This is a genomic window from Fictibacillus sp. NPDC058756 (assembly GCF_042746035.1).
Lineage (GTDB): Bacteria > Bacillota > Bacilli > Bacillales > Fictibacillaceae > Fictibacillus.
This window is the reverse complement of record NZ_JBHYPU010000001.1, coordinates 2,993,336-3,051,006: the sequence shown is the minus strand read 5'-3', so window position 1 is coordinate 3,051,006 and position 57,671 is coordinate 2,993,336. Positions and strand designations below refer to the sequence as shown.

Here is a 57,671-nt window from a genome sequence, read left to right as displayed (position 1 = left end):
ATGCGAACCCGTCAATCACTGAGCCGCAAATTAAGAATGCACTCTATTCAACAGCGATTGATTTTGGGAAAGCTGGTAAAGACAATGAATATGGATACGGACGGTTAGACGGACATGCTGCAGTAAAAACGGCTGGAGGCCTAACGGGTTCTGGACCTGCTGTGCCGGATCATTTTTATAAGCGCGGGACCTTAAGTTCTGGCGGATCACAGACATTCTCACTAAATGTAACATCTGCGGCATATCCGATTTCTATGACTGTCATTACGGAAAACTACAGCCCGGGCTGGTTCATTTTCCCGGCATCACATAACTACTCTGTTTCATTAATCGATCCAAGTGGAAACACAGTTGTTAGTTCTTCACAAAATGAGAGGCAGGATCATGCATTCTTCAAGCCGACACAAACAGGTGTTTATAAAGTAAAGGTATCATCAAGCAGAGGAAGCGGAGCGTATGATTTAGATGTAAGTGCAGGCGCGTCAAGCTTAAACTAATAAAGAAAAGAAACACCGCTGTTGACACGAATGTCCAGCGGTGTTTTTTGAATGAATATTAACTTTCGCTTTCTTGAGGCCGTGATGGTTTTGGCTTCAGCATTCGTTTCAGTTTAGACCAGCGAAGTTCAATAAACGGCTGTGCTAGAGCAATAACTGGTTTGCTGGCTAAAAATAGTGTGACGATAACTGCTAGAAACAGAAGCATAAAGTAGGCGCCGTTCTCTTCGATTTTGGCAAAAAGTTCGGTCGTAAACAAATACTTCAGTACAAAGCCGTGAAGCAGATAAATGTAAAGCGTCCGTTCGCCAAACTCTGTAAAAAACATTTTTCGCCTCGGAAGAAGTGCTAAAAAGCTGAACGTTGCGGCAAACATAATAGCATACATCGCAAGTCTAATGAGTCCGCCATACCAATTGTTATATCCGAGAATCTCAGAATATGATGATGAAGCTAGCAGCCATTCCTTCGTCCCGTTCGGGAAAATAAAGTGATAGGTAATGAATAATACGATTAAGAATGATGCGGCTGCTGCTTTTGCAGAAGGCTTTAATATTTTTTTGAAGTCTCGTTTTTCCAATAAATGCCCCAGCAGGAACACTGGGAAAAAGACGAATGTTCTCAGCAAGCTTAAGAATGTTCCAATATCTTGAATATAGCCGACAGCTACACCAATTCCGATAGCTAGAACAAGCGGGTACTTGATCTTCACAAATAACTTCAACAGAATGTTCCAGAATACAAGACTCAGTAAAAACCATAGAGTCCAATGCGGTGAAAAGAAGTCTAGTTTCACTTCACTTTTTCCGTAGAGATCGTAATAAAATAAACTATACACCAACTGAAATACCAGGTAAGGGATCATAACCTTTTTAAAGATCTTGGGCAGGTAGCCGTCGCGCCAAACACCTTTAGTAAAGAATCCGCCAATAAGAATAAAGGCAGGCATGTGAAATGTGTAAATAAAATTATAGATCGTGTAAAGCCACTCGTTTTGACCTTTTATCGGCGAAATAAAGTGTCCGAACACGACCAGAAAAATGAGAATAAACTTTGCGTTGTCAAAATAATAATCGCGTTCTTTTGCTGCAGTACTCATCAAGATTCCTCCAATAAAAATTCACCATATAAAGTGTTCGTATGAATTTCATCTTTTTCTTCCTATCCTCTATAATTCCCAACCTTTCATAGTTTTCTAACCTCTAAATTAAAAAAACGCATTTCCTGTAAACAGGAAACACGTTTTTTCATTTGACTCTTCACTAAAAGATGGATGCTTTTGGTTCATTTTTCTATCTTCATAGGTGATTGGAGCGCAAGGTGCGAGACTCCTCGAAAATGAAAATCACATTTTCTTCGTGCGATGTAAGTTTTCCGAAGCCTTCCTTGTCCTGAGGGATCAGTGGGACAGGCGAGACCCCGCCAGCGCAAAGCGATAGGGTGGCTCACCGCCCGCCCCGCGGAAAGCGGGCATCCTGGAGCGGAAATCAACCACTTTCAAGGGCAACAAAGTTTGCGAAACTGCCTTGGATTAAAAGTCTATTTTTATTTTAATAAAACCGGCACTTCTAAGCGCTTCGTAAATAATAACAACAGCAGGCCCAACAATCAATCCTATCATACCAAGAAGCTGGAAACCTATGTATAAGGATACGAGAGCTGCCAATGCCGAAATACCAAGACTTGATCCAAGTATTTTAGGTTCAATGATTCTTCTGACAATTGTAATCACACCGAACATGATTAATAGACCAAAAGCGAGGTGGTCATTATTGTTGATAAAGAACGAGTAAGCTGCCCATGGTACAAGGAATGAGCCTGTTCCCAAAATAGGGAGGATATCAACAATTACAATTAATAGAGCAAGAATTACCGCGTATTGTACATGCAAAATCATAAGTCCCACTAAAGCAAGGATATATGTAATGAAGCTTAAGATTATCTGAGCTCTAAAAAAACCAACAGTTGCTCTTGAAAGCTGACTGAATACAAGTTCAACCTTTTCGCGGGCAGAAGTTGTAAATAAGTTCAGAAATTCTGCATACAAGCGAGGCAGATCCAATGAAAATAAAAATACCGCAACGATATAGATTATAAAATAAATCAGCATACCTGGTATCGCAGTAATAAGACCTAAGATTCCCGTCGTCAACCCCTTAGCGGTTTCAACTCCATATTCCTTTAGTGCGACCAAGCCTTCCTCAAGGGTTCTAACAACTTCTGGCGGAAGAGTTGCATAGAAGTTTTCCATTTCATAAAACGTATCTTCAGCCACTTCAAACAGGTGGACTGAATAGGATGGGAGAACAGTAATAAACTCAATCACTTGAATAACAAGTGTTGTAGTCAGCCAGTATGATAGAATTCCAAATCCAGCTAAAAATAGCACGAATGAAATAGTGACGGACAGCAATCGTCTGCCTTTAAATAGTTTGATGAACAATTTTACTACCGGTTCAAGCATTATAGCGGTTAATAATGCAAGAAGGAGAGGTATGCTGTAAAAGACAAATATGACGATTCCAGCGAGCAAAAATAATAACAAAACAACGTTTTTTACAGTCATTTTCCGACTCCAATCTCCGTAAAATTATCCGGTTTATACACAAATAGGCTAGTACCCATTATGACCGGAAAAAGAGATGAAAATTCTTTATATATAAACAATGATGTTCCGTTAAAGTGAAAAAGTCAATTGAAGAAAGAAAAGTTTTTAAAAATCTTTTTACACTATCAGAAAGTATCACTTGTTTACACGATGATTTTCGACGTAGCAACAAGTCATAGTGGGTAGTATAAGCGCAACTAGAGCTGACGGGAAAGGCTTGGCGTCAGCCAAGTTTTCTTTATTTTCTGTCTGGCGTCCTCATTGCCAAGATTGCATTTAACTGTCCTCCTGCTATTAAAATCAATGCAGAAAGATAGAACCAGATCATAAGGGTCAACAGTGCTCCCATGTTTCCGTAAATTTGTCCATAATCAAAAATGGAAACATACGAAGAAAAAAGATAGGAAAATAGATGCCATCCAGCTGTGGAAAATACTGCACCAGGCCAAACATTACGAAATGATAGCTTTATGTTTGGAGCGAACATGTAAAGCGCAGAAAAGATAGAGAGCAGGATGGAAAAACCAATCAAATATCTTGCCGTTTCCCAAATGTGCCATACAGGATGAGAGTATCCTGTTTGCTCAAATATGTAGATTCCGATCGTTCGTCCAAAAACAGGAAGCAATAACGCAGTGATCACTGCCACCACTAAACCAAAAGTCAAGAACATACCAAGAATTAATTCTTTAATGAAAGTTCTGCTTTCTTCCACTTGGTAAGCGAGGTTAAATACCCGTATAATGGCATGTGTACCAATGGTTGCAAGCCAAATCATTATAATTAATGAAATCGAAAATACATCTCCGCGGTGTTCGTCTAATACTGCAATTAAATTATACTCTAGTAAGGTATATGCTTCTTCTGGTGCAATAGACTGAAAAAGAGAGAGAACATATGAAGAAGAAATCGGTAAAAAACCCATAACAGTAAATATAAGAAAAATAAAGGGAAATAAAGAAACTAAGAAATAATATGCTAACTGAGCCGAAAGATCAAAAACTTTATCTTCAAAAAAACGGTGGAACCACTGTTTCAAAACCCATCGCATATGTATGCCTCCATGATTGCGGCGTATCATTCTATCCTGCATTATTCCCGTAAACAAAAAAAAGAACGCTTATTTTGAAACAAAACGTTCAATTGCACGTATGAATTAAAGTCGTAATTGAAATTTCCTGAGAATTGCAGAAGGATGAGGACCTTCTTGTTGGTCTGGAATAGCAGCTGGATTGGCAGCAAAGAACAAAAGGAGATGTTGAAGGTGTAGACGGTGTTGGGAAAATTGGACAGCAGCAAGGATTTACATCTCGGCAAAATAAAGGGACGCCACAAAATAAAATACATTTTTTTGCACGTAACAGAACATCCAGTACAGCACATGAAAAAACACCCCTTTTCATTATATATATTAAAAAATGGATAAGCCTGTAAGGGGCAATAGAGGTGTTAGGAAGCCTTTTTTAGTGTGATAGACAAAGTATTTTTATTATCTTTTTACAAATCCATGGGGTATACTATTATACAGATGTTTAACAGGGAGGATTTTTTGAATGGAATTATTTTCACCAGATTTTTGGTCAGCCTTGCTTGCAATCGTCATTATTGACTTAGTTTTAGCAGGAGATAATGCAATTGTTATAGGTTTAGCAGCTAGAAATTTACCGAAAGAAAATCAGAAAAAAGTAATCATTTGGGGTACAGTAGGTGCCATCGTGATTCGTGCAGCAGCAACACTTGCTGTTGTGTGGCTATTGAAAATTCCAGGTTTGCTGCTGGGCGGCGGACTAATCCTTTTATATATTGCTTATAAGCTAATGATAGAAGAAAAAGATCATGATATTGAAGCACAAAATAATGTATTCGCAGCAATTAAAACGATAATCATCGCCGACGCCGTTATGGGTCTTGATAACGTTCTTGCGGTAGCTGGTGCAGCACATGGTGACTTTCTGCTTGTTGTCATCGGATTATTAATCTCAGTTCCGATAGTTGTTTGGGGAAGTACACTCTTTCTGAAGCTGATGGAAAAATATCCTTTTATTATCACCATCGGGGCAGGTGTTCTTGCTTGGACAGCTTCTAAAATGATCGTAGGCGAGAAATTCATGAAGCCATACTTTGAAAATGACTTTATTAAATATGGTTTTGAAATTTTAATGGTTGTTATTGTTTTAGGGCTTGGAACACTTAAGAAGAAAAAAATGGCTGAAGAAAAAGCAGCCAATGAGAATGTAACAGAGAAAAATCCTTCAAATAGTGAAGCGTAATAAAAGCCGCCTTTTGGCGGTTTTTTTGTTGCATGTAAGAAAATTTAAATTAGGTAATTAGTATAGACTTTTTTCGTGAATTTTGCAGGTATTAGAAGTGGTTGATTTCTGCTCTAAGATGCTAGAAGGGGGACTTTGAGCGAAAAAGGAAGATTTTGAGCGTAACTCAACGAGTCTGAGCGAACGTGTAATAAATATAAGAACACGTACCGTGGAATGGCAACGACATTAAAAAAGAAGGAAACGGAGCTGTAATTCCGTTTCCTTTTTTTCATCTATTAATAGATATCCCGTTTTGAGAAAGTAACAAACGCGATGATAAACCCGGCGAGCCCCCAGACTGCAAGGACGGCCATTGAGAATCCTAATGACATGCCTTCTATTGGAGTAGCCATTCCGCTTACATAGTTTGTGAGATTCAGGTTCACCATGAAAAAGTACTTAGCACTTTCCCATGAGGAAACCATATTAACTAATATAGCTCCTGCGATTAGTGAAGCTAGCATGATTCCCATTACCGCTGCGGTGCTTCGGAGTAAAACCGACAGCATAAAAGTTAATGTACCTACGATGACACATACATACCAGACTAGGCCGAACTCCATCAGAATATATTGCCACTGAGGCACGATGTGTACATTGTCTGTCAGCAATTCATCACCTGAAACCGCAAACCCTGTCAAGAGCGGCATATTCCAGCCTCCGTACCCGAACACCATCCCGGATATCGCATATGACAACACAGCAACTGACAATACAATAAAAGATACCGAGAGCAGCATGGCTAAGTACTTGCTTAGCAGAATCCGCCATCGTTTTACGGGTCTTGTTAATAACAGTTTGATTGTGCCTCCGCTGGCTTCTGAGGAAACGAGATCAGCGACGATTACCATAACTAGAAGCGGCAGCAAGAGATCGATGGAGTTCTCTACGAAAATGCGCATAAAAGTTGGTGCTCCTGGTGCCCGTGGATCAATATCATTTTCGAGATAGTATTGCTGCTGAGACAATCGGATCTTTAAATATTTCCGCCATTCATCTTGAATACGGCTAGAGCTGAGTCTGTTTTGTGTATCTGTAATCTCCTGCTGAAGAACTGTGCGCCAATCCTGGGTTCCCATCTTTTCACGCTGGTCCTGAATCTCCTTGAACTGTGCATATGTAAATAGCGGTACAAGAAAAGCAATGATGAGGACGATGACATACAGCCTTTTTTTGCGCAAAAGCTTCAGCATTTCATTGCGTACAAGATTAATCAATACTTTCGCCTCCTGTCACTTCTAAGAACAGATCTTCAAGAGAAGGAAGCTGTGTCCTCATTTCTTTTACTTTCACGCCAGCCTGTACAAGTTTTTCATTCCATTCTGGCAGAAGAGGTTCGTCATAAAGTGTGATCAGCGTACCGTCCAAACCTTCCTGTACCTCTGTTTCTTTTTCTAAAATCTCTTTAGCAAGAGGAAGCGGCTCTGCTTTCCAGATGACTCTTTCTTGTTCAGCTAAGAGGTTTTGCACAGAGTCTGTCCGAATAACGGCACCTTTCGAAATGATTGCGACCCGATCACACATGAGCTGAATTTCGCTCAGCAAGTGGGAAGAGACTAGCACACTTAAATTTTCTTCCCTCGCAAGTGTTCGGATGAACTCACGCATTTCACGTATTCCAGCCGGATCAAGACCATTCGTAGGCTCGTCCAATATGAGCACTTTCGGTTTTCCTAAAAGAGCCTGTGCTATTCCTAAACGCTGCCTCATTCCAAGTGAATACGTGCTGACGCGATCATGAATCCGGTTTGATAAACCAACTAATGCAACGACTTCCTGAAGCCTGCTTTTTGGAATGGAAGAATCCATTTTTGCAAAATGCTCCAAGTTTTCCCATCCTGTTAAATATGGATAGAGTTCTGGATTTTCAACAATACAGCCGAGATGCCGCATCGCTTCTGTAAACTCAGTACGGACATTTTTGCCGCCAATTTTTATCGTGCCTGAAGTAGGAGAAATCAATCCGACGATCATACGGATCGTAGTCGTTTTGCCGGCGCCGTTCGGTCCTAGGAAGCCGAAAACTTCACCAGGATAAAGGGTAAAAGTGACACCTTTTATGATCAGCTTCCGCTTAATTTTTTTCGTCAGGTTTTCAACTTCTAAAGCGGGAATATTACTCATGATTCATCTCCTTCTTGTTCAAAGGTGATCAGTGAAGCTACACGTTCTGCGATTAACTTATAACCTTCTTTATTGGGGTGGAACTGATCAGAGTATAAGTAGTTTTCAACCTGCAGCTGAAAAAGATCAAACGTTGGTACATAAACAATATTCTCGTACTCAGCAGCAGCTTCAGCGGTTTGGAAATTCCAGTCTCTCACAACAGAAGATGTTGTTTTGGCATCTGGAAGATTGCTGAAAGGGTTATAAAGTCCAACATGATAGATGACAGCATCCCCATTTAATTCTCTGAGCTGTTTATAAATGTTATTTACATTTCTTAAGTAAATTTGCTTCTTGCCGTTGATGGCGTTCATATCCAAGGATTCAAGTGCAGCACCTTGCTGAAACAAGTCGTTCCCGCCGATCGTCATCACGATTACATCGGCTTGTTTGGCTTGCCTCTGTATTTCCTTTTGCTGAATCTGTTTCAGAAGACCTCGAGATGTTTCTCCTTTAATAGCTGTATTAACGAGATTGATATCCTGTTCTGATTTTTCCTTTAAAAGATCAGATAAATATCCTGTATAGCCCTTGCCATCAGCATCTCCTGTTCCGCGTGTCATTGAATCCCCGATCGCGAAAATGGTAAGCTTGCCATCGTCAGTTTTTGATGTTGCAGACTCTGTTTTTTCTGCGGGCTGTTCGAATTTTTCGTTGGCTGAAAATTGATCTTGCAGTGTCCAGCCAAGACCAAACAGCCACAAAAGACTTGCCGCAATGGAAACTGCCGAAACAATCGTTAAGGTGTGTTTTTTCAAAACAGGCTTCATCCTTCCCAAATCTCATTATCTGTTCTTTCTAGGATAGCAAAAATTGCTTCGCATTCTAACTTTTTTGCCTATTTGAGGTAAAATAAACCAAAGGGAGTGGAATCATGAAAATTTTTATTGAGATGATTGAATTATGAAGTGGTCGCCAGTCGGAGAATCCCAAAGAATCGAATCGCTGGATATCCTTAGGGGGATTGCAATTTTCGGTATTCTGCTCGTAAATATGAAGTCGTTTTCCGGACCAGATTCACCGATAAGGGCATTAAGCTATGAATATTTTAATCAGCCTTATGATATTTGGACGAACGTTCTGCTTGAATTTTTCGTTCAAGGAAATTTTATTACGATGTTTTCGTTCTTGTTTGGTTTTGGCATGATACTGATGTCTGAAAGAGCAAAAGCAAATAACCGGAGTTTTTTACCTGTCTTTCTTAGAAGACAGTTTGTGTTGCTTTTGTTCGGTGCAGTTCATGTTCTCTTCTTTTGGTACGGTGATATTTTAGTTACTTACGCTCTTGTTGGGGTGATCATGCTTTTATTTTATAGATTGCCAAGAAAAGCATTGTTGATCACTGGATTGGTAATGATTTTCGCTTACAGTTTGTTTATGTCGGTTTTAACGTATGAATACTGGACAAGCGGGGCGGCTTTAAGCCATCAGGAATCATTGAACGCACAGCATGAAAATGAGATTCATAACTCCATTCAGATTTATAGCGAGGGTACATATTCAGAAATCATGCAAGAGAGAATTCGCGAATGGACTGATCTCAATCAATATTTCCTGTTCTTTTTATTCGGTATATTGCCTATGTTCTTGTTTGGGGCTTATGCCGCTAAGAAGCGGCGATTTGAAAATAAAGCGTTATGGAAGCTTTGGGGACTGACTCTTGTTTTTGGGCCAGGGAACAAAATGTTTGCCGTTATTTTCTTTCCTTATAAAGGAGAAGACTGGCGGTATGATACAGCTATGTCGTGGGGCTATGAATTTGGCGGAGCGATGATGAGCATCTTTTATATATGTTCGATTGTGCTGCTTTATAGAAGTGGAAAGTTTAAACGATTGTTTAACTTGTTCCGGATTACTGGAAGGATGGCTTTCACGAATTACCTGTCTCAATCGATCATCTCTACCTTTATTTTTTACAGTTATGGACTCGGTCTTTATGGAGAATACGGTCCGTTAACCGGCGTTTTGATTGCTGTTATCATCTTCGGTTTACAGGTGCTTTTTTCAATATGGTGGTTAAGAAACTATAAAATGGGACCGCTTGAGTGGATTTGGCGCACGTTAACTTATGGGAAGAAGCAAAATTTAAAAAGAACAGAAGAAAGTGTGTCTTAAAAAAGCTGGAGGATTCCAGCTTTTTTTTGCATGTTTTCTTAAATTCCGCTACACTATGAGTAACATATATGAGCATATATTCATATACTAAAAAAGGACAATATCTGGGGGTGCCAGTTCATGAAAGAAAACAACGAAAAATATGAACAACTTGATGAGGAAACACTATTTATTGTATCGCAAACGTTTAAAGCACTCTCAGATCCGACTAGGATTCGGACCCTTCACTTATTAGGAGAAAAGGAATGCAGTGTTTCAGAAATAGCTGAAGAACTGTCACTCATGCAATCAACAGTCTCTCATCAGCTGCGTTTTTTAAAAAACCTTAGACTTGTAAAATTCAGACGTGCAGGAACAACCCTGTATTATTCGATAGATGATGAGCATGTGATGACTCTCTTGCACCAATCGATTCATCATGCGAGACACGACTAGAGAGAGGAGGAACAGCAGATGAAGGAACACAAGATTACCGGATTATCATGCGGTCACTGTGCGTTGAAACTGCAGGAGCAGATTCAGCAGCTTCCAGGCGGGGAAGAGACTCAAGTCCAATTTAATTCAAGTAAAATTATTTTAGATGAAGAAGTCGATATGGATGCTGTCCGTTCGATTCTTTCATCAGAAAAGGTTCGTTTTGAAGCAGATGTAAAACCAAAAGGACCAAACTGGCTCATGATTTTTCTGTATGTTTCAGCTGCATCATTTATCGCTGGATTAACGGCTGAATGGAATACGGAGCAGCCGGCTTTACCAATAGTCTTTTACGGAATTGCGACGAATCTTTCTGGATATTCCACCTTCATGAAAGGTCTGCGCAACTTAACAAAATTAAAATTCGATATTAATACTTTGATGACGGTCGCATTAATAGGTGCTGTCGCTATTGGAGAGTGGAGAGAAGCTGCTCTTGTAGCGATTCTTTTTGGTATCAATGAACTGCTTGAATCCTATGGTATGGAAAAAGCGCGCAGGTCCATGGAAACTCTTCTTGAAGTCGCTCCCAAGGAAGCTGTCTTATTAAAGGATGGAAAGACTGAAATTATCTCAATAGAGGAATTAAACGTGGATGACATTGTACTTGTAAAAACAGGTCAAAAGATTCCTTCAGATGGAGTCGTTGTTCATGGTAAAAGCTCTGTAAACGAAGCAGCGATTACCGGAGAATCTCTGCCTGTTGAAAAAGAAAGCGGGGAACCAGTCTTTGGCGGAAGCATCAATAATGAAGGAGTTCTTCATGTTAAGGTGACGAAAACCTATAAGCAATCCGCTCTTTCTAAAATACTTGCTCTAGTTCAGGAAGCGCAAGAATCCAAGACACCTACTGAATTGTTCATCAACCGGTTTGCGAACTACTATACGCCGGCAATTATGATTATTTCAGCACTTGTGATGCTTGTTCCGCCTCTTTTATTTAATGAAGCATGGGGTGAATGGTTTTATCAGGGATTAGCTGTATTGATTGTAGGTTGTCCTTGTGCTCTTATTTTATCTTCTCCTATCGCTATCCTATCAGGGATTACAGTGAACGCCCGAAACGGTATTCTGATTAAAGGTGGAGCATATTTAGAGCAGCTTTCCAAAATTGAAGTAATCGCTTTTGATAAGACGGGGACGTTAACATTAGGCGAGCCGCATGTTGTTGCAGACGCATCATTTCATCATGACTTTTATAAAGTCGCATATGCCATTGAAAAATCTTCGTCACATCCTTTAGCGAAAGCTGTTATTAAGCGCTGTGAAGAACTAGGTACAGAAGAAGCCGAGGTTGATGAGATCAAAACGGTATCAGGCCAAGGTATCTCGGCAATGATAGAGGGTTTCACGTATCGACTAGGCAATGAAAAAATAATTGGTGAAACGGATGCAGATGAAGAATCTGCAAAAGTGATTGAACAATATAAACAAGAGGGCAATACCATAGTGCTTGTTGCCAAAGATAGAGAGATATTAGGCATATTTGCAATCGCTGATGAAATCCGTAAAGAAAGTGCAAATATCATTCGTGACCTTCATAGAAACGGAATAAAAGAAACGGTAATGCTAACAGGAGATCATCCTTTAGTTGCAGAAAAAGTGGCAAAGAAGACAGGGGTATCTGCTTTCTTTGGCGGACTTCTGCCAGAAGAAAAGGTTAAAAAGGTTAGAGTATTAAAAGAAAAGCATAAAGTAGCCATGATCGGAGATGGAATCAATGATGCGCCGGCACTTGCCACAGCGGATCTTGGAATCGCTATGGGTAAAGGAACGGACAGCGCTATTGAAACAGCAGATATCGTGCTCATGCAGGATCACTTAGGTAAACTGCCTGATGCAGTAGAGGTATCTCGCAAAGTGAACACGGTCATTAAGTGGAACATCGGCCTCTCACTTGGATTAAAATTATTTGCCCTGCTGCTGACAATTCCAGGCTGGTTGACGTTATGGATCGCTATTCTTTCAGATATGGGAGCAACCATCCTTGTTACACTGATCAGCTTAACGGTATTGCTTCACAACAGAAGATAATAGAGGTTGTGCACCAATGATCCTAAAAGATTGTTGCTTTGTTATACTTCTTCATTGCTAAGTTGATTGGAGTGTAAGGTGCGAGACTCCTGCGGGATCAGTGGGACAGGTGAGACTCCTAATGGTGCAAAGCGCCAAGGAGGCTCACCGCACACCCCGCGGAAAGCGAGCACCTGAAACGGAAATTAACTACTCACAAAACATCCAGAGGATTCTGAAGAGCTTGCTTTAGTAAACAGCACCCGAAAATTTTAAGCCATGCATTTGCATGGCTTTTTTAGTACGATTAATGTGGAATAATGGAGAGTTTTTTAGGAGGACTTTTAAATGTCTGAAACGCTTTTAACGTTTTTCAAAGAATACAGGGAATGGGCAATACCCCTTTCCATTTTATTAAATGTAATTATCGCAATATTAGGCGTTGTTCCATCTGTATTTTTAACCGCTGCTAATATTCTTTTCTTTGGTTTTTGGAACGGCACCCTTATATCGTTTATAGGAGAAGCAGCGGGTGCAGCGGTATCATTTCTTTTATATAGAAAAGGATTTAAAAAAGTTTCAAGACAGAAGCTAGAGGGGTACCCCCAGGTGGTAAGGCTTCTTGAAGCAAAAGGGAAAGAAGCATTTATACTCATCTTCTCTTTGCGTCTGCTTCCGTTTGTACCTTCTGGTCTTGTAACATTTGCAGGAGCGATAGGAGCAATTTCAGCATTTGTATTCGTTACAGCCAGTTCAATCGGCAAAGTTCCTGCATTGCTGTTAGAAGCCTACTCAGTTTATAACGTTACAGAATGGAATACGGAAGGGAAGATTATTTTAGGCATTATAGCAGCCGCAGGAACATATGCCATTGTGAAAAAAATAAGATCATAATCAAATTATTTGAATACTATAGGGGGGTATAGTATATTCTAATTAAGGAAACATCCCTGAATGGAAGGATGATAAAAAAATGGATAAAAAAACACATCGATGTGAAAGTGACAAACAGGATTTAAACAATCGTTTAAAAAAGATAGAAGGCCAGGTACGCGGACTGCAAAAGATGATCGAGGAAGACCGTTATTGTATTGATGTTCTTGTTCAGATCTCTGCGGTTACGGCAGGATTAAAAAGGGTAGGCTTTCAGCTTATGGAGAATCATACCCAACATTGTGTGGCTGATGCGATCAAGTCAGGTGACGGCGAAGCATCAATCGATGAACTGATGAAAGTGATTAAACAATTTTCCAAATCTTAAAAAAGGCTGGTGAATACCATGAGCCAAAAGGAAACGAATTTAGATATAACCGGAATGACATGTTCGGCATGTGCAGTACGAATTGAAAAAGTTTTAAACAAAATGGATGGTGTTGAGGCAAACGTTAACTTAGCCATGGAAAAAGCCTCAGTAAAATATAATCCGGATGTAACATCACTAACAGATATAGAACAAAAAATTGAAAAGCTGGGGTATGGAGTGACGAAGGAGAAAGTGGAACTTGATATCTCAGGTATGACTTGTGCAGCTTGTTCAACTCGTATTGAAAAAGGTCTCAACCGGATGGAAGGTATCTCAAAAGCTTCTGTTAACCTGACAGGTGAAATCGGTACGGTGGAATACAATCCAGCTGTTGTATCAATAGAAGATATTTTATCAAAAATTGAGAAGCTGGGTTACAAAGGTTCGATTAAGCAAGACAGGGAAACAAAAAAGTCAAAGAAAGAAGAAGAAATCTCTTCTAAGAAGAGAAAACTGATCCTTTCTATTGTTTTATCGCTTCCACTTCTTTATACCATGCTGGCTCACATGCCTTGGGATACTGGGCTCCCGATGCCTCACCTTTTAATGAATCCATGGTTTCAGTTAGTGCTGGCATCTATTGTTCAGTTTTATATAGGCGGGCAATTCTACGTTGGAGCATATCGTGCGCTTCGTAATAAGAGTGCCAATATGGATGTGCTCGTTGCATTAGGTACATCAGCAGCATTCTTTTATAGTGTTGCTGAAGTATTTAAGACGATCGGAAACCCTGAATATATGCCGCAGCTGTATTTTGAAACGAGTGCTGTGCTCATTACATTGATTCTAGTAGGTAAATATTTTGAGACACTTGCTAAAGGGCGGACGACAGAAGCCATTTCAAAACTATTGAACCTCCAGGCGAAGGAAGCAACTATTATCCGGGATGGCCAAGAAGTTAAGATTCCTTTAGATCAAGTTGCTGTTGGTGATACATTAATTGTAAAACCAGGAGAAAAGATTCCCGTTGATGGCAAGGTGATTTCAGGAAACTCATCTGTAGATGAAAGCATGATTACGGGAGAATCCATTCCTGTTGAAAAAGCAGAAGGTGACCCGGTCATCGGCTCAACCATCAATAAAAATGGAACACTCCGGATGGAAGCCCAGAAGGTCGGAAAAGAAACGGCACTTGCAGGTATTATTAAAATCGTAGAAGAAGCGCAAGGATCTAAGGCACCGATTCAAAGAATGGCTGACTATATCTCCGGGATTTTTGTACCGATTGTTGTTGGTATTGCGATTACTGCATTCCTTGTCTGGTATTTCTTTGTTTCGCCTGGAGACCTGCCACAGGCTCTTGAAGTGGCTATTGCTATATTAGTAATCGCATGTCCTTGTGCACTAGGGCTCGCAACACCTACTTCCATCATGGTTGGAACAGGTAAAGGGGCAGAACAAGGAATCCTTTTTAAAGGCGGAGAGTACCTGGAAGGGGCACATAAAATCAATGCAGTTCTTCTAGATAAAACGGGTACGGTTACAAAAGGAAAGCCAGAAGTAACAGACGTCATTGAATTAAAAGAAGGATTTATAGCTGAAGTGATTTCAGCTGAGAAAAATTCGGAACATCCATTGGCAGAAGCTATTGTTGAATATGGAAAGAATAATGAAATTGAATGGCTGGATGCAGAATCCTTTTCAGCTATTCCAGGGCACGGAATTGAAGCTGTTGTTAATGGGAAAAACATTCTTATCGGGACACGAAAGCTGATGAAAGAAAAAGCTGTATCTTTTGATCAGCATGAAGAAACCATGAGTAACCTTGAATCTGAAGGGAAAACAGCTATGCTCGCTGCAGCAGATGGTGAGCTAGTAAGCATCATTGCAGTAGCAGACACGGTGAAGGATTCATCGAAAGAAGCGATTAAACGGTTGTTTAATATGGGTATTGATGTATATATGATCACTGGTGACAATGAAAGAACAGCCAGAGCAATTGCAAAACAAGTCGGTATACAAGGTGTTTTTGCAGAAGTACTTCCAGAAGAAAAAGCGAACAAAGTAAAAGAGCTGCAGGAACAAGGGAAAAAAGTTGCCATGGTTGGTGACGGCATTAATGATGCTCCAGCCCTTGCTACCGCGGATATTGGGATGGCAATCGGAACAGGCACTGATGTAGCGATTGAAGCCGCAGATGTTACACTTGTCGGCGGGGACTTAAATCATATTCCAAAGGCGATCGAGTTAAGCCGAAAAACGATGAGAAACATCAGACAGAACCTATTCTGGGCATTGTTTTATAATACTGCCGGAATTCCAATTGCAGCCTTCGGATTGCTGGAGCCTTGGGTAGCAGGAGCAGCAATGGCGTTCAGCTCAGTATCCGTAGTTTCAAATGCATTACGTTTAAAAAGAATAAAACTTCACTAAAGGTACTTTTCTACTGAGAGACTTTCAAAAGTTCATCATTGAATAGTTAATTGGAGCGGAAGGGCGAGACTCCTGCAGGACTAGCGGGGCAGGTGAGACCACTCAATGTACGCAGTACAGAGGGGGCTCACCGCACGCCCTGCGGAAAGCGAGCACTGCAGCGGATATTAACTACTTTCAAGAAAACATGATTTGCGAAAACAGCCAAACTAAAAAACAGGAGGAATAAATTATGGAAAAGAAAACATTAAAAGTAGAAGGCATGACTTGTGGACATTGCAAAAGTGCGGTAACAAACGCATTAACAGAACTTGAAGGGGTAAAGAATGTTACTGTTCACCTTGAAACAGGAACGGTAGATGTAGAAGTTGATGAATCAAAAGTGTCTGATTCAGAGATGCGTGAAGCGATCGAAGAACAAGGATATGACGTAAAAGCATAATATGAAAAGCCTCCCAGCATTCCGGGAGGCTTTTTTTATGAAGTGATAGGTTGTCCGAATTTAAATATTTCCCTTTAATGCTTTAGCTACTTTCGCTACACGAGCCCCTAAACGAGAAGCCATTTTTTTCTCAGCATCAACAGGCTGTTTGCTTCCGTCAGCTCCTGCGACGGTTGAAGCCGCATACGGTGAACCGCCGATGCCATCTGCTGTCATCTGTTCAGGATTCTCACCATAAGGCAGGCCTACATAAATCATTCCAAAGTGCATAAGCGGAACGAAAGAGGTAATAGCCGTAGATTCCTGTCCTCCATGTATCGTGTTTGAGCTTGTAATAACAGCGGTTGCTTTGCCTTCAAGATCACCATTAGCCCAAAGACCACCAGCAGAATCTAATAGCTGTTTGATTTGTGCGGGCATCATGCCGTATCGAGTAGGGATCCCCCAAACAATTCCATCAGCCCATTTCAAATCATCCAAAGTGACTTCAGGAATATCAGACTGTGCTTCTTGCGCTTTTACATAAGCGTCTTGCTGAGACATATATTGTTTTGTCACTTCAAACTCAGGAACTTTTACGACTTTCACTTCAGTCCCATCTACTTGCTTAACTCCTTCAGAAGCGGCGAGGGCCATCTCATAAATATGTCCATATGAACTGTAATATACAACCAAAATATTAGCCAAAATGTTTCCTCCTTTAAAGTTATGACTGTAATACTCTTCCCGATTTTTTGTTTTTGAAATCATAAAAAAATCCGCCTGAATGTTCAGGCGGTCATTTTTAATAATAGGGATATTGATATGGGTAAGGGTAGTACGGATATGGATAAGGCGGGTATGGATAAGGCGGATATGGATAAGGCGGATAGTAAGGATAAAGAGACAAAGCTGCAAGTGTGGCCAGCGGAAAGATCTGGCGGTAGAATCTCCTGTACCGCGGTCTTCCATGCCATTGACGCTGATTTTGTTGCTGAGTTCCCTGCTGCTGCTGCATAGTCTGCTGCGGTCCAGCAGCTTGCTGTCCTGTTCCTTGTCCCTGAGCCATTTGTGGACTTTCTTGTTCATCTGCTGGCATCATGTCCTGTGGAACAAGCATATACACATTTTTCTTGTCTAAATCAGTTATGATTCCTTCTGTTTGCTGACCATCGTTTGTTTTAACAATCACATGGTAATACATATGATGCTGACAAGTTTGGTGCATGTTTTGAGCGCGTACTTGTTCGTCATATTCCTTTTGATTATTGCTCATTGTTATCACTCCTCCCCACTTTATTTCTATTTATTATTTTTACTTGTTATGCATAACTAAATAAAATCCATATTTTTGCGCAAAAAAAAGAACCGCAAACTAGCTGCAGTTCTTTTTTCTAAATTAACTTTTTTCCGTGCTCTGAAGTTTGGTTTTAAACATGCGTTTAAAAAAGTTAAATACTGTTTCAGCTTCCAGATAATAAAACAGCTTAAATAACAAGCTTCCTAATAACACACCAGCAACTACATCCAATACAACGTGTTGTTTAACAAATAGGGTCGATAAGATAATACTGTATGCGATGGTTGAAACGATCATATCTTTTTTAATGGTCCAAAGTTTACTATGGCGTATGCCCAAAATCATTAAATAACTGCTTAATACATGAATACTCGGGAAGCAGTTGAAAGGCTGATCAGCTCCATATACGTATTTGACCATACTCGTTAATATTCCATTTCCCATCAGCTCAGGACGTGGAACTGTCGTTTGGAAAAAGAAATAAATAATGTAGCAACCCAGCATGCCTACACAAAAACTCAACAATGTCCGGTAATAAATAGCTCTGTCGTTTATACAGAAATAAACAAACATTAAAAAGATAAACGCATACCATAACAGATACGGTACTACAAAAAATTCTACAAAAGGTATTTGATGATCTACTGCTGTAATGAGTTGCCTCGCTCCACGTTCCCCATCATTTAACACCTGATAGATGATATTTAGCAAAGGGATAGAGAGGAGAAGACATAATGCTAAAATATTTTCTTTTACGATACGCAATACGAACTACTCCTTTGTCTATATCATCAGCTTTTAATTCTATACCCGTTTAACAATGTTTTACACGTTTTTAATATACCTTTTAGACATTACCATAATATGGTTGTTTTGTCATAGGAATTGAGGCGTATTTTCATAAAAATTTTTCAGCTTTTTTTGACTCTATTTGTAGTGTTCCCAGTAAGGCTCTAAAAAGGGTTTCCACTATTTGCGACAAGTAGTAATTCTATCCGTTTAAGTATGAAAATAATTTTGACTTTTCTGACAAAAGTCTTATAATGAAGGTACAACCGTGTAGACCTAATGCATAATTAACCTCTTTGAAAGGGAGTGTTATGGATGTATGTAGGCAATACCATTAAGGTTAACCGCTATAATGGCGAGTTCTTTGAGATTAGTCAGAAGTGGCTCATGGAAGTGGTATGGAACAAGTATAATATGCCTTTGCATGAGTTTTTGCTGTCATACGACAAATTTGACAGCGATTATATTTATTCGCTTGCTGTTCGTAACGCTGTAGAATTTAAACTGGAATTTGACGAGGACTACCTGTATATCGGGTAGTTTTTTTATTTTGCTAATGTCAAAAGCCCGCCTTCCTACATACAATGGTTTAGGATTCAGGGGGAGGGCTCAAATATGGCGAAAAAAAGTGCAAAAAAGAAAGTTAATAAATATGATAGCGTAATAAACAAATATCAGCACACGCTGAAGATGGTCACAAGTGAAACGTGCATTGCCTGCAAAACGCAATGTGCAAGAGGACTCGATTATATAGAACGAATGTCAAAACCAGGTGCAATGGGAAAAGGCGTAGCGTGCCATCTTACAAAAGGAAAAGGACATAAATAAATTAAATTTAAAACTGACCCATGAGGATATGGGTCAGTTTTCGCTTGTCCAGCGAGATTTACACTCGCTGGACGAGCGGTTATTGGGATTTACGAGCGGTTATTGGGATTTACGAGCGGTTATTGGGATTTACGAGCGGTTATTGGGATTTACGAGCGGTTATTGAGATTTATGAGCGGTTATTGAAATTTACGAGCGGTTATTACAACATTCCATTTTTTCGTATGCTATCATTTAAAAATAGATATTACCAGAATAAGGATGGTGCGCATTTGATTAAAGCAAAACGTTCTTTTCATTTTTTATGGAGCGGTCAAACATTGGGGAATTTAGGAGATATTCTTTATATCATATGTTTGATTACTCTTGTCTATAAAGAAACGGGATCTGTCCTGCATATGGCATTGATTCCTTTTGCGAAAACGTTGTCTTTGCTGGTTTCGGGTTTTATTGCTCCACTATACATTGAAAAGTACAGAAGATATACATTACTGACAATAACCTTGACCCTTAAGACTTTCCTTTTGCTTTTTCTTTGTTTGCTAGCCAACTATGGAATAGATACTCAATTAACTTATATCCTTTTATACATATTAATTATCAGTATCTCGATGCTAGAAGGAATCGGTAATCCAGCACGCCGTTCTATGATTCCGGATTTAGTGAAAGAAGAAGAGCTTGTAAAAGCAAATAGCTTTATTAGTATTACAAATCAAACTTCAATGCTGCTTTCGTGGCCATTGGGGAGTATCCTCCTAGTGGTATGGGGAGAACAGAATATGCTGTGGCTTACGTTTGGACTTTTTTTGATTTCTTCTATTTTAACTGCTCAAATTCAAATTGGAGAAGTAGATAACAATGAACAAAAAAGTGATTCTAAATGGAACACGATTAAAGAAGGCTGGCACCTGATTTTCCAATCAAAAAAGCTAACAACACTTACATTAATGGATGTCTTGGAGAATTTCGGTCATGGTGTATGGATTGCAGCTATTTTATATGTATACGTAGAAACTGCTATTGGTAAAGGTGAAGAGTGGTGGGGGTATATTAATGCTGTGTTTTTTGCCGGTATGATGGTTGCGGGTATTGTAGTCTACAGATTCTCGAAAAAAATGGAATCTCATCTGGGATTAGTTATCATGACTTCAACATTATGTTTGCTTGGTTTAAATGTATGGTTTGGGCTGACTTCGTCTGCATGGGCAGCATTATTGGTATCGTTTATTTTCGGATTTCCTCAGATGGCAAGAGATGTATCGCAATATACACTCATTCAGCAAACTTATAGAGATAAACAGCTTGCAAAGGTCTATGCGTCACACGGTACACTCGTATATGGTACATTTGGTATTGCGACCTTAGTGCTCGGCTGGTTTGCTGAGGAGTATGGGATTCGTGCGACCTATATGCTTGTCAGCACTATGTTTTTACTCTCATTTATTATTGCGTTTACTAACCGAAAAGTATTAAATACAAACAGACATTCAGATGCTTTTCATCAAGCAAATTGATGGTTTCCGGAGACTTCATACCATCATAAGTTGGGAAAACTGCTTGTTTTATACTAAAAAGAAAGCACATGTTCTCCTTCAATTTTCCCAATACAAAGCTAGCCGGCTCCCTGTTAAAATAGGATTACACCCACTTTCAAACGAAAGACGGGGAAATTGGTAACAGGAACGGGTGAATGATGTGAAAAAGAAAGTACTTGTCTATTTATATCCGCAATTTAGAGAAGTGGAGATCATGACAACTTTATCTATTATAGGTAAGAAATATGAAGTGCTCCCTTTTTCGCTTTTACCGGGAACAGTTACTAGTGAATGCGGATTAATGATGCAGCCTACGATCAAAATGAAAAATATAAGCCCTATGGATTATGAAATGCTTATTATCCCAGGAGGGAAACAAGCTTTTACTCAAGGTAATCCGAGGCTTCTGCATCTTCTGCAAGTATTTGATCGTGAGGGAATTAAAATAGCGGCGATTGGTAACGGAGCTGCCATTTTAGGACGAGCTGGCATTCTTAACGGCAAATCATATACCGTTTCTTTGCGTGAAGAGGAATTTGCAAAGACAGCAAACTGGCTGAATGGCACTTATGTGTCTAAACAGATCGTGGAAGACAAAAACATACTAACTGCAAAAAGTCATGCTTATATTGACTTTGGCTTAACGATAGGGGACCGCTTGCAATGCTTTGACGGCCTCGAAGAATATAACTTTTTTAAAGGTACGAGTTCTTTTTAACTTTGCTCCCCTTTTCGCTCTCTGGTTTAAAACTGGAGAGTGTTTTTTAATGGAAATAATTACTAATTAAGTATTTGGTAATATTAAAAAGTTCATAGCTTGACAAAAGTAAGTTAAACTCTTAAGATATAAAAAGAATTAACTTACTAAAGAGAAGTTGATTTCTAAAAGTTTACTAAAAATACAAATAAACCTTATTACTCAAAGGAGAGAACTACTTATGAAAGTACTTTACATCAATTCAAATCCAAAGCCATTAGATCAATCATTCGGACTTCGTTTAGGGCGTCATTTCTTAAATGAGCTTTCTAATCAAAATGAAAACATTGAGATTGAAACAGTTAATCTTTATGAAGAAAATATCCCCTTAATCGATGCAGATGTTCTAGATGCTTGGGGCAAATTAGCTGCTGGTCTTGAGCTTTCACCATCACAAGTGGAGAAAACAACTAGAATGGGTGAGATTTTAGAGCAATTCCTTTCTGCAGATATGTATGTTTTCAACACGCCTATGTGGAACTTGAGCTATCCGCCAATGCTTAAAGCTTATATCGATAACGTTGTCATGGCTGGAAAGACTTTTAAATACACGGAAAACGGACCACAAGGACTTCTTGGAGAAAAGACAGCTGTACACATTCAATCACGAGGCGGAGTATACTCTGAAGGACCTGCTCAAAGCTTTGAATTTACAAATGGCTACCTTCGAGGGGTAATGGCATTTATCGGGATTACAGATTACCACCATGTATACACTGAAGGCATGGCGGCCGCTCCAGATCGTGCTGAAGATATTCTGGATGCAGCAAGAGAGACTGCATCAGAATTGGCAAAAGAATTAGCATCTGCTAAACGAAACGCATAAATTTTACACTGATAACGAACAGTTTTAAGAGGAATTCTAAAAAAGGTGTCTGAAGTTTAGACACCTTTTACTTTTTTAAGGAGTGGAGAGAAAATGAACGAAACTTTTAAAGTAATGGAAGAAAGAGCATCGGTAAGACTTTATCAAAAGGATAAAGAGATCCCAAATGAGACTCTTCATAAAATTTTTGAAATGGCAGGAAAGGCTCCATCTGCATGGAATCTTCAGCACTGGCGCTTTATCGTGGTTACTTCACAAGAACAAAAAGAAAAATTGTTTCCGATCGCCTACAATCAAAAGCATGTTCTTGATGCATCTGCAGTAGTAATTGTCCTTGGTGACACTGAAGCTGATAAAGTGGCTGCAGAAGTATTTGAAAAAGCACCTGAAGAAGCGCGGAATATTTTGCTTAAGAACATCAAAAGCGCTTACTCTCAAGGGCGTCCATTAGGGGAGAGAGAAGCCCTTAAGAATGCTTCACTTGGAGCTATGCAGCTGATGCTCGCGGCAAAAGCGCTAGGTATTGATTCATGTCCGATGACAGGCTTTGATCACGAAGCTATCTTGCCTGCACTTGGTATTCCTGAACGATTCATTCCTGTAATGATGATTACTCTTGGTTATGCAGACGGACCAGCAAAGCCAACGGAACGCTTTGATATTAACCGTTTAATCATGCATGAAAAGTACGAAGAAAAACTTTAAAACGTACCAGCAGTCTATAGTCATATACATGGCTTAGGCTGCTTTTTTATTTGCAAGATATGCTATTATACAAGTATAAAGTCAATTTTTTGAAAAAGGAGCACCTATGAGCACGCTAACGATATCAATACTCATTACACTGGTGATTATCGTGTTTGTAATCATTATTTTTGCAGCTGCGATAACAAAAGGGTATTCATACAAACATACTGTAGACAAATTGGAAGACAATCCTTATTTACAAAGTAAAAATGAAAAAAATGATGCTAATCTAAAAGAACCAGAAGAAACATACAAATAGTCTAGAAAGTCTTAGAGGAGATGGAGCGAAGTATGAATTTTACGATTTCACCTAAGCCGCCATTTGATTTTCAAAAAATGATGAAGCGTTTAACAGTCACCGGAAAAACACATGTTTTAAAACTCTCTGATGATTTTACTCAGTATGAAAAGATTGTACATATTGAAAATGTATCTTGCTACATAAAAATCAACACAGAAGGTTCTGTTGAGAAACCGCTTCTTTCGTGTCAGGTCATACCTTTAGACGGAAAAATTTCAGAAACAAAAGCAAAGATGAAAATTCAACAGCTCTTCTCTACAGAATTGGATCTATCACCGCTTTATGACCATTTCTCTGATCATAAAGAATTAGGTTCAGTGCTCAAACGATTTAAAGGTCTGAAGCTTTTAACTGAAACCGATCTTTTCGAAGCTATTATTAAAATCATAATCGGTCAGCAGGTTAACTTAACGTTTGCGGGTACATTAACAGATCGGCTGATCAAATTTGCCGGGAAAGAGATAGAGGTAGAAGGGAATGTCTTTCAAATCTTTCCTTCGCCAGAAAGTACTGCAAAATTATCTTATGACGATCTGCGCGAACTTCAGTTCAGTCAGCGGAAAGCAGAATACATCATAGACCTTGCAAGAATGATAACTGATGGCAAACTGGATTTAGAAGCTTTGTGGAATAAGTCTGATGAGGAGATTATTCAAATACTTCTTCCAATCAGAGGGATAGGGAAGTGGACGATCGAGTGTCTATTGATCTTTGGGATGGGCCGCCCTGATATTCTGCCTGCTGCAGATATCGGTTTAAGGAATGCTGTTCGTAATGTCTGGAATTTAGAAAATCAGCCTTCTGAAGAAGAGGTCAGGCGGTTAGCTGAAGATTGGAAACCTTGGAGAACTTACATAACCTATTATTTATGGGAAAGCTTGAATCAAACGCCAGAGGTTGTTGATCATACATAAAGGCTGTTTTCGCATACTTTGTTGTTTTTGAAAGAGGTAAATTTCCGCTTCAGGACTCCCTTTTTGCAGGGTGTGCGGTGAGCCCATTCGCCGCTTTGCGTCAATGAATGGTCTCACCTTTCCCACTCATCCTGCTGGAGTCTCGTCCTTCAGCTTCAATTAACTAATCAATGAAGAAGTCTTAAAAACATCTCTATAGCAACAATTTTTCAGAACAGTCTACGTAAAAAAGGTGAAGAGCTTTTCAAGAGTTCTTCACCTTCGTTTTGTATTTATTGATTCAATTCTTTTCCTAAAAACTCTGCGATGGCTTTCATGCCAAATATGCCAGCTTTCTCTTCGGCTTCACGGTTGTAATTCGTGTTCGTATTTACATCATACGCATACACGTTTCCGGATTTATCGGTAATGATTTCAATTCCGGCAAATGTTATGCCATTGGCTTTTAAGAATGCCTCAAAGTTTGATTGATAAGGAAGGGTGAAGTTTTCTAGAATTTTAAACTTTGGTTCAGGTTCTTGGGGCTGATCGGTAATTGGACAAAATTGATCCCCGATCTGGCAGGCATCTGCTGGACAAAGTTCAAAACCTTCGGAAGTATCCACTTTTACTGCATAAAGAAACTTCCCGCCTATAAATTCGCAGCGTACGATAAAAGGTTCAGGTGCCTCAATATAATCCTGCAGCAAAGTAATCCCATCTATGGATTCATCAAAAGTATCTCCATTTACATAAGATTCGAGAGCGGATTTTGTTTGAAACAATTGTACCCCAAGCCCTTTTCCAGCCCGGTTGTGCTTTGTGATGAACGGACCATCAAAGTGTATGGAGGCTTTTAAAAGTTCTTCTTTTCCATAAGCCGCAATAGTACGGGGTACAGGAATATCAAACGCCTTTAATGCGCTGTATTGATTTACTTTGCTGATCTCAAGCTGAAGTGCCCGGCTGTTATTGAACACTTTTCTGCCGTAGCTTTCAAGCCATGCTAAAACAGCAGAAGTATATTCTGGCGCGTAACGGTGGCCGCGAGTATGAGAAGAAGCACTCATCCGATTATAAAAAACGCCTTCGGGAGGAGCCTGTGTTAAATCAATATAGCCTTTTGACATGTGCCAGTCTTCATAGGGAAGACCTAATTCTTCAAAGCGCTGGAATAAAGGTGCGGTCCATTCGCTATTTTCGTGGATAACATATATTTTTGGAATCATTGTAATCCTCCTTAAAACTTAATTCCGACTGTTTCTATATCCCTAGTCTAATATAGGAGGTTTAGAATGAAAAGAAATACAGATGATTTTTGTAAAGTCGCTTCTTAGCCAGTTGTTTGGAGTAAGGTGCGTGCCTGTCACTTGAGAAGCTTCTCGCAAGGCATGCGACGAGGAAGCGCACTCCGGTAGCATTTGGCTTGCAGACGCAGGAGCACAATCTTCATTGAATGGAATGTTCATCTCTCGCGAAAAGCGAGCATCCTGGAACGGAAATCAACAACTTCCATGAGCAACAGAGTTTACGAAAACAGTCACCACAAAAAAGAAGCCTTATTTAGACTTCTTTTTCTGAAGATGCTCTGATTTTTCGAATTTTTTTATAGCTTTTGCGTAAAGGCTGAAATCATCATTTGTTATTTCTTCCTCGCCATAACGCACCTTTTCATAGGCTTGTAAAACGGATTCGGCTTCATCACCAGAAAGTTTTAGGCGTTCAAACCATAAATGAGCTGATTCTCCAGGTAAACGTCCATATCCTCGTTTATCCATCGTTTTTTCAAAGTGCAGAAACTTTTTTCTCGTTCTGTCTTTTGGCTGAAGCCATCTTCTCCTACCAAAAGCAGTTCCGTTTAAATCTGAGCTGGTTAATGCTGAAACATTTCCCGTTAAAGCTGCGTCTGCTCTTAGATTAAATAATAATTTTTTTCTCCAGATAAAAATGACTACTATTAGCACAAGTAAGGCAGCAGCAGTCCACCAGAGAAGTGAGTAATCATTTACGAATTCCTGCGGCTGTTGTTCGAGAATCTCGTCGGCTATCCCGACTTCTGAATTACCATCGTCATTATCTTTTTTAAAGAGTTTCATTAAATAAGCAATTGGTATAGCCAGCAAACTGAATAACTCCCATAGTGGAACTGCCACAATGTAATACATCAAGAATAGAACTCCATCTAAAATCCAGTAGATAAATTGTTTAAGAGGTCCTAAAAAAGCAAAAACGACACCGCTCAATGCAACAAGGAAAAGCGGAACAGAAAAGTCTCTCCATACTTTATCACCATCTGAATTCTTAAAATAGTGAACAGTCATTTTTATTGCAAGCATGAGCATGAATTGTATCCATACTGCACCATACATGACAGTGAATCCATCTTTGAAAAAGAAAGAAAGGACGAGTGCAAACACCGCACTAATTGTTAAGATGATTTCCAAATCAGTTTTAAAAGGGTCCTGCCAATTTTCTGAACTTCTCCAAGTAATGATTACAGCAAGTATTGCAGAAAAAAGTATAGAGGACGTCATAAACCAAAAAGACAAAGTAGATATGAGAATAGTACATACCAATGTAAGTTTTAATAGATTGGGTTTGTAAATATATAAAACGCCACTTACAGCAATAATAGGCAGCAATACTGCTGCGTAAAAGACTAGATCCAGCCATGAAGCTCCTTGTACAAGGAGAACATAAAATAAAAAGAGAAGCATGGCATCAAAGGTTAAGTTCATTCCATACAAAATCAATTTCTGGCTATTTAACATGGAACGACCTCCTTAGAAGAGTAAGGCATCAAGTATGCTTCCGTCCCGGTTTGATTAACCAAAAAGACCTTACCGCCGGACTTAATCCATTTATTCGTAATGAATTGTGTATTTGTATCGTTTGGAATATGACCCAAAAGGATAATAAAAGGAACAGATCCAGCAAAGTTACGATCCATTTTTGTCCACATAATGTTCGGTTTGACAGTAACATTTGAGCGGTCAATACGAGCAAGTCCTTCTAGTACCTTACTTAAGTGCTGCGGACCGCTTCCGGTTGTTACATGATACATTTCTAATGGACCAGGTACTTTAAAGTTAATGTAAACTTCAAATGGAATGTTCTTCTCGGCAGCAAATTGGCACATATAGGCAAGAAAACTTATTTCGGTTTCCATTTGCTCAGAAGATTTCATATCTTTATGATCAGGCAAGATGGTATATACGAATGTCCAATGATAGACTACCGTTTTTTCAAAAACCTTTGTTTGAAGAGTTCCTGTTCTAGCAGTCGCTTTCCAATGCAGTTTGTGAAAGGAATCACCATACGCATAATCACGGTTTCCGGCAGGTAGTGAGACATTCTCAAACAATGCAAATGGACGTGCTGCTTCACCGCTTCCTTGATGGAAAAGATGTTCAATCTTATGAACAGGAAGTGGTCTAGGATAAACAATAATCTCAGCAGGAAAAAGTTCCTGAAGTGCTAAAGCTTGACCACTTGTCTGAAGCGGATCATGGATTTGCAGTAAAAGGTTAGAAATTCTTGTAGTACCTCTCTTTCTTGCTGTAAAAGGTATTGTTTGTGTATACGCCGTTTTTCTATAAATAGCAAAAGGCCTTTTCAGTTCAATCCTTCCTTTTGAACTCTCAATTTCATCTATGTTCGATTCAGAAATGACATCTCGATGAGTTAAAAAGAGCTCACCTCTGAATGATGGCCATCTTCCCGTATGAAGCAGTTTTATATAAAATTCATCTGAATCTCCAGGAAACAGACGGTAAATCTGTTTAGTTGAATCCAGTTTTAAATCTTGAGCAGCTGATTTGAATTGTAATAACGTAGCACCATACAAAAATAAAATGACCAGACCTAAAACAAAAAGAAAGGATATATTTCGATAAAATCCGATTACGAGAATTAATGGACTAAATAAAACAAGCGCTTTAAAGATCGGCTTGATCCAGATCTGATTACTCCATTGCATGATTATCTTCCTGCCTCAGATTCAACAGGGACATCAATGGATTCAAGGATATCTTTTAGTATTTGTTCTTTTGTTTTTCTCATTGTTCCTTCCATTGAAAGAACTAAACGATGAGATAGAACATAAGGAGCAACACGTTGAACGTCATCCGGTGTAACGAAAGTTCTTCCATTTACATAAGCTGCGCCTTGAGCAGCTTTCATGAAAGCAAGTGTTCCACGAGGAGAAACACCGTTTTCGATAAACTCATGCTGGCGTGTAGCATGGACGATCGATAACAAATAATTTTCAATTTCATCACTTACAAAGATCTGTTGGACTTCTTCTTGCATTTTTATAATGTCCTCTAGAGTAAAGACAGGTTCGAGCAGCTCTTGTGGGTTTTGAGCACGATACATATGCAGCATATCTTTTTCCTGAGTAAAGTCTGGATAACCTGATGGAAGTTTCATAAAGAATCGATCAAGTTGTGCTTCAGGCAGCGGGAAAGTACCATGTGACTCAATCGGATTTTGTGTTGCTATTACTAAAAAAGGGGAAGGCAGCTTCAAAGTTTCTCCGTCAATGGTTAATTGGCGTTCTTCCATTACTTCTAATAAACTGGATTGAGCACGCGGGGTAGCACGGTTAATCTCATCGGCTAATAAGATGTTCGTCATGACAGGACCAGGACGCATTTCGAATTCTTGATGTTTTGGATGAAAGAACTGAATACCTGTAATATCTGCAGGAAGAATATCGGGAGTGAATTGTATACGTTTGAAATCTCCATCTATTAAACGTGCAAGACTTTTGGCAAGTACAGTTTTGCCGGTGCCTGGTACATCCTCTAATAAAAGGTGTCCCTTATTAACTAAAGCGATCATAGTAAGTTCAACAAGTTCATCTTTCCCTGTTAATACTCCAGCAATCGCGTTTTTAACAAGGTTTACTTGATTTACAATATTCATAAAATTCTTCCTCTCAATGGTTAGATAAGTTAACCATACCATTATTACAATATTTAGAAAATAATAATTGTAATATTTTTGAAATTATTGTAATTTTAAATAAAGTCTGTCTTCGCAATCAATTACGCTAGTGGAAGTGGTTGATTTCCGTTCCAGGATGCTCGCTTTCCTCGGGGCGTGCGGTGAGCCTCCTCGCGCTTTGCGCCTTTAGGAGTCTCACCTGACCGCTTCAAGTAAGTATCCTTGCTCCTGCGTCTAAAAGTAAATGCTACCGATGTGAGCTTCCTCGTCGCATGCCTAGCGAGAAGCTTCCCAGGTGGTAGGCACGCACCTTGCACTCCAATCAACTAGTCAATGAAGCATACTCAAGAAAATGTTCAAAAGCAGCAATCTTTTAGAAAAGAGCAAAAATAAAAAGCTTACCGCACAAAGTGAGCGGTAAGCTTTAAATTTTAAAGATAGAAGAAAAGAGCTAACACAGCAGCTATAATAAATCTATAATATGCAAAAGGAGTTAATTTTACTTTTGCGATGAGTTTAACAAAGAATAAAATAGCTACTGCTGCTACTAGAAATGCTGTAACAAATCCAGTTAAGAAGAATGGAAGATCAGCTGCACTTAATATGTCACGGCTTTTATAAAGATCGAGTCCGGATGCTGCAATCATAATCGGAACTGCCTGAATAAATGAAAAATCTGCAGCTGTACGATGATTGAGTCCTGAAATCAAACCGCCTGAAATAGTTGCTCCAGAACGTGAAAAACCTGGCCATAAAGACAGACATTGAAACAATCCAATTTTCAAAGCTTGTTTATAAGTCATGTCATCAAGGTCTGCCGCATTAACCCCTTTTTTATTCTGCACCTTCTCAGCAATCAGCATTAAAAATCCGCCGATAACAAGTCCGACAATGACTGTTTTAGGAGAGAACAGATGCGCCTTAATAAAATCATGAACAAGAAGTCCAATGATTACAGCTGGCATTATTGCAATAAAAATATGTCCGAGGTTTAAGCTGTTTTCCTTTTTAGCCATTTTGCCGACACCCAGTAAACTCCAAAGGCGATTCCAGTACAGAACAACTACAGCCAGAATGGAACCAAGCTGAATAACAATTTCAAAAGTCTTTGCTTTGTCTCCCGTAAAATCTAGCATATGTCCCGCAACAATTAAGTGACCAGTTGACGAAACCGGAAGAAATTCTGTAATACCTTCTATAATACCCATTACGATTGCAACCCAAAGAAACATACATTCACCTTCACTTATTTTAAATTCATGAAATCTATTATAGTCGAGAAGAAGAGTATTGTCATATTCTTTTTCTAGTTAATTATGTAAGATTTTGTACAAATGAAAAAAGATGGGGAAGAGAACCCCATCTTCATTAGTTGATGATTGTAATATTTACGTTCTTTCTGCCCCAGTTGACAGCGTCTGAGTAGTTCTGCATATATACATCAATTTCGTTCCCGTTGATGCCTCCGCCTGTATCAGCTGCTACAGCATAACCATAGCCTGGTACATATACAACTGAACCCATTGGAATTACATCTGGATCAACTGCAATTACTTTTGCGTAAGGAATCTCTTTAAGGTTTGTCCCGCTTGAAGTAGTTCCGCTGCAGCCTTCGCAATTTGCTGTGTAAGCTGTTGCTGCGACAGTCATACCTTTTCTTTGAATATTGTTTTGGATACTATTAAAAGTTTGCTGCCCTGCAATACCATCTACTGATAACCCTTTAGCTTTTTGGTATTTAATAACTGCATCTTTAGTGACTGGACCATAATATCCTGTTGTTACAGCAAAATCAAAATATCCCATGGCTTTTAATTTGCCTTGAAGTTCATAAACATCATTGTCCCATGTACCTGGTCGAAGAGTGTGATCACCCATTGCTGCAAATCCGCTAACGGGAGCAGAAACGAGCAATCCGAATGCCATAGCTCCTGTAATTACCCATTTTTTTATCATAATAACTCCTCCTAATATGTATAATTGGTTAAATACGCCTCGGTTGCCAATTATACTAATCGAATATGACAGAAGCATTAGGAGAAGATAACAAAGAGATTACAATATTATTTTTATATAATAATAGGTAAATTAGTAAGTATATGGATGAGAGGTGGAGTAAGCTAAAAAATGATAGAGGTTTTTGCGGTTCTCGACAAATTTCCCAGGAAATAGACAAGGATTGTTAATTATCGTTCCTTTCATCATTCCATTCATCAAGACGGTTTAATAACTGATCTAGTTCTTGACTGCATATAACTGTTTCCTTCGCTGTAAGCCCATACGTTTTTCCAAGACAAAGCAAGACTTCGCGTTTTTCTTCAATTAATTGTAGCAGCATGGATTATTCACAACTTTCATGAAAGATTTTGTCTCAATAAATATGCATTATTTTTAAGAAAAGAAAAAGGGTTTCGTGGAAAGAAGTGATAATGTTACAAGATTCAACAACAATCGATGATAATATGTCGATTTATCTGAGTATCCTGTTGACTATTTTTTGAAGGGGGAGGGAAATATATAGGTAGAGAAATAGTTTGAGAGGAGAACAATATGCATCACTCGTTGAATATTGCGTTCATTTTATTGGCTGTAGCGGTTGGTGTAACTGCCTTGGCAAAGAAAATAAAAAAACCTTATCCAATTGCACTGGTGGTAGTAGGAGCGATCATCGGTCTTGTACCTCTTCCGGCTATGGACCCTTTAAAAGAAATTGTTGAAGAGGGTTACACATTTCAATTTATTATCATTTCGCTTTTGTTGCCTACTTTACTAGGAGAAGCAAGTTTGAAACTTCCATTCAGCCACTTGAGGGAAAATGCAAAAGCTATAGGTGCATTGGCAGTTGGAGGAACCTTTCTTACCTTTTTGATTATAGGTGCTGGATCTTATTACATATTAGATTTGAGTCTTCAAACGGCTTTTGTATTTGCTGCTTTAATGAGTGCGACAGATCCCGTATCCGTTTTAAGCATTTTTAAAACTCTTGGAGTGAACCGAAAACTTTCAACTGTAATTGAAGGAGAAAGTTTGTTTAATGATGGATTAGCAGTTGTTTTTTTTATTATTGCCTCAATCTACCTGCCTTCTTATATTGAAATGGGTGCAGGGGGAATACTGGCTGCTGTTCTGATGCTTTTTAAAGTTGCGATCGGCGGTGCTATTGTAGGTGGAGGATTAGGATATATTTTTTCAAAGTTTACGAGCTGGTACGACGATTACCCGCTGGAGATTTTGTTTTCTATACTATTATTTTATGGCAGCTTCCTAATCGCAGAGTCCATACATGTATCGGGGGTAATTGCTGTTGTAGTTGCAGGTCTCGTCTTCGGAAATTATGGTGCCAAAATAGGGATGAGTCCAACTACTAAAATAAATATACATTCTTTTTGGGATGTTTTAGCGCTGTTTGCGAATTCACTAGTGTTTCTGCTTGTAGGATTGGAAATCGCCTATATCGATATCAATGATAAATGGGGATTAATTGCAGCAAGTATTCTTTTAGTGCTTTCTGCAAGAACGGTGGCAGTATACACCTCAATGCTGCCTATAAAAGGTATACCAGCAAAATGGAAGCATGTGCTTATTTGGGGCGGACTAAAAGGATCTTTGTCAATCGCTCTTGCGCTAAGTTTACCAGGAGATTTTCCGGGTCGGGAAAATATTATTATTTTAGCATTCTCTGTCGTTTTCTTTTCTTTGTTAGTACAAGGGATGACAATCTCCTCATTAATCAACAAACTGAACATAAAGGGCCCAAATAAAGAAAGAACAGAATATGAAGAGGCAATGACCGCTGTTCATAGATATGATTACGCAATAGAAAGACTTCATCAGTTAAAGAGCGAGGCTGTTATTTCCACAATCGTTTTTGAAAGAATGAAAGCATTGTATGATCATAAACAAAAGGAAGCGAAAGAAACACTGGATGTGATGTATGAGGAGCACCCCGAGTGGAGGAAGAAACAAGAACATATTGCTTCAATTGAGGCTCTGTATGCAGAACATGAGGCGATTAAAAGATTGCTAAGAAAAGATATGATATCCAGCCAGCTTGCAGAGGAAGAAATCGAGCGGATTATTGATCATATTGAACAGAAGAAAAATAAATATTATGAAGAAGAAATTTAAAAAATGGCCAAAATAGGCCATTTTTTATATGTTTTCTTGTCTTGATAGAGTGAATTGATTGAGAAGCTGATCGAGCTGCTGACTGACTTTAACTATTTTTGGATGTGCCAGTTCATGGTTCAGCTGGAGTGAAGTGCGATACAGCTCTTCTCTTAATAGGCTAATTCGGTCTTGAATCGTATGCTCCTTCATATGTATATCTCCCTTGCAATTATTACCGACGAAGGAGTTCATTCGGCAACTGGCTGGCATATCATTTAAAAGACTTAGCCCCTGTAGCTTTGCGTCCTTCTCTTTCGAAAAGTTTGCCCTTTCGTCGATTGATTCAATAAGTATAGCAGAACGTTTTTACAAAAAAATACAAAATGATACAACAGTATAGTTTTTCGTAGGTGAAAAATTATTCTATTACTAATGATATCGGACGAGACATTAATAAGTTTAAGAGGAACAAAGTTGTTTTTTTGGTCAACTTAAGGAATTTCCTTTAAAATAGAAATGATATGCAATGAATGAGCAAACGACTAATTTGCTATAATTGGTAATAACAACTTGAAGGAGGGGAGACGGAATGAAGCAACCAGAGGAAGACGATGAAAGAAATCGTACACAATATGATTCCCCTGAGAAGAAAGTTCAAAATACACATTCGGTTCAGTTGTGGCGTGAGTATTTTTCAGAACGATTCGAGACATTCGAAAAACGGAAAATGCAAACCGTCTCCTTTCGGGATCTTGCTGACGGAAAAGATACGAGCTACACATTTGTTCATATCTACCGCGATTATTATCCCGCACTCTTAAATGCTGGACAATTTTTTGATGAAGATATCGCATTGCTATATAGATATCATGTACAAATTGAAACGCTTATCCGCTTATTTTCGTTTGAAGCACAATATGGGATAGCTACTTATATGCAGGCGAACTTTGATGCTACAGTTGAAAAATTATCCGATCAAATCTATGTGGCATTAAAAGAAATGAATAGTGAAAAACTTCTAAATGAAAATAAAAAACTCGTCGAAGAGAGTCTCCGAAACTTTCAAAGTCTTTATGAGATCCCTCCTAAATGGGGTTATTTATTATTTTATCTTTTTCAGATCAGCTGGTCTCTACTTTATTATGAGAGAACATGGATCGAAAAATATGAAAAACAATTGCTGGAAGAAAAAGAATCTGGCAAAGCATCTCAAATGCTTGAGCTTGCTCTCGTGCATTTTGCTTTTGCACGCCAGCAGGATGATCTTGCTTTTGAACGTTTGGGTCAGAATGATAAGAAAGTGGAAATGGTGCATTACCTTGTCTGGATGAAACTTTTGGTTGATAAGCAGGAATGGGAGCGTCTTTTGTCATGGCTTCTTTATTTGAAACCAAATTTCCTGGATGGTGTCAGTTCTTATTATTATCATTCAGATGCTCGTGAATTTTTCCACGAATACCTAAATTATTTCTGGAAATACGCACAGCATACAGGTGACGAAGAACAGTATGAAGAAATGCTTATTGAGTTCCTGCCGATCACTTTCTATGAGTACGGCGAATATTTAATGGTAATCGGTGAACATGAGAGATGGGTGGAGCTTCAAGTAATCATGGGCTACTCACCAGAGCTCATTCAGCGAAAGGATTTAAAAGAAGTTCTTTCTTTTGAAAAGGAAACGGTTTTGCCGATCTATCATCAAACGATTGACAGGCTGATTAATGAACGGACAAGAAAATCATATCAATCGGCCATAAAGCATTTAAAAACGCTCCGGACAATTTACTTTGATATTGGTGAAGAAGAACGATTTTCTCTATATATTGAACAAATTGCAACGATCTATGGACGGTTAAGAGCGTTTCAGGAAGAGTTAAGGAAAGGAAAGTTTATTTCATGATCGATACAAGCAATCTTTTACTTCACGCAAAATGGCTTCATGGAAATATGGTTTTATGGGCCACTAAAGATAAGAAAAGAGTGCATGTGAACGATTGGAAACCTCTTTTATTTACGTGGCATCAGCCATCTTTTTATGGGACGCTGCTCGATATAGATGACGATCAAAATATATATATAAACGCGGGAGAAGCTTTTGTGCTGTTCAATCGCTATCCGGATTTTTTTCTTTCTGAAAATACGTGGGAAAAAGATGCTTGGCAAGTGGTGAAAGAAGCAAATCATTTTGATAAATTAATTAAATCCGATCTCGTGTCTCCTGACTTTGAAGCTTGGAAATCAGGTGAATGGTCATGGAAAGCTGAGGGTAAACGCATCGAGTCTCCTTGGATAAATGAGGCTCTTTCAACTTTGCCTGATGCTGGCTATTCAGCAATGCCGTCATCTTTTAACAAAGAACTGGTTAGAGGTAATTCAAGACAGATAATCTCTGCCTTAGGGCACTTGGATGAAGAAGAATGGCTGATCAAAATCGGCTGGAGGGAAGATCCTAAACCTTTTAAACTGATTTTTGAATTATCCGAGCCTGCTGATGAGAAAGATAAGGATATATGGAACCTGAATGTCTTTCTTCAGGAAAAAGAAGATGGTATTCGTGTTCCCTACAAAGGAAAAAGCACTCTCTTGCCTGATGAATGGAAACCTTATCTAACTCTGCTGGAAAGTGATATGGAGCTTGTTTCTAAGCTTATATCCTGGCTTAAGGTTGACAGCCGTAAAGAAATTAAAGAAGAAATTACGGAAAAAGAAGCATGGGATTTCCTTACTTTAAAAAGTGATCTACTCCGCCAGATAGGTATATCAAGTATTCTTCCCGAATGGTGGCAGACGGTTCAGGAACTGCAGCCGAAAGTTAAAGCAAAAATTAAGACTAAACCGCAAACTGGTGGCGGAGCGCCGTCCTTTTTAGGGTTAAATGCAATTATGCAGTTTGACTGGCGGCTTTCTACTGGAGATGAAGAGCTATCGGAGGAGGAATTCCGCAAGCTGGTCGATGGCAGCAGAAGGCTTGTCCGCAGGAATGGTCAATGGTACAGAGTAGATCCTGAATGGATGAAACAAGTCCGGCACCTCATCAAAAACGTGGACCGTACTGGCATTCAGTTAAAAGATGTATTAGAGCAGCATCTTTTAAATATGGAAACAAACCCTGCTGATGATGAACTTGATGGTATTGAGTTTGAAGGGCCAATGCTTGATATGGAATGGGGTGAGCCGCTCAATCTGTGGATGGATCAGCTTTCTGAAATCAAAACGATACCTGTTGAGCCAAAAGCTGAAAATCTGCAAGGAACACTTAGAGATTATCAAAAGACAGGAAGCTCCTGGATGTATTTTCTTCGAAAGTTTGGGCTTGGCGGATGCCTTGCAGATGATATGGGACTCGGTAAAACAGTCCAGACAATCGATTATTTTTTAAAGGTAAAAGAAAAAGGGGATCTGGAAGGCACCTTTTTATTGGTGTGTCCTACATCTGTTATTGGGAACTGGCAAAAAGAACTTGAGCATTTTTCTCCTTCCTTGACAGTTGGTTTGCACTACGGCTCTAACCGGAAAAAGGGAGAAGACTTCGAGGCATGGTATAAGAATTACGACGTTGTCATTACTTCATATACAACGTGTCAGCTTGATTTCACCGAAATGGGTGGAACGTTTTGGGAAACAATTGTCCTCGATGAAGCTCAAAATATCAAGAACAGCTACACAAAGCAGTCCAGAAGTATACGCAAGCTGAACGGGCGTCACAAGATTGCATTAACAGGAACACCTGTTGAAAATCGTTTGCTTGAACTTTGGGCGATATTTGATTTTCTTAATCCTGGTTATTTAGGAAGTGAGCCCTCTTTTCAGAAGAAGTTTGTCCTGCCGGTCGAAAAAGAAAACGATAATGTGAGGCTGCAGCAATTAAAGAGACTTGTTCAGCCATTCTTACTCCGGCGTACGAAGGCAGATCCTGCTGTTCAGCTGAATCTGCCTGAAAAACAAGAAATCAAAGAATATTGTCCTCTAACAAAAGAGCAGGCTTCTTTATATGAAAGACTTGTTCAGGATACATTCGAACAGCTTGAAAAAGTAACGGGCATGCAGCGTCGCGGCTTGCTGCTCGCTATGCTAGGAAAACTAAAACAGATTTGTGATCATCCTGCCCTTTATACGAAGAATGACAAATTAACAAAGCTAGAGGATCAATCAGCTAAATTTTCCAAGACGATTGAGCTCCTTGAAGCCATTTTAGAAAAAGATGAAAAATGCCTAATCTTTACCCAGTTTATATTTATGGGTGAGCTGATTAAGAAGTACGTAGAGAAGAAGTTTGGAAAACCTGTTTTGTTCTTACATGGAAGCTTATCGAAGCAAAAACGTGATGAGATGATAGACAGTTTCCAAAATGGGGATAACGCTATATTCATCTTATCGTTAAAAGCAGGCGGAACAGGTTTGAATCTGACAGAAGCAAATCATGTCATCCACTATGACAGATGGTGGAATCCTGCAGTTGAAAACCAGGCAACTGACCGTGCTCATCGAATCGGGCAAAAGAAGTTTGTTACGGTGCATAAGATGATCACACTTGGCACACTCGAAGAAAAGATCGACATGATGCTCGAAAGTAAAAAAGAGCTGTCAGAGAAAGTGATCCAGAGCGAAAACTGGATTACGGAATTATCAACAGATGAACTGAAAGACTTATTTACTCTGCGCAAAGAGTGGGTAGAGACTTGATGGATATGAAGACATGCTGCTTGCATGTCTTTTTTTGTGTGCCTGGCACAGGTATGTCAAATTATCATTCAACATTGTCAAATTATTAACCATATGTGTCAAATTATGAACCGGCTTCGTCAAATTAAGTTCATTTCTGGTGAAATAATTTACCTGTCTACTAAGATTGGACACAAAACTCGCTGGGATTCCCTGGGATTAAGAATTGAATTTCAAAACTAACCTCTTTTAAACAAATAAAAAGTTTTAAAACTTCATTTTTGATAAACTATCATCAAATACCCAAAAAAAAGCGAATTAATATCTTAACAGAACTCTCAAATGAGCAGGAGGAAGCACACATGTATCTACCATCATTCTCGCTAGAAGGAAAAACGGCGCTCGTTACAGGGGCGGGCAGAGGAATTGGACGAGCAATCGCAATCGGTTATGCAGAAGCAGGGGCTGACGTTGTGATCGTATCAAGAACGCAATCAGATCTAGAAGAAACCGCTGAACACATCCAGCAAGCGGGCAGAAAAGCATATACATTTGAAGCGGATGTGACAAACAAAAGCCATATCGAAACGATCTTTGAGAAGCTGGATACCCAAAACGTAAGAATCGACATTCTCGTCAACAATGCCGGGATGAATATTCGGTCTAAGGCACTTGAGGTTTCAGATGACGAATGGGATACGATCATGAATACAAATCTTCGTTCAGCTTTCTGGTTTTCACAAAAAGCCGGGGAAAGAATGAAGGGAAATGGTGGAGGAAAAATCATCACGATTTCTTCCGTTGCAGGTCATGTGGCACTGCGGACAGGCGTAGTTTATGCATCTACGAAAGCAGCTATCATTCAGATGACGAAAAACCTTGCGCTTGAGTGGGGGCAGTACGGCATAAATGTAAACAGCATCGGCCCTTGGTACTTCAAAACGCCTCTGACTGAAAAGCTTCTCGCGGACAAAGATTACTTGAATGATATTTTAGCTGTAACACCCCAAAAAAGGGTTGGAGAGCTGCCTGATCTTGTGGGACCGGCTGTTTTCTTAGCAAGTGATGCAGCGAGTTATGTAAATGGACATACGCTGTTTGTTGATGGCGGGATGACGATTCAAGGTTTTTAAACAACGAATTACTAAACTATATAAATATTTTTCGGAATTTTGTATCTTCCTGTATGAAAACTTCATTATCCGTTAATAATGGTGCTACACAAGCAATAATTTTTAATGGTTGAAGGGAGATATCAATAATGAAAAAAATGGATTTAGTAGATGCAGTACGCAATGCAACAAGTATGAACAAAAAGGAATCAGCACTTGCTGTTGATGCAGTATTAAACGCAATTACAGATGCTTTAAAGAATGGTGAGAGCGTTCAGCTGATCGGTTTCGGAACATTTGAAACACGCAACCGCAATGCGAGAAAAGGACGCAACCCGCTTACTGGTGAAGAAATCATGATCCAGGCAAGCAATGTTCCTGCATTTAAGCCAGGGAAATCGCTGAAAGAAGCTGTAAAAGCAGTTTAATTGTAAGTAATTACAAAGGACGCTTTCAATTTTGAAAGCGTCTTTTTGAATTGCAGGCTATTAAAACTTTTCGACATTTAGTAGAGGACGTTGTAATAAGTTGAAGAATATCGTACAAGTTCAGCAAAGAAATTTCAAAAAAGCTTGTCGCTGTTAAGTATTCTTTGTCATATTTAGACGAAAAACAGAATAATTTGACGTGCGAATTATCAAAAAATTTAAAGGAAACCAGCACCTTTTATTTAATAATAAACAGTACGAAGTTTTAGTAAAAGGGTGGATAAAAAATGAATGTAACAAGCCAGGACGACCTTCTTGCAGTTACTACTTTTAAAGAAATGATCGATGTCCTGCCTGAATTTGTATGTATTAAATATCCTGATGGAACTTGGGCAGAAGCAAACCGGTTCGCGTTAAATATCTACGGAATATACGATAATGACTACAAAGGAAAAAGTCTGGAGGAAATGGAGACCAGACTCTCAAGTGAAGTTGTTGAAAGGTGCAACCTGTCAGACCAGAAAGCTTGGGAAACGAAGAAACCTACTAAAACAGCTGAAAAGATAAAAATGAAGAACGGCCGAGTGGTTATGCTCGAACTGATTAAACAGCCGACTTTTACAAAAGACGGAAACCCGCAAATGCTGGTCGTTACCGGAAGGGATATCACTCCGCATAAACAGAAGGAAGAAGAACTAAGCGTTGCTTTAGACCTTTTGGAATCCGTTCTTAAAGGTACTACAGATGCGATTCTTATATTAAATACAAGACAAGAAGTAATAAAAGTAAATGATGCATTTGAACAAATGTTTGGCTGGGAAGAAGAGGACTTTTCTGAAGAAAATGATACCATTCCAGTCATTACACCGGCTCATTTGCAAGATGAATCGATAGAGATTATCAACCTATTAAAGCAGGGTCAGTCTGTTCCTCTACATGAAACGCAGCGAATTCATAAAGATGGAACAGTATTTGACGTGTCTGCTTCCTTTTCTAATATTTGTGATATGGAAGGGAAAATAATGGGGTTTGTTATCGTTTACCGTGATATTACTTCACAGAAAAAAGTAGAGCGGGCTCTACGGGAAAGTGAGGCGAAATATCGTTTGATCGCAGAACATTCGACTGATTTAATCACTGTTATTGACCCTTCAGGACTGATTCAGTATGTATCTCCTTCACACTTTACGGTTTTAGGCTATGAGGAGGGAGAAATTAAGGGAGCTATTCTTGATCTCGTGCATCCTGATGATATGGAAGGGCTGTCCGATCAGTTTATGAAGGCGCTCGTTAAAAAAATTCCTTTTCAGACTGAATTTCGGCTGCGCCACAAAAACGGTGATTGGATCCTATTAGAAGCAAGAGGAGTTCCGGTCATGACGAAAGAAGGTCATGTAGAGAGTCTGGTTACATTCGCGAGAGATGTCACGAAAGCTAAGCAGACAGAAGAGCTGATGCTTAAATCAGAGAAATTATCTGTACTAGGCGAATTGGCTGCCGGTGTTGCACATGAGATTCGAAACCCGCTTACTTCATTAAAGGGGTTTACGAAGCTTTTGTCAGATGCTGACGATGTAATCCGACTAGAGTATTTACGTATTATGGAATCTGAGCTTAACCGGATCAATGATATTGTCGGAGAATTGATGCTCGTTGCAAAACCACAGGCGGTAAGTTTCGAACATACAAACATAAGAGATCTGATCTTTAGTGTCGTAAGACTTTTAGAAACCCAGGCAATCATGAGGAATATTCAAATCTGGGTGAATATAGCTGATGATATTCCTACAGTTTATGGTGTCGAAAACCAGCTGAAGCAGCTGTTCATAAATCTGCTGAAGAATGCAATTGAAAGTATGGATTCAGATGGGGAAATTCACATAAAGATTGGTACAAAAGACGAGAGAGTCACTATTGAACTGAATGACCAAGGCTGCGGTATTCCTGCAGACAGATTAAAGACATTAGGAGAACCTTTTTATACAACAAAAGAAAAGGGAACAGGATTAGGCTTAATGGTGTGTTTTAAAATCATTGACGAACACGGCGGTGCTATTCATTTTTCTTCTGTTGAAGGTCAGGGAACTCGTGTTGAGATTGAGTTGCCTACAGCTCCGGTTCATATAAATTAGAGGTTTATTCCATAGGAAAGCCGACCACACTGTTATTAAGGGAGTGTGGAATCTGTGGGTAAATATCGTATCTTTTTTGTATACAGGATTAAAGATCTAAATTACGTTCATGTTCATGGGATGAACATGGAAAACAAAAAATTGTTTACAGTTCTCGTTTCATCGCCAGACGACCGCATCGACGTGGATAATCATCATGAACAGCTGCCAGAAGAACTTCTTTCCGTACTCAAGAATGAGAGCGGACGCATTAATGCAGGGCTTTACGATCTAGCCCATTGGGAACCGTATACGTATAGTTAGACTCCTTTCCAATTTTGTTGAAAGGAGTTTTTTTGTGTAAAATGTTCCTAAAAGAATAAAAGGAGATATTTAAATGACACAGGATGAAATTGTTGACCTGTTAACAGGCAAAATTAAACTTGTTCGGACAGAACTCGGATACACTCAAGATAAAATGGCGGATATATTAGGGATATCAAAGAAAACATTGGTTCAAATTGAAAAAGAAAGAATTAAAGCTAGCTGGACAGTCATTGTAGCTTTATGTGCTCTTTTCCGAAACTCTGAAATTCTGTATAACTCACTTGGCGGTGATCCGCTGGATGTGATGGAAGTTGTTGTACATGAGTATGTGGCACCGCCAAAAGAAAAGACTTGGGGCGGTCATGTATGGTGGAAGGAAGTACAATCTCAAAATGGCTGCAGATTGCAGCAAAATGTCATCAGTCAGCATTACCGGATTCTCGATAATAACAACCATAGAATCTACAGTTCTTTTGATGAAAAGGAAGCTCGTGAGCGTTTGAAGGAAATATAAATTAATGTTTCGTTAATAAAATGTTTAAATTGCTGTCATATTAAGTTTACTTTGTGCTGTTACTTTTAATATGAAAGTTGTTTCATATATTGAAAGGAGTGCAGCACATGGGATGGAAAACAAAGCTAACCGCTTTTGCAATAGCTTCTGCTTTATCAATTCCTGCAGGACATGCTAACGCTTTAACAAGCGTTGATAAAAAAGACGGCGGAATAGGGAATACAACGAACTATTTAGATGAGGTACCAAATATTTCACTTGATCCAAAAGTCGAAAATATTATTTATCCTCTTATGGCTACACCAGCTATTAAGAAAAATGGATCAGAACTTACCGTTAAAGTAGATTGTAAAGGAAAAGAGCCAGCAGGCTGGGACATTTCTCTTAACCCTACCGAAGCTGCACAGGTGGAAGGAAAATATAACCTTCCTGTTAAGAGTGTTCAAAAAGGATCTTCCCATTGGAAAGACAGCTCTTCTATTTATGAAGTCACAGTAACGATTCCAGAAGATGTACCTGAGGAACTTTTTGACCTGGAAGTTTCTTATACAGGGGATGGTACACGAATTACAGATGACGAACCGAATTCAGTAAAAGTTGTTAAAGAGTATAAAAAAGACTTTAAATTCATGCATTTAACTGATATACATGTTGGATCTCCAAGAAATATTGTAGATCCTGCTAATGCAACAGAAGCAGGAATGTGGGATCCAGATAAATCAAAAAGATGGCTTTATCTGCAAAAAACAATTAAGCAAGTAAACCTGTTAAAACCTGATTTTGTTGTGATGACGGGGGATTTAATGTACGGTCAGATGAATCCTCAAGAATATATTTATGAATATGAAGAGACGTACCGTATGCTGAAACAATTTAATGTCCCAGTGTACATCGTTCCAGGAAACCATGATTATTATGCGCAAGATGCAACATTAGCAGATGGGGCAAAATATTGGGAACAATACTTTGGACCACAGTATTTCTCATTTGATTACGGTCCATATGCACATTTGATTGGATATAATTCATATGACTGGCATAAGTTTGACCGTCAAGGGCACGGAACCGTTTCAGTGCCAACATGGGGCGGCCAAATCCGGGATCAGCAGATGGAATGGATTAAAAAAGACTTAGCAGAGAACAAGGCAACTGCTCAAGAAGGTCAGACTTCAGGGCTGTTCTCACATCATAATCCAATCTGGCGTGACAGGGACATCTGGCCATCGACTGATCCAAATGTCGAGGAGTACTGGAAAGAGTATGATGCTAAACATGACCCGCAAGACTTAAGCACACTTTTAAAAGGTGAAAAGCTTGGAATAGAATATGACCAGCAATGGCATGGTGAAGGGTCGCACGAATTGATTGATGTGATGAAACAGAACGATGTTGATATTTCACTTCATGGCCACACACATATCGATAACATTACAGAGCAAGACGGTATTTTATATTCAACAACTGCATCGATCGAATTATCCGCAAAGCCTTGGGTAGGTTATCGCTTATTTGAAAAAGATGCAGCAGCAAATAAGTTTAATTCTTACGTGTTTGAAGGTCCAGATAAATCGATGCCTGTTTATCAAGATGGAAACACATCAGCGGGAGTAGTTTCATTTGAGAATGCCTTTAAGCTGCCGAATGATGGATCACAGGTTACACAAACAGCGACTTTGACTAATCGCTTAAATAAACCTGTAACAGTAAACATTCCATTTTATATGAAGCAAGGGACTTATACTCCATCAGCAGGTGAAATAATAGAGACTCAGCTTTATGGCACGAAGCAGTTTGTAGAAGTACAAATCACCGTGCCTGCTAACAGCACGAAAAATATTGAATTAACTCGATAAAATGAAATCTAAACCGCCTAGGTTAATGCCTGGGCGGTTTTTCCATTTCCATATTTAAAAACTAAAATAAAATCAATCTTTAACCGATAAGAAGTATGGGACTTGAGACTATTCGTTAAGCCGAAATACCTAGAAAAGGAGCAAGTGAGATGTCACTTAGCACTCAAACTTTGAAAATTGTTATTGTTTCAAACGGAGATGAAGAATTTGGTCTGCCGATTCAGTATGTTGCTTCCATTGAACGTGTTATGGAGATTACACCAATGCCAGAGATGCCTCAAGAAGTTTCAGGGGTTATTCATCTAAGAGGCAATGTTATTCCGATTATTGATTTCGGACAGCTGATTGGAAATCAAAAGTCATTAAGGACGGATTCTTCAAGAATTGTTGTTCTGCAAAAGGATGATAACTTTTTAGGCTTGCTGACTGAAGCAGCAACAGATGTCATTGATATTGACACAGCATCGATTCAGACTCCAGGAAGCTTTGCACAAAAAGAAGATTCGCTGATACAAGGCGTGGCTAAACATAACGAACGTCTAATTGTCGTTTTAAACTGCCCGGTGATTTTTAATAATAGAAATTTTTAGGCTCAATTCTAAAATATCGTTGTATTTGAACATTTTTTGTTGAATACGCTTCTTTGACTTGTTGATTGGAGCGGAAGGTGCGAGACTCCAGCGGGATAAGCGGGACAGGTGAGACTCCTAAAGGCGCAAAGCGTGAGGAGGCTCACCGCACGCCCCGCGGAAAGCGAGCATCCTGGAGCGGAAATGAACATCTTCTAATAGCAACAATATTTACGAAAACAGCCAATATTTAAGAAGAGGTGACACATGAAACTAACATTAAGAAAAAAATTAGTAGGTTCATTTTTAATCGTTTCCGTGTTGTTCGCTGCGACATGCGGTATTTTCTTTTATTTCTTAAAAGACATGCAGAATACATATAGCGAGCTTTTAGACAGAAGAGCAGTCATTCATGAAAATGCGAAAGAGATTGAGCTGAATGCTACAATCCAAAACAATAGTGTGCGTGAGTATTTACTTGAGCAGTCATCAGACAGTAAAGCAAAGTTGCTGGAATCTACGGATCGAATAGATGCCCTAGTTAATGCAACTATGAAATTGGTTAAGGTTGATGCCGATAAGGAAAGACTTGAAAAAATCTATTACCTAAACAACGATTATCGTACAGAATCTGAAAGAGTGCTGCAGAATTCCATGAGCAACATGGAAGCGGCAAATGAATATGCAAAAAGTTCACTGTTTCCAATAGGAAGAGAAATGCGTGATGTCACAGCAGAAATGGCTCAAAGACAAGCTAACCTTATGGATGAAGGTGAGATCACAGTTAAATCAAAAGAAAAATTTGTCGTTACATTAGTAACAATATTAGGCATTGTTATTGTAATCGCTGCTCTTTTAATCGGCTATTTCATTTCAAGAAATATTTCACGTCCAGTTATAAGAATGGCAGATATGCTAAATGAAATTGCAGATGGCGATCTGACAATGGATCCGATCAAAGTGAAAAGTAGAGACGAGATCGGAATGCTCGCAGACGGAATCAATCATATGGGGATGAACCTTGCCAACCTTATCAGACAAGTGAGAGTAACATCTGAACAAGTAGCTGCATCTTCAGAAGAATTGACAGCAAGCGCCGAGCAGACGAGCCTTGCAACTGAACAAATTGCAGGTACCATTCAACAAGTTGCAGGCGGGTCACAGGAACAAGTTAGAACAGTTGAAGATATTGTTGAAGCGATGAATCAATTATCTGCTGGTATTCAGCAAATAGCTGTAAGCATGCAGAACATGTCAGAGTCATCATCGAGATCTCTTTTTGTTGCTGAAGGCGGCAATGAAACAATTAAGGAAACGATTGGGCAAATGGATGCTATCCATGCATCAATCACGAATACATCTCAGGTAGTAAAAGATTTAGGGGAACAATCGCAAGAAATCACAAAAATCGTAGATGTTATCACAGATATTTCCGGTCAGACGAACTTGCTGGCATTAAATGCAGCGATCGAAGCTGCACGAGCTGGAGAGCAAGGCAGAGGATTTGCGGTAGTTGCCGATGAAGTAAGAAAGCTTGCAGAGCAATCTTCTGCATCAGCACAGCAAATCGGCCAGCTTATCACTGCGATTCAAGAACTTACGGAAAAAGCTGTTGAAGCAATGGAAAGCGGAACAGAGGAAGTAACAGGCGGACGTGAGCTTGTTTACCGTTCTGGTGAAGCATTCAAGAGTCTGTATGATAGTGTTGCAGAAGTGTCGAATCAAGTCGGAGAAGTATCTGCAGCCACTCAGCAAATGTCAGCTAGTACAGAGCATGTTGCAGGAGCGATCGATGTAATTTCATCAATGGCTGAAACAGCAGCGTCTTCTACACAAGAAGTTTCTGCATCTGCAGAAGAACAGCTTGCAAGCATGGAAGAGATATCGTCATCTTCAAATGCACTTTCGCAGCTGGCAGAAGAAATGAACGAAGCGATTAATAAGTTTAGAGTCTAATTTGAAGAAAGCCGCCTGAATTGGCGGCTTTCTATTTATCATAAAATAGAATGGCGAGCATAAATCTCGTATGGCGCTCATAAATCCTTCTAGGTCGATCATAAAACCTAACATCACACAACCCAAACAATAAAAAATGCTGGCTCAGTAAGGCAATTCATCTTACAGCCAGCATTTTTCACGTTATTCTTCTTTATAAAACCTGTCTCCAGTATCCGGGTTATAATAGACCCGTTCTTTTTTACCGGTTGATGGATCAATTGATATTTCTTCGGTCCAAATATAGCCTGAAGGGACTTTGGTCTCGCTTTTTTTATAACGCTTATCGTAATAAAGCCAAGATAAAATCGCAAGAACGATTAGCACTAGAATGGAGAGCACTTGCCATCCGATTAAAATACTTATCCAACTCATTGTTTTTCAGCAACAACGGCAGTTCCATATGCGACAATCTCACTCATGTTGTTGCCCATTTCACCAGAGTCAAAGCGCATCATTACGATTGCGTTTGCACCCATTTCAGATGCGTTTTTCACCATGCGGTCAACCGCTTGCTTACGAGCATCTTCAAGCATGCTTGTATATTCCTTGATTTCGCCGCCCAAAATTCCTCGAAGTCCAGCCATGATATCCCCGCCAATTCCGCGGGCACGTACAACAATACCAAATGCAGATCCCTTAACTTCTTTAATTTCATACCCTTTAATGTTTTCTGTCGTGACAACGATCATAATGAAGACCCCCTAAATTTAATACTTCTTCATACGAAAAATACAAGCCTATAGTTTCATTATCTATACTATGATTTTACCTGGATTCAAAATGTCATTTGGGTCCAATTGTTTTTTTATCCCTGACATAATAGGCAAGGTATCTGCGTGTTCTTTTGCCAAATACTTCGCTTTTCCAATGCCGATTCCATGTTCACCAGTGCAGGTGCCGCCTTTGTTTAAGGCGTACTCCACTATACTTGAATTAACATTGTCCGCCTTTTCCCTTTCTTCTGATAGTGAAGGGTCGTACATCAGGATAGCATGGAAGTTTCCATCTCCCACATGGCCCAAAACTGCTCCAGGCACACCGATTGCATCCATCGTTTCTCTCGCGTGTACAATTGCTCCTGACAATTCAGACAAAGGAAGACAGACATCCGTGAACATCATGGATTTACCTGGGTAGCCGTGTTTAAATGCATAAGCTAGATGATGACGTGCTTCCCAAAGTTTTGCACGTGCTTTGGAATCTCGTTCCTCTACCCATTCTACACCTCCGAAACTCTCTAAAAGTTCTTTTGTAAGAGAAGCTTCATATGTAACGCTTGCAGGGTTACCATGGAATTCTAAAAAAAGTGTAGGTGCTTCGGTATAAGAAGTATCACTATTGTTGTTTACCTGGACAATAGAACGTTCATCAACTAGCTCAATACGCGCTACTCCTGTCCCAGACCCAAGAACGGCAGAAGCCGCTTCAACTGCTGACTGGACAGAAGGAAACGTACATCGTGCTGCCAGCAAAGCTTCAGGTATTCCGTATACTTTTAAGGTTATTTCGGTAAAAACCCCGAGTGTTCCTTCTGAACCTACAAACATGCCAGTCAGGTGATAGCCCGCTGATGACTTTGCCGCAAGCCCGCCGGTTTGAATAATTTGTCCGTCTGCTAAAACAACTTGCAAGTTTCGGACTTGATCACGCATGATTCCATATTTAACACTTGTTGTTCCGCTTGCATTCGTTGCTGCCATACCGCCAATGGTTGCATCAGCACCGGGATCGACAGGGAAGAACAACCCATATTTTTTTAGAGCAAGGTTCAGCTGAGTACGTGTAACGCCTGGCTGCACTTTTACTAAAAAGTCATCAGGGCGAATTTCAAGTATTTCATTCATCTCCTGAAAGTTAAGAGAGATACCTCCTTTAATCGGAATACAATGACCTTCCAGGCTGGAGCCTGCGCCAAAAGGCACGACAGGAATCTTGTTTTCATTTGCGAATGACATAATAGATGAAATTTCTTCTGCTGAAGAAGGGTATACTACTACATCAGGCAATACAGGACTATGGTAAGATTCATCACTACTATGCTGTCTAAGGATTGTTTCATTTTTTGTGGCACGTTTTTCAGATGTACGTTTTTTCATTTCGAGCAAAAGATCCGCTTGTGCAATATTCAAGAAAAACACGCTCCCTTTTGTTGTTATAGTTCTATTTTACATAAACATATCCAAAAATCCTTTCTAAACATGAAAATCATCAAATATGCCCAAACTAACGGATGAGGTGATCATCGTGCCAAAACGCACAAATGTGTTGAATGTTATACTTTTAACAATATGTATTTCAATAGCCATAACGGGCTGCGGAAAGACTGACAGCCCGAACCAATCTGAGGGGAGAGAAGAGCCGGTGATGGGTGATGGGAAACAAAATCAAAAGAAAGATCGTCCTGAAGAAGACCAGAATGGAATCGTTGCAGGAAGTATTGAGTCTTCAATTAAAGTGTTGGAGCCGCAAAATGAAAAAGGAATTTTATTTCGTTATGAATTGAAAAATCAAACAGAGAAAGAAAAAGTATTTCAGTTTCCGACAAGCCAGAAGTTTGATTACGTGATAAAGGACAAGAACGGCAAAATCGTCTACCAATATTCGAAAAACCATATGTTTATGCAGGTTTTATCATCTTTAAAGTTAAAGCAGGCGGATACGTTTAAACAGGACATATTAGTCAATGATTTAGAAGCAGGAACTTATGAATTAGAGGTCTGGCTGACTCCAAAAGGCGAAACAGAAGATTATCGTCAAAAAATTACTTTTAATTGGAACTAAATTGGGGAAGAGATGAGTTAAGAGCTCATCTCTTTTTGTTTTTAAAAGATCTTCTTAAGTGGTTGAATTCCGCTCCAGGTACTCGCTTTCCGGGGGGCGTGCGGTGAGCCTCCTCTGCGCTTTGCGCCGTTAGGAGTCTCACCTGTCCCGCTGATCCCCCAGGAGTCTCGCACCTTGCGCTCCATTCAACTTGTCTAGGAAGCTTCAAAAACAAATATAAAACATGGAATAGAAAGTAAATTAAGGTGAAACAAAATACTTGAAAGTCAAAAAAGGTCAAAGTATAATATGATTAAAGATGAAAGGTCAAAGAAAGTCAAAGTCAAACTTTCATCAGTAGACTATCGCGAGCTAAATAAAAATAATTGAGGGGGTTACAAATATGCGTTGTGAACAATGTGAAGTTAATCCTGCTACTATCCAAATGAGTATTTCCATGAATAAAGAGAAGAAGCAATTTGTACTTTGCTCTGATTGTTACCATAAAGTAAAACAAGAGATGAATACTGGGGGAGGAATGAACATGAACTTCTCTTCTTTCGATGATATATTTCAGCAAATGATGAGTGGTCAGGCATTTACTGATCAAAACAATCATCAGCATCAGCAAACTCAAAAAGAAAAACGTGGCGGAGGCTTTTTGGATAAATTCGGCCGTAACTTAACGGACGCTGCTAAAGCAGGCATTATTGATCCTGTTATCGGGCGTGAAAAAGAAGTGCGCCGTGTGATTGAGATATTGAACAGACGTACAAAAAACAATCCGGTACTAATTGGTGAGCCTGGTGTCGGTAAGACTGCAATCGCAGAAGGACTTGCTTCTAAGATTGTAGAAGGCAATGTACCGGGTAAGCTGTTAAATAAAGAAGTTTATCTGTTAGATGTTGCTTCATTAGTAGCAGATACAGGGGTAAGAGGTCAGTTTGAAGAGCGTATGAAGCAGCTGATTGCTGAACTTCAAAAGCGAAAAAATGTCATTCTGTTTGTAGATGAAGTCCATCAGATCGTAGGAGCAGGTTCGGCAGAAGGTTCAATGGATGCTGGGAACATTTTAAAGCCTGCACTAGCCCGCGGTGAACTTCAAATGGTTGGTGCAACTACAATTAAAGAATACCGCCAGATCGAGAAAGACGCTGCACTGGAGCGCCGATTCCAGCCGATCATCGTCAATGAGCCTACAGTAGATGAAGCGATTGAAATCTTAAAAGGTCTGTCACCTCGATACGAAGACTATCATCAAGTTAAGTTCACAGAAGAAGCTTTAAGAGCATGTGTCCAGCTTTCACACCGTTATATTCAGGACAGATTCTTACCTGATAAAGCGATTGATCTAATGGATGAAGCAGGTTCAAAAAGCAATCTTCAGCACATTAAAATTGAAAAGTCTTCCATTGAAGAGAGATTGGAAGAGATCGTAAAAGAGAAAGAAAAAGCAGCTGCTGATGAGAATTATGAATTAGCTGCGAAACTGCGACAGGAAGAACTAATGCTCGAGGATAAACTGAAGAAACAGGAAGAACATAAAAACGAAGCAATCATTCAAGTTGAAGATATTCAAAACATTGTAGAACACAAAACGGGAATTCCGGTTCGCAAGCTGCAAAATGATGAACAATCTAAAATGAAAGAGCTAGCTTCAAAGTTATCATCACAAGTTATCGGACAAGAAGAAGCGGTAGAAAAAGTCGCAAAAGCGATTCGCAGAAGCCGTGCAGGTCTAAAAGCGAAAAAACGTCCAATCGGATCGTTCTTGTTTGTAGGACCGACTGGTGTTGGTAAAACTGAATTAACGAAGACATTGGCGAAAGAGCTCTTCGGGGATGAAGACAGCATGATTCGCCTGGACATGAGTGAATACATGGAGAAACATGCCGTTTCTAAGTTGATTGGTTCACCTCCAGGATATGTAGGACATGAAGAGGCTGGTCAATTAACAGAACAGGTGCGCCGCAAACCATACAGCATTCTATTACTGGATGAGATTGAGAAAGCACATCCTGACGTTCAGCATATGTTCCTTCAAATCATGGAAGATGGAAGATTAACAGACAGCCAAGGGCGTACAGTTAGCTTTAAAGATACAGTAATCATCATGACAAGCAACGCAGGATCATCTGTTAAACAAACAAAGAAACTTGGATTTAACGCTGAACAATTGGAAAAAGAAACTCACATCCTTGATTCATTAGGCGGATATTTTAAACCTGAGTTTCTTAACCGTTTTGACAGCATCGTTCAATTCCAATCATTAAAAGAAGAACATCTTGTGAAAATTGTTGACCTGATGCTTAAAGAACTGTCTGAACAGCTGCAGGAACAGAATATTACTTTAACAGTAACATCTGCAGCTAAGCAAAAACTGGCGAAGTTAGGGTACCACCCGTCATTTGGTGCTAGACCGCTCCGCCGCATCATTCAAGAACACATCGAAGATAAGATTGCTGACGTACTTCTTGATGAAGAAAATGTAGAAAAGCTGGCGGTAAATGTTGTCGACGGACAAATTATCGTGAAAAAAGCGTAAAACAGAAAAACCTTGCTTGAGTATATCTCCAGCAAGGTTTTTGTTTTACAATTTAAATAGAAGGTAATTCTATTACATAGATGGTATATCCGAAAAAATAAGCCATGCGCCTGCATGGCATAACCTAAACAAAAAACTTCTCTCTATTCTTAGGAGTTGTCTTTGGAGCGGATAATGGTAAGAACAAGCATTGAAAAACCAATCATGAGCGACATTGCTTCAAATACCGTCATCCCAATCCCCCCTTTTTATAATAGGCAAGACTCGTACAAGAATTAGAGAAGGAAAAGTATTGTATGTTTTCCATTTTATCCCGAATACGTTATTCGTACAAGAACCGGAATAACCATTTCTAATAAATCGAATTAGGTCAATAGGTTTATTTTCCTAATATTATCCTGAGGAATTTCTATTCATAATTTCTATATTAATTTCAAATGGTCGAAATTACCTAGAAATTATACAATTCTGTTTTATATAACGGGAGAAGCAATAAACAGAGTCAGAAGGAAAATGAACACACCAAGTAAGACAACTAAACATTTTCTAGTCATTTTATTCAATCCCCCTTGTGTATTCCAATGTATAAAAAAATGGGGACTTCATGACAGTTATTCAAGGAAAATTTCAAGGAGGAAAAAGGTTTGGATACATCTTATGTATGGTATGTAAGTTATGGATCAAATCTGATGGAGCATCGCTTTTTATGCTACATTCTTGGCGATCAGCCCGAAGGTTCATCGCAAAAAGAAAGAGGCTGCAGAAATCCAGCGATGCCTTTGAAAAATGGAAAAGCTGTTCTGCCATTCCCTCTATATTTTGCAAGAGAACGTACAAAATGGGGCGAGGGTGGAGTAGCTTTTATCGGTCACGAAAAAAATGAGAAATATAAAACATATGGAAGAAAATATTTGGTTACAGTTGAGCAGTTCCTAGATGTGACGGCACAAGAAAACAGCTGTGATGAAATAGAGGCAGATCTGGAAGAAGTAATTGAGAAAGGGCATATTCATTTTGGATCAGGATGGTACAGCAGGATGGTCTATCTAGGTGAGGAAGAAGGTTATCCCATGGTCACATTCACATGTAATTTGGATCTTAATGAGCAGAACCTAAATCCGCCGCCAGCAACTTATTTGACGACAATCGCAAAGGGACTCAGTCAGATAGGATTGAGCTGTGAAGAGGCTGTGAAATATTTTGCAGAAACTCCGGGGATTTCAGGAAAAATGAAAGAAGACGAGATTGAGAATATTATTTGCTCTCATTTCTAACATGCCAAAAGTTTTATAGCGCGGCCTTTCTTTATAAAAATTACCGATAAAAGGTATGGAAGTAGGTCGACCGTTATATGACTTATGGAACTTTTTTTACCTATGTATAGGTGAGATAATAAAGTCCCCTATACATAGAGAGGTGCTTTTGATTAAGCACCTCTTTTTTTTATTTTTTCCATTGATAAGCTCCTAATCTCTTCGTTTAAGTGTTCATTTTAATTTCTTTGATAGAAATGACCCTGGCAGAGCAGTTGAATTGTTCAGCAATCAGTTTCCTTACTTGATCATGGAGATTCGATTTTCCAGGGTTGATATCCACAATAACAATATTGCCTTGAGTGACTTTCTCCTGGCCATGGCTGAGTTCAAAATCTACGAGAAGTTTAGCCATTATAAATCTCTCCTTTTATATATATATTTTGTTGCTATTGGAAGTAATTGATTTCCGTCCTTAGGAGTCTCACCTGTCCCACTAATCCCGCACGACAAGGAAGGCTCCGTCAGCTTACATCGCGCGAAGAAAATGTGATTTTCATTTTCGAGGAATCACGTACCCTTACGCTCCAATCAATTTATCAGCGAAGTGTATTCACACAACAATCTTTAAGATAAGAAGGTTGATAATAAACTGCTTGTTGATACATTCGACATATTTCCGAAAATTCCGTCTGTTTAACGGAAAATCAGGCGAAAAGTATCGTAGATCCCTTCTGTATTTGTGCTTTTCTTACTTTTTTCACAGGTAATACCATTCTTTTGGAGAATTTAATTAGGTAGATTGTCAGATAAAGGGGGATCTGTGTGGACGGAGCACTTCAGAGGAAAAGCATTCGTAAAAGGATATCTTGGAAAAAGAGTTTAATGATTATGGGAGCAGCACTTATTCTTATTTTAGGAGCGGCAGCTGGTACGGCATATTTTTTATTGCAAAAAAGTGAACCTAAAGTAAACGGAACGCTTGTCTTAAATGGATTGACTTCAAAAGTAGATGTGTACAGAGACAGTCATGGTGTTCCGCATATTAAGGCAGACTCTATGAAAGATCTGTTTATGGCTCAGGGATATGTAACCGCGCAGGACAGGATGTTTCAAATGGATCTTAGCCGAAGACAAGCTTCCGGGATGCTGAGTGAAGTCATTGGGGAAAAAACACTTCCGCGTGACCAATTTTTCAGGACCCTTGGATTGAGAAGAGCGGCTGAAGCTTCCTATAACGAATATTCTTCTGAAACAAAACAATACCTTCAATGGTATGCAGATGGAGTAAATGCTTATATGGGCCAGGCAAAAGGGGAAAATACTTTGCCGATGGAATTCTTGCTGGTTGGCTACAAACCTGAAAAATGGACACCTATCGATTCACTGGTAATCGGAAAATATATGGCTTTTGATCTCGGTGGACATTGGGAAGGGCAAGCTTTTCGCTACTATTTAATGGAGAAATTCTCAAAAGAAAAAGCACTGGATCTATTTCCAGGTTATCCGGCTGACGCCCCGTCTATATTAGAGGATTTAGAAGTGAGCGGTCTTGATTTCGATAAAAGTTTCGCAGATGCAGTGATTCCAAACTTTCACAATGGCAGCAACAACTGGGTAGTATCCGGGAGTAAAACAGAATCGGGTAAACCCTTGCTGGCAAACGACCCGCATCTGCAGCTTGGAACTCCATCCATCTGGTACCAGTCACATTTAACAGCACAAGATTATGAAGTGAGCGGTGTTATCTTTGCAGGGGTTCCAGGAATTATTATAGGTCATAACAAACAAATTGCTTGGGGTGTAACAAATGTTGGCCCTGATGTTCAGGAATTGTATGTGGAAAAGAGGAATCCTGATAATCCTTATGAATTTCAGTACATGGCCAACTGGGAAAAAGCCGATGTGATAAAGGAAGTAATTAAAGTGAAAGATAAACCTGATGTCGAGCATGAAGTTGTGATCACAAGGCACGGACCGGTGATCTCAGAATTTGCTCATCAAGATAAACCGGGAACAGCTTTAGCTTTAAAATGGACAGCCCTTCAGCCATCAAAGGAATTAGAAGCTGTCATTCAAATGAATCGGTCAAAAAATTGGCCGCAGTTTGAAAAGGCTCTAGAATCATTTCACACTCCTGCTCAAAACTTTGTTTTTGCGAGCACGGATGGAACAATTGCCTATAAGGCTAATGGTCTTATTCCAATCAGGAAGCAAGACTATACATCTCTTCCTGTACCAGGCTGGACGGACAAATATGAATGGAAAGGCTTTATTCCGTGGAGCGAGCTCCCGACAACTGTAAATCCCGAAAAAGGGTTTATTGCAACTGCTAACAACAAAGTAGCATCAGATTCGTATCCTTATCACATATCAGATACTTTCGCACAGCCCTATAGACAGAAAAGGATTGTTGAAGTGTTAGGGACAAATCAAAAACTTACAATAGATGATATGAAAGCTCTTCAATTCGACCAAGTGAATAAACAGGCTGAGGAAATGCTTCCGATTCTTTTAGAGCAAGTAATGAATGAACCATTGTCAAAAAAGGAAGAAGAAGTTGTTGCCGTCCTGAAAAAATGGAATAAAAATGACAGTAAAGACAGCGCAGCCCCTCTTATTTTTCATATTTGGATAGAATCCCTCAGTAATGAACTATTTAAAGATGAAATTAGTAAGGAAATGATGAAGATGTTTGACGGACGGGAACAAGTAGTGGATGAGCTTATCCGAAAAGCATATGCAGGGAATCCTGGACCTTGGATCAAACAGAACGGCGGGCTTGAAAAAGTAGCTCAAAATTCTTTTTCAAATATGATCACGAAGCTATCCAATAAATATGGCCAAGATATTTCCAGCTGGAGATGGGGCAAATTTCATTCGCTGACTTTTGAGCATCCATTAGCTGCTATTAAACCTTTGAATCTTTTGTTTAACCCGGATACAGAAGAGATGGGAGGCAGCCGTATTACAGTCGGAGTAGCTGGCTGGAATCGTGAAACAGGGAACATTACCCATGGCGGCGCATGGAGAATGATCATTGATATGGCTGACACATCAAAAGCTTATCATGTAGTAGGACCGGGTCAATCAGGACATGTCCTAAGCCCATGGTACAGCGATCAAGTAAAAGATTGGGCAACTGGCAAGTACCACATTACAGAATTAAAAATGAAAAAAGAGGATGAAGGCAGACATCTCGTTTTGCAGCCATCTAAAGAAAATTAATAGGTGCAGGACACTTGTCTCTGTCTAAATACAGGGTTGGACATATGGTGTAGAGAAAGGCAAAAACAAGCTGGGAGGTTTACCCTTTGTCATACCAAATGTACCACCTGTGCCGCCGTTATATTGGCAGATCCGTCTATATCGATTGCCATTGCGGAACAAGGTATCACGGTGTCCTAAAGCATGTAGATCAGGAGAAGGCATACATTCTGCCATATAGTTCAAACCCGCAGGATGAGAGCAATGACCGTTTCTTTGCACCTGCTCTGATCGGTCTAACACTTGGAACTATCGCTGGATTAGCATTGGCACCGCGCCCATATCCAATCTATCCAGTTTATCCGCCATATCCGCCTTACCCATATTATTAAATAGTGAAGATGGGCTGCCAAAATTAAGTAAAACTTACTTTTGGCAGCCCCGATTTTTTTAATTTTTACATATAAAAAATTTTGAGTCACTATCTTATTTTTTATCATTTTTTAATTGTAGGATGCAGGAAAATAAACAGCATAGATGGAAAGTTACGTATACAGAAATCAGATGCGAATACAATTTAAGACAAGAATTTTTTACGAGGGGGTTTGGGAATGAAGCTTGCATTTTTGTTTCACCCGGTAAAAGATTTACAAGAATCACAACGCTATTATGAGGGGCTCGGTATGACAGAAGCCTGGCGTGAAGGCAATCAAGTGATGGGGTTAGCTATGCCTGATTGTGAAGTTCAGTTAATGATTGAGGAAGATGAACTAGAACTTGGACCAGGCGGGGTATTTGTTGTTGACAGTGTCGACAAATTCTATGATGACAACGAAACCAGACTTCATTTTGTTAAAACACCATGCAGCATTCCCCCTGGCAGGTATGCCATCTATAAAGATGAGGCAGGCAACCCGATTCGGATCATTGATTTTACGAATAAAGATTAATAGATAAACACGCCAGGATGAGGACTCCCTGGCGTGTTTATTGTGTTTTTACGGTACGTGTTCT

At 39.4% G+C, this 57,671-nt stretch carries 56 protein-coding genes and 1 riboswitch (1 of these 57 cut by a window edge); of the genes, 34 read left to right on the top strand and 22 right to left on the bottom strand.

The features are described 5' to 3' along the window. Positions 1 to 497 carry the end of a S8 family serine peptidase gene (locus ACFW35_RS15675; protein WP_379847057.1) on the top strand. Its footprint begins 1,192 nt before the window's first position, so the window shows 497 of its 1,689 coding nt (coding positions 1,193-1,689); the start codon falls outside the window, past its left edge; the stop codon is at positions 495 to 497. 58 nt (positions 498 to 555) lie between these two features. Here the strand turns inward: ACFW35_RS15675 and ACFW35_RS15670 are convergent, their stop codons facing one another. The 3 genes from ACFW35_RS15670 to ACFW35_RS15660 all read right to left on the bottom strand — a co-directional run bounded on the left by ACFW35_RS15670 (position 556) and on the right by ACFW35_RS15660 (position 4,156). Continuing rightward, on the bottom strand, positions 556 to 1,596 hold the full coding sequence (locus ACFW35_RS15670) for an acyltransferase family protein (RefSeq protein ID WP_379847055.1): 1,041 nt from the start codon (positions 1,594 to 1,596) through the stop codon (positions 556 to 558). A 432-nt stretch (positions 1,597 to 2,028) separates the two neighbouring features. Next, positions 2,029 to 3,063: a sporulation integral membrane protein YtvI gene (gene ytvI / locus ACFW35_RS15665; protein WP_379847053.1), complete on the bottom strand. Its 1,035-nt coding sequence runs from the start codon at positions 3,061 to 3,063 to the stop codon at positions 2,029 to 2,031. A gap of 280 nt (positions 3,064 to 3,343) precedes the next feature. Beyond that, on the bottom strand, positions 3,344 to 4,156 hold the full coding sequence (locus ACFW35_RS15660; protein ID WP_379847051.1) for a YihY/virulence factor BrkB family protein: 813 nt from the start codon (positions 4,154 to 4,156) through the stop codon (positions 3,344 to 3,346). Between the two features lie 502 nt (positions 4,157 to 4,658). Between ACFW35_RS15660 and ACFW35_RS15655 the strand changes: the two genes are divergently transcribed. Then, positions 4,659 to 5,375, top strand: coding sequence for a TerC family protein (locus ACFW35_RS15655; RefSeq protein WP_379847049.1), 717 nt, complete (start codon positions 4,659 to 4,661; stop codon positions 5,373 to 5,375). 278 nt (positions 5,376 to 5,653) lie between these two features. On the opposite strand, the gene ACFW35_RS15650 is transcribed toward ACFW35_RS15655, so the two are convergent. The 3 genes from ACFW35_RS15650 to ACFW35_RS15640 are packed head-to-tail and all read right to left on the bottom strand — an operon-like array spanning position 5,654 to position 8,341. Beyond that, positions 5,654 to 6,634: an ABC transporter permease gene (locus ACFW35_RS15650; protein ID WP_066286791.1), complete on the bottom strand. Its 981-nt coding sequence runs from the start codon at positions 6,632 to 6,634 to the stop codon at positions 5,654 to 5,656. After that, positions 6,627 to 7,541, bottom strand: a complete 915-nt coding sequence (locus ACFW35_RS15645) for an ABC transporter ATP-binding protein (RefSeq protein WP_379847047.1) — start codon at positions 7,539 to 7,541, stop codon at positions 6,627 to 6,629. Before ACFW35_RS15645 ends, ACFW35_RS15650 begins: the two co-directional genes overlap by 8 nt. Further along, the gene (locus ACFW35_RS15640; RefSeq protein ID WP_379847045.1) at positions 7,538 to 8,341 is read right to left on the bottom strand and encodes an SGNH/GDSL hydrolase family protein; all 804 of its coding nucleotides are present in this window, start codon (positions 8,339 to 8,341) and stop codon (positions 7,538 to 7,540) included. The genes ACFW35_RS15645 and ACFW35_RS15640 overlap by 4 nt, the downstream gene beginning before the upstream one ends. A gap of 145 nt (positions 8,342 to 8,486) precedes the next feature. Between ACFW35_RS15640 and ACFW35_RS15635 the strand changes: the two genes are divergently transcribed. The 7 genes from ACFW35_RS15635 (at position 8,487) to copZ (ending at position 16,303) form a co-directional block, all read left to right on the top strand. Next, positions 8,487 to 9,698 (top strand): DUF418 domain-containing protein, encoded by a 1,212-nt coding sequence (locus tag ACFW35_RS15635; RefSeq protein WP_379847043.1) that lies wholly within the window; start codon positions 8,487 to 8,489, stop codon positions 9,696 to 9,698. 120 nt (positions 9,699 to 9,818) lie between these two features. Continuing rightward, positions 9,819 to 10,133, top strand: coding sequence for an ArsR/SmtB family transcription factor (locus ACFW35_RS15630; protein WP_379847041.1), 315 nt, complete (start codon positions 9,819 to 9,821; stop codon positions 10,131 to 10,133). Between the two features lie 18 nt (positions 10,134 to 10,151). Further along, entirely contained in the window at positions 10,152 to 12,206 is a 2,055-nt protein-coding gene (locus tag ACFW35_RS15625) for a heavy metal translocating P-type ATPase (protein WP_379847039.1), read from the top strand. Positions 12,207 to 12,533: 327 nt separating this feature from the next. Next, positions 12,534 to 13,079 carry a TVP38/TMEM64 family protein gene (locus ACFW35_RS15620; RefSeq protein WP_379847037.1) on the top strand — a complete coding sequence of 182 codons (546 nt, stop codon included), beginning with the start codon at positions 12,534 to 12,536 and terminating at the stop codon, positions 13,077 to 13,079. 79 nt (positions 13,080 to 13,158) lie between these two features. Further along, positions 13,159 to 13,446 (top strand): metal-sensing transcriptional repressor, encoded by a 288-nt coding sequence (locus ACFW35_RS15615; protein WP_379847035.1) that lies wholly within the window; start codon positions 13,159 to 13,161, stop codon positions 13,444 to 13,446. A gap of 18 nt (positions 13,447 to 13,464) precedes the next feature. After that, positions 13,465 to 15,861, top strand: a complete 2,397-nt coding sequence (locus ACFW35_RS15610; RefSeq protein WP_379847033.1) for a heavy metal translocating P-type ATPase — start codon at positions 13,465 to 13,467, stop codon at positions 15,859 to 15,861. 232 nt (positions 15,862 to 16,093) lie between these two features. Continuing rightward, complete coding sequence (gene copZ, locus ACFW35_RS15605; RefSeq protein ID WP_379847031.1) at positions 16,094 to 16,303, top strand: copper chaperone CopZ; 210 nt, start codon at positions 16,094 to 16,096, stop codon at positions 16,301 to 16,303. Positions 16,304 to 16,363: 60 nt separating this feature from the next. Here the strand turns inward: copZ and wrbA are convergent, their stop codons facing one another. From wrbA to ACFW35_RS15590, 3 genes are all read right to left on the bottom strand, one after another. Then, on the bottom strand, positions 16,364 to 16,990 hold the full coding sequence (gene wrbA, locus ACFW35_RS15600; RefSeq protein ID WP_077363234.1) for an NAD(P)H:quinone oxidoreductase: 627 nt from the start codon (positions 16,988 to 16,990) through the stop codon (positions 16,364 to 16,366). 97 nt (positions 16,991 to 17,087) lie between these two features. Next, positions 17,088 to 17,558, bottom strand: coding sequence for a hypothetical protein (locus ACFW35_RS15595; protein ID WP_379847029.1), 471 nt, complete (start codon positions 17,556 to 17,558; stop codon positions 17,088 to 17,090). Between the two features lie 123 nt (positions 17,559 to 17,681). Next, positions 17,682 to 18,347: a phosphatase PAP2 family protein gene (locus ACFW35_RS15590; protein WP_379847027.1), complete on the bottom strand. Its 666-nt coding sequence runs from the start codon at positions 18,345 to 18,347 to the stop codon at positions 17,682 to 17,684. Positions 18,348 to 18,686: 339 nt separating this feature from the next. Here ACFW35_RS15590 and ACFW35_RS15585 point away from each other — a divergent pair, with 339 nt between their 5' ends. The 8 genes from ACFW35_RS15585 to ACFW35_RS15550 all read left to right on the top strand — a co-directional run bounded on the left by ACFW35_RS15585 (position 18,687) and on the right by ACFW35_RS15550 (position 24,279). Continuing rightward, positions 18,687 to 18,911 (top strand): hypothetical protein, encoded by a 225-nt coding sequence (locus ACFW35_RS15585; RefSeq protein WP_077363228.1) that lies wholly within the window; start codon positions 18,687 to 18,689, stop codon positions 18,909 to 18,911. Between the two features lie 75 nt (positions 18,912 to 18,986). Continuing rightward, positions 18,987 to 19,199 carry a hypothetical protein gene (locus tag ACFW35_RS15580; RefSeq protein WP_379847025.1) on the top strand — a complete coding sequence of 71 codons (213 nt, stop codon included), beginning with the start codon at positions 18,987 to 18,989 and terminating at the stop codon, positions 19,197 to 19,199. Between the two features lie 44 nt (positions 19,200 to 19,243). Then, on the top strand, positions 19,244 to 20,713 hold the full coding sequence (locus ACFW35_RS15575) for an MFS transporter (protein WP_379847023.1): 1,470 nt from the start codon (positions 19,244 to 19,246) through the stop codon (positions 20,711 to 20,713). A gap of 181 nt (positions 20,714 to 20,894) precedes the next feature. Beyond that, positions 20,895 to 21,452: a DJ-1/PfpI family protein gene (locus tag ACFW35_RS15570; protein ID WP_379847021.1), complete on the top strand. Its 558-nt coding sequence runs from the start codon at positions 20,895 to 20,897 to the stop codon at positions 21,450 to 21,452. Positions 21,453 to 21,672: 220 nt separating this feature from the next. Beyond that, on the top strand, positions 21,673 to 22,317 hold the full coding sequence (locus ACFW35_RS15565; RefSeq protein WP_379847019.1) for an FMN-dependent NADH-azoreductase: 645 nt from the start codon (positions 21,673 to 21,675) through the stop codon (positions 22,315 to 22,317). 93 nt (positions 22,318 to 22,410) lie between these two features. After that, positions 22,411 to 23,022, top strand: a complete 612-nt coding sequence (locus ACFW35_RS15560; protein ID WP_379847017.1) for a nitroreductase family protein — start codon at positions 22,411 to 22,413, stop codon at positions 23,020 to 23,022. 106 nt (positions 23,023 to 23,128) lie between these two features. Continuing rightward, the gene (gene ytzI / locus ACFW35_RS15555; protein ID WP_379847015.1) at positions 23,129 to 23,323 is read left to right on the top strand and encodes a YtzI protein; all 195 of its coding nucleotides are present in this window, start codon (positions 23,129 to 23,131) and stop codon (positions 23,321 to 23,323) included. Positions 23,324 to 23,355: 32 nt separating this feature from the next. Then, positions 23,356 to 24,279 carry a DNA-3-methyladenine glycosylase family protein gene (locus tag ACFW35_RS15550; RefSeq protein WP_379847013.1) on the top strand — a complete coding sequence of 308 codons (924 nt, stop codon included), beginning with the start codon at positions 23,356 to 23,358 and terminating at the stop codon, positions 24,277 to 24,279. A gap of 272 nt (positions 24,280 to 24,551) precedes the next feature. Here ACFW35_RS15550 and ACFW35_RS15545 read toward each other — a convergent pair whose 3' ends face one another. From ACFW35_RS15545 to ACFW35_RS15515, 7 genes are all read right to left on the bottom strand, one after another. Further along, positions 24,552 to 25,484, bottom strand: a complete 933-nt coding sequence (locus tag ACFW35_RS15545) for an ATP-grasp domain-containing protein (protein ID WP_379847533.1) — start codon at positions 25,482 to 25,484, stop codon at positions 24,552 to 24,554. A gap of 333 nt (positions 25,485 to 25,817) precedes the next feature. Next, a complete protein-coding gene (locus ACFW35_RS15540) occupies positions 25,818 to 27,029 on the bottom strand; it encodes a DUF4129 domain-containing protein (RefSeq protein ID WP_379847011.1) in 1,212 nt (403 codons plus the stop codon). Then, positions 27,023 to 28,237, bottom strand: a complete 1,215-nt coding sequence (locus ACFW35_RS15535; RefSeq protein ID WP_379847009.1) for a DUF58 domain-containing protein — start codon at positions 28,235 to 28,237, stop codon at positions 27,023 to 27,025. The genes ACFW35_RS15540 and ACFW35_RS15535 overlap by 7 nt, the downstream gene beginning before the upstream one ends. Before the next feature lie 2 nt (positions 28,238 to 28,239). After that, positions 28,240 to 29,187 (bottom strand): AAA family ATPase, encoded by a 948-nt coding sequence (locus ACFW35_RS15530; RefSeq protein WP_379847007.1) that lies wholly within the window; start codon positions 29,185 to 29,187, stop codon positions 28,240 to 28,242. A 452-nt stretch (positions 29,188 to 29,639) separates the two neighbouring features. Continuing rightward, positions 29,640 to 30,440 (bottom strand): undecaprenyl-diphosphate phosphatase, encoded by an 801-nt coding sequence (gene bacA, locus ACFW35_RS15525; RefSeq protein ID WP_379847005.1) that lies wholly within the window; start codon positions 30,438 to 30,440, stop codon positions 29,640 to 29,642. 136 nt (positions 30,441 to 30,576) lie between these two features. After that, a complete protein-coding gene (locus tag ACFW35_RS15520) occupies positions 30,577 to 31,164 on the bottom strand; it encodes a 3D domain-containing protein (RefSeq protein WP_379832768.1) in 588 nt (195 codons plus the stop codon). 226 nt (positions 31,165 to 31,390) lie between these two features. Continuing rightward, entirely contained in the window at positions 31,391 to 31,546 is a 156-nt protein-coding gene (locus ACFW35_RS15515; RefSeq protein WP_083207652.1) for an aspartyl-phosphate phosphatase Spo0E family protein, read from the bottom strand. A gap of 212 nt (positions 31,547 to 31,758) precedes the next feature. Here ACFW35_RS15515 and ACFW35_RS15510 point away from each other — a divergent pair, with 212 nt between their 5' ends. After that, entirely contained in the window at positions 31,759 to 33,336 is a 1,578-nt protein-coding gene (locus ACFW35_RS15510; protein WP_379847003.1) for a cation:proton antiporter, read from the top strand. A 24-nt stretch (positions 33,337 to 33,360) separates the two neighbouring features. Here the strand turns inward: ACFW35_RS15510 and ACFW35_RS15505 are convergent, their stop codons facing one another. Next, positions 33,361 to 33,528: an aspartyl-phosphate phosphatase Spo0E family protein gene (locus ACFW35_RS15505; RefSeq protein WP_083207653.1), complete on the bottom strand. Its 168-nt coding sequence runs from the start codon at positions 33,526 to 33,528 to the stop codon at positions 33,361 to 33,363. A 41-nt stretch (positions 33,529 to 33,569) separates the two neighbouring features. Next, a riboswitch (cyclic di-GMP riboswitch) is annotated at positions 33,570 to 33,656 on the bottom strand. Positions 33,657 to 33,907: 251 nt separating this feature from the next. On the opposite strand from ACFW35_RS15505, the gene ACFW35_RS15500 reads away from it, so the two are divergent. From ACFW35_RS15500 to ACFW35_RS15455, 10 genes are all read left to right on the top strand, one after another. Next, positions 33,908 to 35,218, top strand: coding sequence for a hypothetical protein (locus tag ACFW35_RS15500; protein WP_379847001.1), 1,311 nt, complete (start codon positions 33,908 to 33,910; stop codon positions 35,216 to 35,218). Further along, positions 35,215 to 38,001, top strand: coding sequence for a DEAD/DEAH box helicase (locus ACFW35_RS15495; RefSeq protein ID WP_379846999.1), 2,787 nt, complete (start codon positions 35,215 to 35,217; stop codon positions 37,999 to 38,001). The genes ACFW35_RS15500 and ACFW35_RS15495 overlap by 4 nt, the downstream gene beginning before the upstream one ends. Positions 38,002 to 38,342: 341 nt before the next feature. Beyond that, positions 38,343 to 39,113 (top strand): SDR family NAD(P)-dependent oxidoreductase, encoded by a 771-nt coding sequence (locus ACFW35_RS15490; RefSeq protein WP_379846997.1) that lies wholly within the window; start codon positions 38,343 to 38,345, stop codon positions 39,111 to 39,113. A 128-nt stretch (positions 39,114 to 39,241) separates the two neighbouring features. Beyond that, positions 39,242 to 39,520, top strand: a complete 279-nt coding sequence (locus tag ACFW35_RS15485; RefSeq protein ID WP_066286854.1) for an HU family DNA-binding protein — start codon at positions 39,242 to 39,244, stop codon at positions 39,518 to 39,520. 287 nt (positions 39,521 to 39,807) lie between these two features. Continuing rightward, positions 39,808 to 41,652 carry a PAS domain S-box protein gene (locus ACFW35_RS15480; RefSeq protein WP_379846996.1) on the top strand — a complete coding sequence of 615 codons (1,845 nt, stop codon included), beginning with the start codon at positions 39,808 to 39,810 and terminating at the stop codon, positions 41,650 to 41,652. A 54-nt stretch (positions 41,653 to 41,706) separates the two neighbouring features. Next, a complete protein-coding gene (locus ACFW35_RS15475) occupies positions 41,707 to 41,955 on the top strand; it encodes a hypothetical protein (RefSeq protein ID WP_379832774.1) in 249 nt (82 codons plus the stop codon). A gap of 73 nt (positions 41,956 to 42,028) precedes the next feature. Further along, complete coding sequence (locus ACFW35_RS15470; RefSeq protein ID WP_379832775.1) at positions 42,029 to 42,472, top strand: helix-turn-helix transcriptional regulator; 444 nt, start codon at positions 42,029 to 42,031, stop codon at positions 42,470 to 42,472. Between the two features lie 107 nt (positions 42,473 to 42,579). Continuing rightward, positions 42,580 to 44,325, top strand: a complete 1,746-nt coding sequence (locus tag ACFW35_RS15465; RefSeq protein WP_379846994.1) for a metallophosphoesterase family protein — start codon at positions 42,580 to 42,582, stop codon at positions 44,323 to 44,325. Between the two features lie 149 nt (positions 44,326 to 44,474). Further along, positions 44,475 to 44,915, top strand: a complete 441-nt coding sequence (locus tag ACFW35_RS15460; RefSeq protein ID WP_379846992.1) for a chemotaxis protein CheW — start codon at positions 44,475 to 44,477, stop codon at positions 44,913 to 44,915. Between the two features lie 246 nt (positions 44,916 to 45,161). Further along, entirely contained in the window at positions 45,162 to 46,850 is a 1,689-nt protein-coding gene (locus tag ACFW35_RS15455) for a methyl-accepting chemotaxis protein (protein WP_379846990.1), read from the top strand. 183 nt (positions 46,851 to 47,033) lie between these two features. Here ACFW35_RS15455 and ACFW35_RS15450 read toward each other — a convergent pair whose 3' ends face one another. The 3 genes from ACFW35_RS15450 to ACFW35_RS15440 all read right to left on the bottom strand — a co-directional run bounded on the left by ACFW35_RS15450 (position 47,034) and on the right by ACFW35_RS15440 (position 48,988). Further along, positions 47,034 to 47,264, bottom strand: coding sequence for a hypothetical protein (locus tag ACFW35_RS15450; protein ID WP_379846989.1), 231 nt, complete (start codon positions 47,262 to 47,264; stop codon positions 47,034 to 47,036). Next, positions 47,261 to 47,581, bottom strand: coding sequence for a YbjQ family protein (locus ACFW35_RS15445; RefSeq protein ID WP_379846987.1), 321 nt, complete (start codon positions 47,579 to 47,581; stop codon positions 47,261 to 47,263). Before ACFW35_RS15445 ends, ACFW35_RS15450 begins: the two co-directional genes overlap by 4 nt. Before the next feature lie 63 nt (positions 47,582 to 47,644). Continuing rightward, the gene (locus tag ACFW35_RS15440) at positions 47,645 to 48,988 is read right to left on the bottom strand and encodes an FAD-binding oxidoreductase (protein WP_379847531.1); all 1,344 of its coding nucleotides are present in this window, start codon (positions 48,986 to 48,988) and stop codon (positions 47,645 to 47,647) included. A 148-nt stretch (positions 48,989 to 49,136) separates the two neighbouring features. Between ACFW35_RS15440 and ACFW35_RS15435 the strand changes: the two genes are divergently transcribed. Together ACFW35_RS15435 and ACFW35_RS15430 are read left to right on the top strand one after the other, a co-directional pair. After that, positions 49,137 to 49,673 carry a BsuPI-related putative proteinase inhibitor gene (locus tag ACFW35_RS15435; protein WP_379846986.1) on the top strand — a complete coding sequence of 179 codons (537 nt, stop codon included), beginning with the start codon at positions 49,137 to 49,139 and terminating at the stop codon, positions 49,671 to 49,673. Between the two features lie 382 nt (positions 49,674 to 50,055). Further along, complete coding sequence (locus ACFW35_RS15430) at positions 50,056 to 52,197, top strand: ATP-dependent Clp protease ATP-binding subunit (protein WP_379846984.1); 2,142 nt, start codon at positions 50,056 to 50,058, stop codon at positions 52,195 to 52,197. 149 nt (positions 52,198 to 52,346) lie between these two features. Here the strand turns inward: ACFW35_RS15430 and ACFW35_RS15425 are convergent, their stop codons facing one another. After that, positions 52,347 to 52,430, bottom strand: a complete 84-nt coding sequence (locus ACFW35_RS15425) for a putative holin-like toxin (RefSeq protein WP_226536613.1) — start codon at positions 52,428 to 52,430, stop codon at positions 52,347 to 52,349. Between the two features lie 411 nt (positions 52,431 to 52,841). Between ACFW35_RS15425 and ACFW35_RS15420 the strand changes: the two genes are divergently transcribed. Further along, complete coding sequence (locus tag ACFW35_RS15420) at positions 52,842 to 53,471, top strand: hypothetical protein (RefSeq protein ID WP_379846983.1); 630 nt, start codon at positions 52,842 to 52,844, stop codon at positions 53,469 to 53,471. Positions 53,472 to 53,676: 205 nt separating this feature from the next. Here ACFW35_RS15420 and ACFW35_RS15415 read toward each other — a convergent pair whose 3' ends face one another. After that, positions 53,677 to 53,865: a hypothetical protein gene (locus ACFW35_RS15415; protein WP_379846981.1), complete on the bottom strand. Its 189-nt coding sequence runs from the start codon at positions 53,863 to 53,865 to the stop codon at positions 53,677 to 53,679. A gap of 470 nt (positions 53,866 to 54,335) precedes the next feature. On the opposite strand from ACFW35_RS15415, the gene ACFW35_RS15410 reads away from it, so the two are divergent. The 3 genes from ACFW35_RS15410 (at position 54,336) to ACFW35_RS15400 (ending at position 57,607) form a co-directional block, all read left to right on the top strand. Then, positions 54,336 to 56,678, top strand: coding sequence for a penicillin acylase family protein (locus tag ACFW35_RS15410; RefSeq protein ID WP_379847529.1), 2,343 nt, complete (start codon positions 54,336 to 54,338; stop codon positions 56,676 to 56,678). A gap of 86 nt (positions 56,679 to 56,764) precedes the next feature. Then, complete coding sequence (locus ACFW35_RS15405) at positions 56,765 to 57,049, top strand: hypothetical protein (RefSeq protein WP_379846979.1); 285 nt, start codon at positions 56,765 to 56,767, stop codon at positions 57,047 to 57,049. Between the two features lie 219 nt (positions 57,050 to 57,268). After that, a complete protein-coding gene (locus tag ACFW35_RS15400) occupies positions 57,269 to 57,607 on the top strand; it encodes a VOC family protein (protein ID WP_379846977.1) in 339 nt (112 codons plus the stop codon). Positions 57,608 to 57,671 lie beyond the last annotated feature (64 nt).

Coding starts and splice junctions, on each gene's coding strand:
- ACFW35_RS15625 (WP_379847039.1), top strand. CDS start 10,152: ATGAAGGAACACAAGATTACCGGATTATCATGCGGTCACTGTGCGTTG.
- ACFW35_RS15425 (WP_226536613.1), bottom strand. CDS start 52,430: ATGACGGTATTTGAAGCAATGTCGCTCATGATTGGTTTTTCAATGCTT.
- ACFW35_RS15620 (WP_379847037.1), top strand. CDS start 12,534: ATGTCTGAAACGCTTTTAACGTTTTTCAAAGAATACAGGGAATGGGCA.
- ACFW35_RS15595 (WP_379847029.1), bottom strand. CDS start 17,558: ATGAGCAATAATCAAAAGGAATATGACGAACAAGTACGCGCTCAAAAC.
- ACFW35_RS15510 (WP_379847003.1), top strand. CDS start 31,759: ATGCATCACTCGTTGAATATTGCGTTCATTTTATTGGCTGTAGCGGTT.
- ACFW35_RS15470 (WP_379832775.1), top strand. CDS start 42,029: ATGACACAGGATGAAATTGTTGACCTGTTAACAGGCAAAATTAAACTT.
- ACFW35_RS15635 (WP_379847043.1), top strand. CDS start 8,487: ATGAAGTGGTCGCCAGTCGGAGAATCCCAAAGAATCGAATCGCTGGAT.
- ACFW35_RS15440 (WP_379847531.1), bottom strand. CDS start 48,988: ATGAAAAAACGTACATCTGAAAAACGTGCCACAAAAAATGAAACAATC.
- ACFW35_RS15455 (WP_379846990.1), top strand. CDS start 45,162: ATGAAACTAACATTAAGAAAAAAATTAGTAGGTTCATTTTTAATCGTT.
- ACFW35_RS15540 (WP_379847011.1), bottom strand. CDS start 27,029: ATGTTAAATAGCCAGAAATTGATTTTGTATGGAATGAACTTAACCTTT.
- ACFW35_RS15615 (WP_379847035.1), top strand. CDS start 13,159: ATGGATAAAAAAACACATCGATGTGAAAGTGACAAACAGGATTTAAAC.
- ACFW35_RS15465 (WP_379846994.1), top strand. CDS start 42,580: ATGGGATGGAAAACAAAGCTAACCGCTTTTGCAATAGCTTCTGCTTTA.
- ytzI (WP_379847015.1), top strand. CDS start 23,129: ATGAGCACGCTAACGATATCAATACTCATTACACTGGTGATTATCGTG.
- ACFW35_RS15500 (WP_379847001.1), top strand. CDS start 33,908: ATGAAGCAACCAGAGGAAGACGATGAAAGAAATCGTACACAATATGAT.
- ACFW35_RS15490 (WP_379846997.1), top strand. CDS start 38,343: ATGTATCTACCATCATTCTCGCTAGAAGGAAAAACGGCGCTCGTTACA.
- ACFW35_RS15430 (WP_379846984.1), top strand. CDS start 50,056: ATGCGTTGTGAACAATGTGAAGTTAATCCTGCTACTATCCAAATGAGT.
- ACFW35_RS15485 (WP_066286854.1), top strand. CDS start 39,242: ATGAAAAAAATGGATTTAGTAGATGCAGTACGCAATGCAACAAGTATG.
- ACFW35_RS15520 (WP_379832768.1), bottom strand. CDS start 31,164: ATGATAAAAAAATGGGTAATTACAGGAGCTATGGCATTCGGATTGCTC.
- ACFW35_RS15445 (WP_379846987.1), bottom strand. CDS start 47,581: ATGATCGTTGTCACGACAGAAAACATTAAAGGGTATGAAATTAAAGAA.
- ACFW35_RS15410 (WP_379847529.1), top strand. CDS start 54,336: ATGATTATGGGAGCAGCACTTATTCTTATTTTAGGAGCGGCAGCTGGT.
- ACFW35_RS15460 (WP_379846992.1), top strand. CDS start 44,475: ATGTCACTTAGCACTCAAACTTTGAAAATTGTTATTGTTTCAAACGGA.
- ACFW35_RS15580 (WP_379847025.1), top strand. CDS start 18,987: ATGGCGAAAAAAAGTGCAAAAAAGAAAGTTAATAAATATGATAGCGTA.
- ACFW35_RS15565 (WP_379847019.1), top strand. CDS start 21,673: ATGAAAGTACTTTACATCAATTCAAATCCAAAGCCATTAGATCAATCA.
- ACFW35_RS15480 (WP_379846996.1), top strand. CDS start 39,808: ATGAATGTAACAAGCCAGGACGACCTTCTTGCAGTTACTACTTTTAAA.
- ACFW35_RS15585 (WP_077363228.1), top strand. CDS start 18,687: ATGTATGTAGGCAATACCATTAAGGTTAACCGCTATAATGGCGAGTTC.
- ACFW35_RS15495 (WP_379846999.1), top strand. CDS start 35,215: ATGATCGATACAAGCAATCTTTTACTTCACGCAAAATGGCTTCATGGA.
- bacA (WP_379847005.1), bottom strand. CDS start 30,440: ATGTTTCTTTGGGTTGCAATCGTAATGGGTATTATAGAAGGTATTACA.
- ACFW35_RS15450 (WP_379846989.1), bottom strand. CDS start 47,264: ATGAGTTGGATAAGTATTTTAATCGGATGGCAAGTGCTCTCCATTCTA.
- ACFW35_RS15670 (WP_379847055.1), bottom strand. CDS start 1,596: ATGAGTACTGCAGCAAAAGAACGCGATTATTATTTTGACAACGCAAAG.
- ACFW35_RS15400 (WP_379846977.1), top strand. CDS start 57,269: ATGAAGCTTGCATTTTTGTTTCACCCGGTAAAAGATTTACAAGAATCA.
- ACFW35_RS15535 (WP_379847009.1), bottom strand. CDS start 28,237: ATGCAATGGAGTAATCAGATCTGGATCAAGCCGATCTTTAAAGCGCTT.
- ACFW35_RS15610 (WP_379847033.1), top strand. CDS start 13,465: ATGAGCCAAAAGGAAACGAATTTAGATATAACCGGAATGACATGTTCG.
- ytvI (WP_379847053.1), bottom strand. CDS start 3,063: ATGACTGTAAAAAACGTTGTTTTGTTATTATTTTTGCTCGCTGGAATC.
- ACFW35_RS15645 (WP_379847047.1), bottom strand. CDS start 7,541: ATGAGTAATATTCCCGCTTTAGAAGTTGAAAACCTGACGAAAAAAATT.
- ACFW35_RS15515 (WP_083207652.1), bottom strand. CDS start 31,546: ATGCTGCTACAATTAATTGAAGAAAAACGCGAAGTCTTGCTTTGTCTT.
- ACFW35_RS15560 (WP_379847017.1), top strand. CDS start 22,411: ATGAACGAAACTTTTAAAGTAATGGAAGAAAGAGCATCGGTAAGACTT.
- ACFW35_RS15530 (WP_379847007.1), bottom strand. CDS start 29,187: ATGAATATTGTAAATCAAGTAAACCTTGTTAAAAACGCGATTGCTGGA.
- ACFW35_RS15550 (WP_379847013.1), top strand. CDS start 23,356: ATGAATTTTACGATTTCACCTAAGCCGCCATTTGATTTTCAAAAAATG.
- copZ (WP_379847031.1), top strand. CDS start 16,094: ATGGAAAAGAAAACATTAAAAGTAGAAGGCATGACTTGTGGACATTGC.
- ACFW35_RS15415 (WP_379846981.1), bottom strand. CDS start 53,865: ATGGCTAAACTTCTCGTAGATTTTGAACTCAGCCATGGCCAGGAGAAA.
- ACFW35_RS15655 (WP_379847049.1), top strand. CDS start 4,659: ATGGAATTATTTTCACCAGATTTTTGGTCAGCCTTGCTTGCAATCGTC.
- ACFW35_RS15505 (WP_083207653.1), bottom strand. CDS start 33,528: ATGAAGGAGCATACGATTCAAGACCGAATTAGCCTATTAAGAGAAGAG.
- ACFW35_RS15630 (WP_379847041.1), top strand. CDS start 9,819: ATGAAAGAAAACAACGAAAAATATGAACAACTTGATGAGGAAACACTA.
- ACFW35_RS15660 (WP_379847051.1), bottom strand. CDS start 4,156: ATGCGATGGGTTTTGAAACAGTGGTTCCACCGTTTTTTTGAAGATAAA.